We start from the raw sequence: 43,480 nt of genomic DNA, 5'->3' as shown, positions 1-43,480 counted from the left end.
TCTGGACATGTTCCTACGCGTTACTCACCCGTCCGCCACTGATGGCCGAAACCACCCGTGCGACTTGCATGTGTTAAGCATGCCGCCAGCGTTCGCTCTGAGCCAGGATCAAACTCTCAAGTTCATCAGCATCAGCCCCAAAAGGCCAACACCAACAAAACCCATCAATCCAAAACTCCGCTCACCACTCTCGATGCAATGCACTCCTCCATCCCACACCAGCCAGCGCGCCATAACAGCACGGCCATGCCAAATGCGAACAGAAGCGTACACTTACTTCCAAAAGACAGATGCAAATATCAAAGATCAGGCGCCAACTGCCGCACCATGTTTGGAGCAACAGACGACGTGCCGCACATCAAGCGTATCCGCTTGAGGCGGCTTGCGCCAAAAAGCGCAGGAAAGATCGGAATCCGCAGCTCGGTGGTCCGCCATCCCATGATCAATCGAGCATCAGAAACGCGCCGATCAACCCGGAGGAAAGCCCCTCGTTGCGTGGCCCTGACTTAGCGCCGAGCGGCGCTGGTATCAAGACCTTTTTTCTTTCTATTTGGAAATCCGCGTCACCGCCGACACCTGATGCAAGACCCTTGAGCCTCGTTCCAAGCCCCGGATGCCCGGGATAACCAAAAAGAAAAACCACCCCGCGGAAGATCCCTGAGATAAGAACCCCTGGCTCCTATTTCAAGGCCCGCTGTCCCCTGGATTTCCAAGCGAACCCGTACTGCGGCGGTATCCTGAGATAAGGAGCAGAACTCCCGATCTCAAGCCTCGCCTACCCAGGTAAGCAAATGGAAAGCCGGTTCCGGCGAACCACTGATATAAGATCCCCAGAGCCCCATCCCGGGACCTGCCACATCAGCCCCCCTTCCGGGGAAGCCCGATCCGTGGCGGGGCGCGGGAAATGACCCCTTCCGAGCCCCGCGTCAAGACCGCTCCGTCACCCCACCCTAACTTTCCCCAACAACACCAAACCAACCAACACCCAGGGCCAGAGCAGGGACCGTTACCGCCAGAGTTCCAAGGGGAGACAGCCCGCTGCTCCTCCCTTGGCGGGCAGCCTCAGTCGGCCTTGATGCCGGCGCGCTTGATCACCGGCTCCAGCGTCTTCTTCTCGTTTTCGATAAGTGCCGCGAAAGCCTGCGGGCCCTGGCCGCCCAGGATGGTGCCCTGCTCTTCCAGCTTGCCGCCGATGGCCGGATCGCGCAGGGCAGCGGCCACGGCTTCGGCCAGCGTGTTGATGATAGGGGCGGGCGTGCCAGCAGGGGTGGCCATGCCGAAAGCGGTGCCAAAGATGAAGCTGGGTACCCCGGCCTCGGCGGTGGTCGGCACATCGGGCAGCTGCGGTAGGCGTTTCTCCGTGGCGACGGCCAGCGGGCGCACTGCCTTGCCGCGGATATGGGCGATGATGTTCGGCACGTTGTCGATGATCATGTCGATATTGCCGGCGATAAGGTCAGTCACCGCCGGGGCTGCACCGCGATAGGGGATGTGCTGGATGTCCGTGCCGGTCGCGCCCTTGAACAGCTCCAGCGCCAGATGGAGGCTGCTGCCCGATCCGGCGGAGCCGGCCGTGATCTGGCCAGGGCGATCCTTGGCCGCCGCGACCAGCGCGGCGAGATTCTGCCAGGGGCGCGCATTGGCGACGCAGACCACCTTCGGCGTCATGGCCAGCAGGGTGACCGGCGCAAAGGCTGTGTTCGTGTCATAGGGCATGGAGGTGTAGATGTACTGGTTCACCGCCAGCGGCCCCATGGAAGAGGCGAGCAGCGTGTAGCCATCCGGCGCTGCCTTCGCGACCAGATCCGCGCCGATATTGCCACCAGCACCGGCGCGGTTATCCACCACGAAGGGCTGGCCAAGCTTCGTCGCGAGCGATTGCGAGACAGAGCGCGCCAGCGTGTCCACCAGCCCGCCCGGCGGGAAGGGGACGACGATGCGCACGGGCTTGGTGGGCCAGGCCGCTTGCGCGTGGACAGCAGGCGCCGCCAGAGCCGCCGCAGCGGCGCCCAACGCCGCCCGGCGGGTGATCGTCATCGTCATTTCTTGTGCTTCCTCCTTCGTGCGCGTGGGGCGTCTAATGAGCGCCTGGCGTTGCGGGTGGGGGCGACTTGGCGGTGGGCGGGAAGGGGTACTGGCCGGGCTGGGTCTCGACCGTGATCCAGCGCAGCTCGGTGAACTCCGCGATGCCGGCGCGGCCGCCAAAGCGGCCATAGCCGCTGGACTTCACACCGCCGAAGGGCATCTGCGCCTCGTCATGCACGGTCGGGCCGTTGACATGGCAGATCCCGCTCTCGATGCGCTGGGCAAGCGCGATGCCGCGCGCGACATCCTTGGTGAAGATCGCGGCCGAGAGACCGTATTCCGTGTCATTGGCCACGCGCACCGCCTCTTCCGCGTCCTTCACGCGGATCATGGCGACCACCGGGCCGAAGGACTCTTCCGAATACAGCGCCATCTCCGGCGTCACCTGGTCCACGATCGAGGCGGGCATGATCGTGCCCTTGCGCGCCCCGCCGCCGAAGAGCTTCGCCCCCTTGGAGGTCGCATCGGCAATCAGCCTCTCCACCTTGGCGGCCGAGGCCTCGTCCACCACCGATCCAAGGAACACGTTGCCGCTGCGCGGATCGCCCACGGGCAGGGTGGCGACGAATTCCGAAAGCCGCTTCACGAACTCATCGGCCACGCTCTCCACCACCACCAGCCGCTCGGTGGACATGCAGATCTGGCCCTGGTTCATGAAGGCACCGAAGGCGGCCGCCTTCACCGCCTCCTCCAGATCGGCATCCTCCAGCACGATCATCGGCGCCTTGCCGCCCAGCTCCAGCAGAACGGGCTTCAGGTGCTTGGCCGCGTGCATGGCCACGATGCGGCCGACCTTGGTGGAGCCGGTGAAGTTGATCCGGCGCACCGCCTTATGGGCGATCATCGCCTCCACCACCTGCGGCGCGTCCTCGGCGGAATGGGTCACCACATTCACCACGCCCGGCGGCACGCCGCCCTCACGCAGAGCCTGCACGATCAGGCTGTGCGTGCCCGGGCAGGTCTCACTGGCCTTCAGCACCACCGTGTTGCCGCAGGCCAGCGGCAGGGCCAGGGCGCGCACGCCCAGGATCACCGGTGCGTTCCAGGGCGCCATGCCCAGCACCACGCCCACCGGGGCACGGATCGCCATGGCCAGGCAGCCCGGCTTGTCGGAGGGGATGACCTCGCCCGTGGTCTGGGTGGTCGCCGCCGCGGCCTCGCGCAGCATGCCGGCGGCGAGATGCACGTTGAACCCCGCCCAGCCGGCCGTCGCGCCGATCTCCTCGGCCATCAGCCGGATGAACTCGGGCGCCTTGGCGGCCAGCGCGTCGGCAGCCTTCAGCAGAATGGCACGGCGGGCATTGGGGCCGAGCGCGGACCAGGCCGGGAAGGCGGCGGCGGCGGCATCGCAGGCCGCTTGGGCATCGGCCACCGTCGCCGCGGCGGCGCGGGTCGCGATCTCGCCACTCACGGGGTTGCGCCGTTCGAAGGTGGCAGCGCCGGTCGCGGGGCGCTCGCCCTCGCCAATGATCAGCGGCACGTCGAGCATGTCGTCCTTCCTCCCGTCAGTGCTTGTCGTAAAGCGAGGCCACGGCGCTATCGAGCGCGACCTCCACCAGCATCGGCCCGTCCGCCGCCATCGCCTCTGCCAGGGCGGCGTCCAGCTCCTCCGGCGTCGCCACCGCGCGGCCCGGGCAGCCCATGCCGCGTGCGATGGAGACAAAGTCGATCCCCGGCAGGTCAATTCCAGGCGCATCACGTACCTGCAAAACCTGACTGAAAGAACGCATCGCGCCGTAGCCCGAATTGTTCATGACAATGACGGCGAGGGGCAGCTTCGCCTGCACCGCCGTCCAGAGCGCCTGGGGCGAGTACATGAAGGACCCGTCGCCGATCAGGCAGACCACGCGGCGGCCGGGGCTCGCCAGCGCCACCCCGACGGCGGCGGGAAGCGAATAGCCGAGGCCGCCGCTGGCCATGGTAAAGAAGCCGCCCCAGCGTCGGATGGGCATCTGCGCCTGCATGGCCGGGCGATGGGAAGGCGCCTCCTCCACCAGGATGGCGTCCTCCGGCATGGCGGCGTGCAGCCGGTGCAGGGCATAGGGCGCGCTGACCGGCGTGCCAGCCGCGGGCGGCGCCGGGCGTGGACGGGGCGCGGGCAGGGGGCGTGCATTCTCCGGCAGCAGGGCCGCAAGAGCCGGCAGGCCAAGGCGCAGGCTGCCGAGGATGGCGGTCCCGGCCGGGGCGGAGGAGGCAGCCTCCGTATCCGTTGTCATCTGGAAGATCGGGATACCGGAGCGGAACAGCGCACAGTCGCCGGGCACATGGAAGGTGAAGACCGGCGCGCCGATCACCAGGACCAAGTCATGCGCGATCAGCGCATCCGACACGGCCTGCGGCGCGGCAGGCAGGTGGCCGGCGAAAAGCGGATGGTCCTCGGGGAAGGAAAGGCGCGAGGAAAAGGGACTGGTGCGCACCGGCACGCCCATGCGCTCGGCCAGGGCGACAAGGTCGGGGCCGGCGCCCTCCGAATCCACCTCCGGCCCGACCACGAGCACGGGGCGGCGGGCGGCGGCGATGGCGCGCGCGGCTTCTGCCAGCGCGGCCGGGTCGGGCGCCGTTTCCGCGAACCAGGCGCGCGGCACCACGGGCTGGCAGGGGACGGACCAGTCGTCAGAGGGAACAGAGACGAAGGTGGGGCCATAAGGCCGCTGCATGGCAATGCGGTGCGCCTGGGCGATGGCGGCCGGCACATCCTCGGCCCGCGCGGGCTCGATGCTGAACTTCACATAGGGGCGCGGGAAATTGGGGGCCTCCGTGGCGCCAAGAAAAGGCAGGTTGGACAGCAGGGATCGCGTCTGCTGACCCGCCGTCACCACCAGCGGCGCGCCATTGCGATGGGCGGTGAACAGGTTGCCCAACGCGTGCCCGACCCCTGCCGCCGAATGCAGGTTCACGAAGGCGCAGCGCCCCGTCGCCCTGGCAAAGCCATCCGCCATGCCCAGCACGCTCGCTTCCTGCAGCCCCAGCACGTAGCGGAAATCCGAGGGCCAGCGGTCCAGGAAGCCCAGCTCCGTCGAGCCCGGATTGCCGAAGACGGTGGTCATGCCGAGTTCGCGAAGCAGGTCGAGTGTCGCCTCGCGTACCGTCGGCCGCGCCGTGCTGTCCGTTCTCGTTGCCGGTATTGCGCTCATCCGTTCTCTTCCGTCTCCAGCCCCGCGATCAGGCGGCGTAATGTTTCCAGGAAAGCGGTGCGGTTCTCCGCACCCACCAGCTTGTCCAGCGCCGCATCATGCGCGGCGGCATGGGCCGTCAGCGTGGCAAGGGCCGCCTCGCCGGCCGGGGTCAGGAACAGGGCATAGCTGCGGCGGTCTGCCGCCGCGCGGTCACGCCGGATCAGGCCGCGCCGCTCCATCTCCCCAAGTGTCGGGGTAAGGGTGGACTTGTCGCGCCCGACCGCGGCGCCCAGCGCCGTTTGCGAAAGGCCCGGGTTTTCCTCGATGACCACCAGCGCGGCAAAATGGCCGGGCTTCAGCCCCGAAAGTCCGCTGCGGCGCGCAAAGGCGGCGAAGGACGCCTCCTGGGCCAGGCGCAGGTGAAAGCCGATGGTTTCGGCCAGCCGGCCCAGCCGTACCCTGCCGCCCGGAAGCAGGCGCAGAGCGGGACTGTCCTCCTGACCAGCCTTCAGGGCGTGTGAGAGGCCTGCCCGTGAGGGTCTTGCCACCTGGATGCTCCTCCTGCCGGCGCGTCTTGATCCGCACGCCTGTTCGGGGAGATCGTAGGAGATCCAACGATCCGGATGCAAGACGCTTCGAGAGGGCGGGAAGCGTGCATCGGACCAGCCGCCCCGCGCCGGTCATTGCCGGTATGATCCTGGCGCCCGATAAGGGAAGGACATCAAAGCCAGCCGGCCGCGCCGGCGGTCCACGGAGCCACCGCCGACATGGCGTTCCCGATAACGCTGTTAGGCCTCGCGCTCGATGCGCTTCGCCGCCTCACGGCCCGGAGGGATGCCCTGGATCCGGCCGACTGCGATCCCGGCGGCGATGGCGGCTCCGGCGCCCCAGAGTCGGATACCTCCGCTGACGCTTCGGATGACGGCGACGGCGCCGGGGACGGCGGTGATGGAGCGGGCGACGGCGGCGGTGGCAGCGGCAAATAACCATCCGGGCCCGCCGCCCGCCCCGAAGCAGAACTGCCCGCCACACGCAGCAAAAGTGACTTCCCGTTATGAGGTGATGGCAGCAGCCTTGGGCACTCAACAGCGGCACGGCCGCCGCCCGAGGGGGAGTGAAACGGTGGAACTGTTACCTGGCGACCGGAGGTCCGGCGGCTCCGAGGCAGGCGAGCACACGCCATTCGATCCCCGCCAGCACCGGATGGTGGCGGAGCAGCGCTGGTTCGAGGACTTCCGCATCGGTGAGCGATTCGTCCTGCCGAGCCGCACCATGACGGAGGCCATCTTCCTGGCCTTCCAGGCCGCCAGTGGCGACAACCACCCCGTGCATTACAACGCCGAATACTGCCGGGCACATGGCATGCCCGGCCTGCTGGCGCATGGCTACCAGATTGCGATCCAGACCGTGGCTGGTGCCGGGCTCTTCCCCCATATGGTCGAGGAATCCCTCAAGGCCTTTCTGGAGCAGTCCAGCCGCTTCCTGCGGCCGGTTTTCGCCGGCGATACGGTCTATCCCGCGCTGACGGTCGATGAACTCACCCCAGGACGCAGCACCGGCGTGGTGGGGCTGCGCAGCACCGTTCACAACCAGCGCGGCGAACTCGTTCTGGACGGCCGGCACCGTTACCTCCTGCGCCGCCGCACCCTGCCCGGCCAGGCTGCAGTCTGACGAGGAGCGCGGCCATGCGGAACATGCCGCGCCTGCGCAGTATGTCCCGGCCGGTGCTCTGGCCCGCTGGAGGCGCGCCGCAGGATGCCCCGGCAGAGAAAAGGACGTTTGGATTTCCCTGCCCGATGAGCTTCAGCCCATCCGCGACGATGATACTGGCCCTGCCGAAGTCCTCCTGATTGAGTCACTCCTGTGCACAAGGCACACGGGAAAGCATGCAACCCTTGAAAGGGGCAATCCGATTACATTGTGTGCCCATTTCGAGCACCTCTGCCTCTAAAAGAGGCGGCTTGTGCAAGGAATGGCGTGAAGCAGGCTTGAGTGCCGCCACGACGCCCGGCGCCTGCTTTGCTTGTCAGAATGCGCGCTTGTGTGCTTTGGATGTATGCACAAACCCGGCCGCGGCGTTCCGGCGCCGGTCCCTTCGGAGATCCCGCACGTTTTGCCCCATCAGGTCCGCCCAGTGCCGTTGGCGTGACCCAGGCCTGGTGGGGGAAGCGTTCTGAAAACCCGCGCATGAAAAAGCCTGCCCCGACCTATGTTCCCGACAACGCTGTCCAGGAGCAGCGATCCGGGCCCGAGGACGCCATCCCGGCGCTCGGCACCACTCTCACCAACAGCGTCCATCAGCGGCTGGAAGCGGAGATCGCGGCGGGCCTGCTACCGCCAGGCCGCCGCCTGGATGAGCAGGAGATCGCCCAGCGCTTCGGGGTTTCCCGCACGCCGGTACGGGAGGCGTTCCGTCTTCTGGCTGCCGATGAGCTGGTCGAGCTGCGGGGCCGGCAAGGGGCTGCGGTCCGCAGCATTGGCGTGCACACCCTGATCGAGATGTTTCAGGTCATGGGGGAATTGGAGGGCCTTTGTGCCCGGCTCGCCGCGCGGCGAATTTCACCTGAACAGGTCACGCGCCTTGAAGAGGCGCATGCCTGGTTGAAGGACCAGGCCGGGGCAGGGCCCGACGCGTTCTACGAAGCGAACCAGCAATTCCACGAGATTATCTACGAGGCGTCCTGCAACGTCTTTCTGGCCGGCCAGACCCGGAAGCTGCGCAACAAGGTTGCCGCTTATCGCCGCCGCGTAACGCGCATGCCCGGTCGGATCGAGGACACCATCCGGGAGCACGAGGAGGTCATGGCCGCCATCCTTGGCCATGATGCCGAGGCCGCGCATCGCGCGATGCGGGCGCATCTGAGCCTTCTCGGGGACGACTTGCTGGACTTCATCGCCGCCTTCGAATGACAAGGCGTACCCATAGCGGCGCGTAACATGGACTTGGCATTCGGTATGCATAACGACGGAAATTGCATACTGAAGCCGGAGTCCTCTCCTTGCAACTTGACCTGACCGACAAGACGGTCCTCATCACAGGCGCCTCCAAGGGCATCGGCCTGGCCTGCGCCGAGGTGCTGGCGGCCGAGGGCTGTCACCTGCACCTCGCCGCCCGCAATGGTGCCGCGATGGAGGACGCCGCCGCCCGGTTGCGGGCTGAGCACGGGGTGCGGGTGACGGTCCATGCCGCCGATCTCGGCAGCACCCCCGCCATGGAGGCCCTGGCCGCGGCCGTCGGGGATATCGACATCCTCGTGAACAATGCCGGCGACATTCCCTCCGGTACGCTCGCTTCGGTAACGGATGAGGCCATTCGCAAAGGCTTCGACCTGAAGGTCTTCGGCTACATCACGCTGACCCGGCTCTTTTATCCGCGCATGAAGACCCAGGGCGGCGGCGTGGTCATCAACGTCATCGGCAATTCCGGCGAGAACTGGGATGCCTCCTATTTCGCGGGCTCCACGGGCAATGCAGCGCTGATGTCCTTCACCAAGGCCATTGGCGGCCGCAGCCTGGATGATGGCATCCGTATCGTCGGCATCAATCCCGGCCCGGTCGCCACCGACCGCATGCTGAAGATCATGAAGACCAAGGCCATCGACATGCTGGGTGACGCGAACCGCTGGGAGGAGCTGTTCGACAAGTACCCGGGCAAGCGCCCGGCCACCGCCCGCGAATGCGCTGATCTCGTCGCCTTCATGGCCTCGCCCCGCGCCGGCTACATCACCGGCACCGTCGTGACCATCGATGGCGGCATCGCCGCCCGCGGCTCGGTCATCTGAGCATGTCGGACGCACTCACCCGGAACCGCTATTTCGACGCGCTGACCGCCACGCCGGACCTGGCCTGGATGGGCCAGAACACCAACCACATTCCCGCGCATCCGGCCGTCCGCGCCGCGATGATCCAGGCGATCGAAGCTGGCGAGTTCAACGCCTACGCGCCGCCGCTGGGCTTCGAGGCTTTGCGGGCCGCGATCGTGCAGGACCTGGGCGTGCCGGGCGCCGAGGCGCTGGTGACCGAGGGCGGCGTGAACGCGCTGGCCCTGGTCTGCCGCGCCCGCTGCAAGCCTGGCACGACCTTCGTCACCACCGATCCCAGCTGGAAATGGCCGCTGATGTTCGCTCGCCAGGGCGGAGCAGAGGTGATCGAGATTCCGATCTACGACCCGGCCTGCAACTACAAGCTGACGCCCGAGGCGCTGGCCGCCGCCGTCGATCCGCGCACCTCTGTTATCTATCTGGTGGACCCGAATAACCCGCTGGGCATCCGCTATACGGCGGAGGAGATCGCGGCTTTCGCCGAGATCGCCAAGGGCTGCGGCGCGCTGCTGGTGCATGACTGCACCTATCGCGACTTCGCCGATGGCCATCACCCCGCATTGCGCGTGGCGCCGGAGCATTCGGTCGTCTCACTCTCCTTCTCCAAATGGCTCGGCCTTGCCGGGATGCGCATCGGCGCCCTGGTCACGCCACGCGCCCTGTTCGGCGAGTTCGCGGCCCAGGCCACCAGCGTGCTCGGCGCCAGCGTGATCGCGCAGCGCGCCGCCCTGGCCGGGCTCTCCGTCAAGAAGGAGTGGATGGAGGAGGTCCGCCGGACCGACACCGCCAACAAGGTGATGATCCGCGATGCCGCCGAGGCGATCGGCCTGACCTGCCCCGTCTGGCCCAGCCACGGCAACTTCCTGGTGCTGGAAACCGGCGCGGCCGGGCTGCGGCCCGAGGCCCTGGTGGAGGCCGCCCGCCGCCGTGGCATCATGATTCGCCAGGGTACCTATCACACCGAGCGTTTCGGGGACCGCTTCATCAAGGTCAGCACCTCCGTCCCGACAGAATGGGCGGAACGCCTGCGCGACGCCTTCCCCGCCATTGCGGCGGAAGCGCGCACCCTGAACGACCTGCCGCCGCAGTTCTGAGAGAACCCGCCATGCCGCGCGTCATGACCAAGGACGGAATCAGCCTGCATTACGAGGAGGTGGGGGAGGGCATCCCGATCCTCTTCATCCACGAATTCGGTGGCAATCATGAAAGCTGGGAACCGCAGATGCGGTTCTTCGCCCGCCGCTATCGCTGCATCACCTATGCTGCGCGCGGCTATCCGCCCTCCGACGTGCCGGAGGATGTGGAGAAGTACTCCCAGGCCATTGCCGTGGCGGATGCCATCGCGGTGCTGGACGGCCTGGGCATCCGGAAAGCCCATATCGTCGGCCTCTCTATGGGCGGCTTCTGCACCGTGCATTTCGGGATCAACCACCCGGACCGCGCGCTCTCCCTGACCGTCGCCGGCGCCGGCTATGGCTGCGAGAAGGAGCACGAGGAGTATTTCCGCGGCGTCTCCCGCGAAGTGGCGGGCCAGTTCCAGACCATGGGTGCGAAGGCCTTCGCGCCGATTTATGGCTCCGGCGCTTCCCGCGTGCAGTTCCAGAACAAGGACCCGCTGGGCTGGAAGGAATTCGTGGATCGGCTGGCCACGCATTCCGATATCGGCGCCGCCAACACCATGCGCGGCGTCCAGGCCCGCCGTCCCTCCTTCTGGGATCTGGAGGAGGAGCTGAAGCGGATGATGGTGCCGACGCTGGTGGTGGTGGGCGATGAGGACGACCACTGCCTGCAGCCCGGCATCTACCTGAAGAAGACCATCCCGGCCTGCGGCCTCTCGATCTTTCCCAAGACCGGCCACACGCTGAACCTGGAGGAGCCCGCAGCCTTCAACGCGCTGCTGGCCGAGTTCTTCGCCCAGGTGGAGGCCGGAGCCTGGAAGACGCGCGACCCGCGCGCCCTGCCGGGCCAGGTGATGAGGACGAAGTGACGCCTCGCATCAACGCCGACCGTCTCTGGCAGCGCCTGATGGCGTTGGCGGAGATCGGCGCCACCCCAGCCGGCGGCGTGAACCGCCAAGCCCTTTCCGCCGGTGAGATCGAGGCCTGGCGTCTCATTATCGGCTGGGCACGCGCGGCGGGGATGGAGCCCTCCACCGACGCCGCAGGCAACCTGTTCCTGACCCTGCCGGGCCAGGACCGGAGCCTGCCACCGCTGGTCATGGGCAGCCATATCGACAGCCAGCCGACCGGCGGCAAGTTCGACGGCGCCTTCGGCGTCCTTTCCGCGCTGGAGGCTGCCGAGAGCCTGGGCGCCACCCCCGCGCGCGACGTGACCGTGGTCGCCTGGATGAATGAGGAGGGCAGCCGCTTTGCCCCGGGCATGATGGGCTCCGAAGCTTTCGCGGGCGTGCGCCCTTTGGCCGAGATCCTGGCCGCGCGCGACGCGGAGGGCGCCACGGTGGCCGATGCCCTGGCCGCCCTGCACGCGGCCTTCCCGGAACTGCCGCGCCGCCCGCTGGGCTTTCCCGTCGGTTTCTACCTGGAGCCCCATATCGAGCAGGGCCCGATCCTGGAGCAGCGCGACACGCCGATCGGCATCGTCACGGGTATCCAGGGCAAGAAGACCTATGAGATTGTCGTAGAAGGCGAGGAAGGTCACGCCGGCACCCTCGACATGGCCGACCGGCGTGATGCCCTGGCCGCCTTTGCCCGCATGGCCGATGCCATGTTCCGGGAGGTGGGCGCGGACGATCCCATTGTGAAGTTCACCATCGGCATGGCGCGGGTGGAGCCCAACGCCCCTTCCGTCGTGCCGTCCCGTGTGACTTTCCGCATTGACTTGCGTCACCCCGATAACGCCGCGCTGGACCGCTTCGGCAAGACCTTGGAAACCCTGGCTGCGGCTCACGCTCCGCCCTGCGCCGTGCGTGTGAAGCGGCTGGTGAATGCCCCCTCCAACGACTTCGATCCCGGCCTGCGCACCCGCATCGCCGAAGCGGCGGAACGTCTCGGCCACGCCGCCATGCCCATCCTCTCCGCCGCTGGTCACGATGCCCGCCACATGGCCCCACTCTGCCCGGCAGCCATGATCTTCATTCCGTGCCGCGACGGCGTCAGCCACGCCGAGCACGAATGGGCCGAACCCGCCCATGTCGCCGCCGGGGCCGCCGTGCTGGCCGAGGTCGTGGCGGGCCTTATCCTTCCCACATCCTGAAAGAACGCCGCTTCACGCCGGGCTGAAGCTGATCACAGGCCGCGAGGAGGGCAGGCGCTCACGTCAATGATGGGCAAGAGGTGAAAGGCATCGGCATCATCTCGCTTTCCGTATCATGCGGGCAGCGCCGCAGGCCGCTTGATGCTGACCGCAAAGCGGGCGCTGGCCCCGCCGAGGGTTTCTGACCCTCAGCGGAACCCGGTTCGGGCGCCAACAAACGGGCATCCGGGGTTGGACCTGTCGGGCCAACCCGTTCCTTCCCTACTGCGCCGTCACATGGGCCGCCCGGATCACGGGTTCCCACTGCTTGAACTCCTGGCGCACGAACGCGTCCAGCTCGGCCGGCGTCGAGGGCTCGGCCTCGGTCCCCAGCTCCGCCAGCCGCGCTTTGACCGCCGGATCGGTCAGGATGTCACGGAGCACCGCCGAGAAGCGCTCCACGATCTGCGGTGGCGTCGCGCGCGGCGCGAACATCGCCGTCCAGGACCGCACAGCGAAGCCCGGTACGCCAGATTCCGCCACCGTCGCGATCTCGGGCTTCAGGGCGGAGCGCCGCTCCCCGGCCACGGCCAGGATCTTCACCGTGCCGGCCTCCGCCTGCGGCAGGGCAGTAGGCAGGTTGAGGAAGGCAAACGACACCTGTCCCGCCACCAGGTCGTTCAGCGCAGGCCCGCCGCCGCGATAGGGCACATGGACGATGTCCACCCCCGCCTTCATTCCGAACAACTCGCCCGCCAGGTGCTGCGAGCCGCCAACGCCCGAGGAGGCGAAGGAGTGCTTGCCCGGCTCGCGCTTCAGCAGCGCGAGCAGCGCCGGCAGGTCGTTCACGTTCAGCCGCTTCGCCACCGTCAGGGCAAGCGGCACGTCCACCAGCATGGATACGCCGAAGAAGACCTCACGCGTGTCAGGAGACTGCCCCGGGCTGACGATCGGGTTCATGACGTGGTTGCTGGCGGAGGAGACCAGGAAAAGGCTGCCATCCGCGGGTCCGCGCGCCGCGGCGGCCGTGCCAATCGCCCCGCCCGCGCCGGCGCGGTTATCCACGACGAAGGGATGCCCAAGCACCGATTGCAGCTTCGGCGCCAGTAGCCGCGCCACCACGTCATTGGAGCCGCCGGCGGCATAGGGCACCAGCAACGTCACCGACCGGTCCGGCCAACCATGTTGCGCGATCGCCGGCATCGCCAGCAGCGCACCCGAGGCGGCCACAAGGCCGCGACGCGTCATCTCGGTCATCATTCTGTCCCCACCGTGACGTTCCCCACTCCGGGAACGCGAAAAAGAAAGTGCAGCCGCGCTTGCGTCGTGGGTCTCGCGTTTGCGACCATGCCGAAACAGGGCCGCACGAATGCGGCCGCACCGGAGGACGTTCATGAAGACCACGCGCAGAACCTTGCTGCTTGCCACGCCTGCCCTGGCTCTCGCTGCGCCAGTGCGCGCCGCCGCTTGGCCTGAGCGCCCCGTGCGCATCGTCGTGTCCTTCACGGCCGGCGGCACGACCGACATCATCGCGCGGCTGGTCGGCAACCAGCTGTCGGAGCGCTGGGGCCAGCCGGTGGTGATCGAGAACCGGCCAGGTGCCGGCGGCAATATCGGCACCGAATTCGTCGTTCGCTCGGCACCCGATGGCTACACGCTGCTCGTCGGCTCCGTTGGCCCGCTCGCGGTAAACCAGTCCCTCTACCGCACGCTTCCCTACGACACACGCAAGGATCTTGCGGCGATTACGCTGCTCGCCGGCGTCCCCAATATTCTCGTCGTTTCGCCAGACTCTCCCATCCGCAGCGTCCCGGATCTGGTGGCCCTGGCCAAGAGCAAGCCCGGCCAGCTCTCCTACGCCTCCACCGGTGTCGGCACCTCGTCTCATCTTTCGGGCGCGCTGCTGGACCAGATGGCGGGCATCCAGACCACCCATGTTCCCTACCGTGGCGCGGTGGCGCTGAACGACCTGCTGGCGCGTCGGGTGGACTTCATGTTCGCCACCATCCCCTCCGTCATCGAGCAAATCCGCGCCGGCAAGCTGCGCGCCATGGCCGTCTCCAGCCTGCATCGCTCCCGCTCCGCGCCCGATGTGCCGGCCATGGCGGAACTTGGCTTCCCCGGTTTCGACGCCTCTTCCTGGTTCGGTATGGCCGCCCCGGCGGGTACGCCGCCCGAGATCGTCAACAAGATCTCGGCCGATACCGCGGCGGTCCTGAAGAAGCCGGAAATCGAGAAGCAGATGGTCGAACAGGGCGCCGATCCCGTCGGCAACAGCCCGGCCGAGTTCGCGGCCTATATCGATTCCGAAATCAAGCGCTGGGCCGAGGTCGTGCGCTTGTCCGGCGCCACGGTGGAGTGACGCCGGCCAGCCCGCGCGGAGCCCGGGCATCCCGCCCGGCTCCACGCAGGCCACTGGCCTACTCCGCGTAGCTCGGGTCAATCCGGTCGAGCATGCGCAGCAGCCCCGGCCATTCCATCACGCCATAGGGCCGCCGGACATTCGGCTGGTAATTCTGATAGGTCGCGTCCAGCACGGCCTGCGGCACCGGATGCAGCGGCGTGTTGCAGGACATGGCCGCGATCTGCGCCTTGCAGGACAGTTCCAGCCGGTGCAGCGCGTTGAAGGCCTCGCCCACGGTGCGGCCGATGGTCAGCAGCCCGTGATTCCGCAGGATCATGGCGTTGTTGTCGCCGAGATTGCGGATCAGCCGCTCCTGCTCCTCCAGGTTCAGCACCACGCCCTCATACTCGTGGTAGCTGATATTGGTGAAGCGCATCGCCGTCTGAGTCATCGGCAGCAGCCCGCATTCCAGCGAAGAGACGGCCATGCCGGGCCAGGTATGCGTGTGGATCACGCAATCCACGTCGTGCTTGGCCCCGTGGATGGCCGAATGGATCACATAGCCCGCGCGGTTGATGCCGAAATCGAAGTCGCCATAATCGGGCTTGCCAAGGATGTTGCCTGCCAGATCCACCTTGATCAGGGAGGAGGCCGTCATCTCCTCATACATCATCCCATAGGGATTGATGAGGAAGGCATTGTCCTCCCCGGGGACGCGAACCGAGATGTGGTTCGCCATCATGTCGGACATGCCGTAATGCGCGACGAGGCGGTAGCAGGCCGCGCAGTCAACCCGCGCCTGCCACTCCGCTGGCGAGACGTGGTCCCGCATCGAGCTGATCCGTAACACCTTCTTGGCATGCTCGAGCATGTCGATATCCTCCAGCCTGATTCTGTCGGGGTGGGAGGCCGCCTCGGTCCAGCCCTGACGGCTGCCTCCTCACGCCCATATTCCGCCCGCCCAGCCGAGCAGGCCAGGGTTTTTGCGCGGCCCGGCTTCGCGTTGCCGAGAGGGGCCGCGCCGCAGCATCAGGCCGCTGAGCCAAGCGCCCGGTCGGTGGGCTTGTTGCCCGGCGGCGGTCCCGGGTTCCGCTCCAGCGCATGCCGCAGCAGGGCCGCGGAGCGGTAAACCGCATGCACCATCTTGCTGTAAGGCACGATCAGGAAGAACGAGAGAATAACGCCGAGATGCACGGCCAGCAGCACGCCCATCGCGCCGGTGTCGCGCAGCCCGAGCAGCAGCAGGCCCGTGGCTGCGGCCAGAAACAACATCACCAGCATCGCGTAATCCGAGCCCAGCAGGTGGCGTGCGGCCGGGGCCGGATCCGACACGATCTTCACCCAGATCAGCCCGGCCGTGCCGATCACCATTCCGACCCCGCCCCAGGTGCCGAGCTGCACGGGCAGGCTCCAGAATGGATAAGGCGCGGGATGGCCCATGATGTGGTCGTAGAAGGTTGCCGTCGTGGTGGAGGCGAAGCAGAGCAGGAAGCCGTAGAACATGAAGTGGTGGAAGCGACGACGTAGCTGCGAGAAGCCCTCATCCACGTCATTGCAGCCGCCACCGCCGCCGCCGAGATTCCTCAGCGTGAAGATATCGTGCAGCGCCTGGGCCAGCGGCCGGCCCCGCGTCAACTCATTCGCCCGCCCGCCCGTGTCGCGCCAGAAGTTCCGGAATCCCATGGCAAGGGCGAAGAGGGAGAAGAGGAAGGTTCCGCCAGCCAGGGTGGTCATCAGCCACCAGGGAATGACGCGGTAGAAGGCGCCCGGCCCGACCTGCGGCTGGTACAGCACCGTGGGATCCACGATCGCCATGGTCAGGATCAGCGTCAGTGCGATCACGGCCACTGAGGCGAGCGACACCACCGTGCCATTGCGCTTGAACAGCCCGGCCAGCGGACCCGGCCAGGCATATTCCTCATAGGTCTCGGACCGCACCTGGGCGAGCACCTGTGGAACATTGATGTTCCAGGGGTGCGGCGGCGCATACTGGCAGGAATAGTAACAGCCCCGGCAGTTATGGCAGAGATTGGCGATGTAGCTGATGTCGCCGGAAGAGAATTCCCGGCGCAGCGTCATTGCGGGGAAAACGGCGCAATAACCCTCGCAGTAACGACAGGCATTGCACACTTCCAGCGCGCGGCGGGCTTCGGCAGTGGCCTCAGTTTCGCGCATACTTCGCGGCCTCCCTGCCCGCGATCCGCCCGAAGACGGAACCGATCGCCATCCCGAAGCCGGCCAGGTAGCCCTTGCCCAGGATGGATCCGGCCATGATCTCGCCCGAGGCGAAAAGGTTCGCACTCGGCTTTCCGTTGTCCATCTGCACGCGGGCGTTCTCGTCCACCTTCACGCCGAGATAGGTGAAGGTGATGCCCGGCCGCAGCGGATATCCGATGAAGGGCGGCTCCGTAATCGGGCGCGCCCAATGTGTCTTCGGTGGCGTCAGCCCCTCGGTGCGGCAGCCATCCAGACGGGTGGAGTTGAACTCGCCGGGCACGCAGGCCGCGTTGAACTCGGCCACCGTCTTTTCTACCGCGGCCGGGTCCAGCCCCAGCTTGACCGCCAACTCGCCCAGCGTGTCCGCCTTGATGGCGGGGAAGACGCTGGGCATGAACAGCTTCTCGCTCTTCGCGTCGATGATGGCGTACGCCACCTGATCCGGCTGCTGCGCCACCAGGCGGCCCCAGATGGCGTAGCGCTTGGGCCAGACATCCTCGCCCTCGTCATAGAAGCGCTCGCCGTTCTTGTTCACGACGATGGAGAAAGGCACGCAGTCCAGCCGGGTCGCGATGCCGCCGTCGAATTTCGGCGCGCGGCCGTCAATCGCCACCGCATGGCACTGGGTGGGATCGCCCACCGAGGCCACGCCCTGGTCCAGCAAGTTCCGCAGGACCACCCCCTTGGCATAGGGAGTGCCCCGGATCAGGAAGTTCCGCGCCGCCGGGCCCCAGCCCTGCTCCAGCCATTCCAGATCCGCCTGGAACCCGCCGGAGGAAGCCACCACCGTCTTGGCGCGCACCGTCTCCGGGAAGCCGCGATGGGTGATCGCCACCTCGCGGACGAAGCCATTGTCCATTTTCAGGTCCACGGCTTCGGTGTCGTAAAGAATGTCGATCCCCAGCTTCTCCGCCAGGGCGAAGTAGGCGTTCACCAGCGCCTTGCCGCCGCCCAGGAAGAAGGCGTTAGTGCGGGAAAGGCTGAGCGTGCCGGAAAGCGAAGGCTGGAACCGCACCCCGCTCGCCTCCATGAAGCGCAGCGCATCGGTCGTGAGCCGGATGGTCATCCGTGCCAGGTGCTCATCCGTCTGCCCGCCGGTCACGCGCAGCAGGTCGTCCCAGTACTCGTCCTCGAGATAGGCCTCGGTCAGCACCGAGGTCGGCTCGGTGTGCATGGTCCGCATGTTGCGGGTGTGGCGGCTGTTGCCCCCACGGAAGGCCTTGGGCGCGCTCTCGATCAACAACACGGAGCAGCCGGCCTGCCGCGCGGTCACGGCGGCGCAGAGCGCGGCATTGCCCCCGCCGATCACCAGCACGTCCCAGATCCGCGAAAAATCCGGCATCGCTCCCCGCCCAGGTTTGTATGCGACGGGATACGATTTCAGCGGGTGCACGACAAGGGGTTGGGTGGCCTTGTGCGGCCAGGTTACCGCCCCTTCATCTGCAGCCAAGATGAGGAGGGGGCATCCATGGCTTACGTCGATGGCTTCGTGCTGGCCGTGCCCAGGACCAATCTGGAAACGTATCGGGATCTGGCCCGCCTGGCGGCGCAGGTCTGGAAGGAGCACGGGGCGCTCGCCTATGTCGAAGCCGAGGCGGATGACGTTCCCTATGGTGAGTTGACCTCCTTTCCACGCGCCGTGCTGGCGAAGGAGGACGAGACGGTCGTCTTTGCCTGGATCGTCTATGAAAGCCGGGAGAAGCGGGACGAGGTGAACGCCAAGGTCATGGCGGATCCCCGCATGAAGCCGGGGATGGAGAAGGCCCCCTTCGATGCGAAGCGCATGATCATGGGCGGCTTCAGGACCTTCGTGGAGGCCTGACGGCCGGGGCCGGGGCGCCTTACCGTTCCCGGTGCTCCAGCCCGATCCGCGCCTTGAAGGCGTTGCGGATGTGCTGGCGGGCCGAGGCCTCGGCTGCCGCCGCATCCCGCCGCTCGATCGCCGCCACGATGGCCTCGTGCTCCTCCACCGATTCCGCCCCGCGATTGGGCACGGCCAGGGTGGTGCCGGCCAGCAGGGCCAGGGAGATGCGCATGTTCTCCAGCGTGGCATTGAGGAAGCGGTTCCGGGCCGAGAGCCGCACCTGGCGATGGAAGGCGCGGTTGGTCGCGGCCAGCGCCTGCGGATCGTCCAGCAGGCCGCGGTCCCGCTCCACCATCTCCCGCAGGATCTCCACCTCAGTCACCGTGGCATGGGTGGCGGCCAGCCCTGCCGCCGTACCCTCCAGCACTTCCCGCATGTGGTACAATTCGGTCATCTGCCCGTAGTCGAGGCTCGCCACCACGGCGCCATGATGCGGCTCGTGCAGCACCAGCCCCTGCGCCTCCAGGCGCTTCAGCGCCTCCCGCACAGGGGTGCGGCTGATGCGGAAGCGCTCGGCCAGCTCCGCCTCCCGCAGCCGGGTGCCCGCAGGCAGGGCGCCGCTCTCGATGGCCTGCAGGAGCAGGTCGTAGGCCTCCGAACCGGAGGAACGGCTTGGCTTCGGCTGGTCACTGGGCATGGTGACGGCAGGCGAAGCACAGATCCGGCAGGCGGGCCAGCCCGAGGGGAAAAGGCCGGGGACGTATCCTCCTGGCATTGTCGCGCCAGCGTCACTGGCGCACTCCAAATTCGAAGAAAAAGCTGATGGGGGTCGGGGGAAGATTCTTGCTTCCCCCGGTCTTTCACGCCGCCTTCCCCGGTAGTGACGAGACCGCCGCCGCAAAGGCATCGAGCGTCTGTTCCACGTCCCGCGCCTCATGCGCCAGGGAGACATAGTATTTGCTCTCGCCCTTCAGGATCCCGCGCTCCCGCAGCACGCGGTTCACATGCGCATGCATGGCGCGGTCGGCACGCAGCGTGGCGCGGTAGTCGCGCAGCGCCCCATCGGCAAAGACCACATCGAACAAGGGCGGCTCCCCGATCACCTGGCCGGGCAACCCGGCCCGGGAAAGCTGCCCGGCAATTCCCTCCATCAGCGCGCGGCCGGTGGCGAAGACCGTCTCATAGGCACCCGGGCGGCGCAGGATTTCCAGCGTCTTGAGCCCTGCCACCGCCGCGACCGGATTGCCGGACAGCGTGCCCACCTGCATCAGGAAGCCATCATCCCCGACCAAGGCGCGGTCGAAATGCGCCATGATGTCCGCGCGCCCTGCCACCGCCGCCAGCGGGAAGCCTCCGCCGATGGTCTTGCCGAGAGTGCAGAGATCGGGCGTGACGCCGTAATAGGCCTGGGCGCCGCCATAGGCGAAGCGGAAGCCCGTCACCACCTCGTCGAAGATCAGCACGAGGCCGTGGCGGGTGCAGAGCTCCCGCAGCCCCGCCAGGAAGCCGGGCGCCGGCGGAATCAGCCGCTGGAAGGGCTCCACGATGATGCCGGCCAGCTCGTCCGCATGCGCCTCCACCAGCCGCTCCACCGCAGCCAGGTCGTTGAAGGGGGCAATCAGCACCTCCTCGCGCACCGATTTCGGGATGCCGGCGGAATCCGGCACTGGCTGTGGAAAATTCGCCAGTTGCTTGGGCGCCAGGCTCATCAGCCCGTAATCGCTCATGCCGTGATAGCCGCCCTCGAATTTCAGGATGCGGTCACGGCCACGGAAGGCACGGGCCAGCCGCATGGCATAGAGATCCGCCTCCGAGCCCGTGGAGACAAAGCGGATCTGCTCCGCGCAGGGCACGGCCTCAACGATGGCCTCGGCGAGCGCGATGCCGTGCTCGTTATTGGCGAAGAAGGTGGTGCCGCGGGTGACCTGCTCCTGCACCGCCGCGACGACCTCGGGGTGGCAATGCCCGATGAACATCGGGCCGGAGCCGAGCAGGAAATCGACATATTCGCGCCCGGCCACGTCCCAGACCCGGCCGCCGCGTCCCTCGCGCAGGATGACCTCGGCCGGAAAGTTCCCGAAGCTGCCGGCCGGCAGCACGCGCCGCGCCCGTGCGATCAGCGCGGCCTCTTCCTCGCCCGTCAGCCTGTCCATCACCCAATCCCTCCTGCGCCGGCCGCAGTAGAGCGGCTGCCGGCGACCGGTGGAATAGGCAACGGAGTTGGCTATCGGCCTAGAGGAAGTCCCGCAGCAGCGCGACCAGAGGCTTGTCCGCCGGTGGCATGGCGTAATCGCCCAGCCTTGCCGGCCGTACCCAGGCCAGGGCCTGCCCCTCGCGCCCTTCCACCGTTCCGCTCCAGCGGCGGCAGAGATAGAGCGGCATCAGCAGGTGCTTTCCATCCAGCGGGTGGGAGGCGAAGGCGAAGGGCGCGAGGCAGGCGGCGGAGACGTCGATCCCCAGCTCCTCCCGCAACTCCCGGATCAGCGCGTCCTCCGGCGTCTCGCCGGGCTGGAGCTTGCCGCCGGGGAACTCCCAAAGCCCCGCCATCGGCTTGCCCTCAGGCCGCCTGGCCAGCAGCACCCGGGTATCGGAATCGATCAGCGCGCAAGCCGCGACCAGCAGGAGATTCGCCCCCGGCGCCGCTTCCGGGGCCTCGGTGACGACAGGCGCCTCGAGGGCGGCCGGTCTGGCGGGGGCGGAGAGTTCGGCCCGGCCGGCGCGGAAGCGCCGCACGGGAAGGCGGGCATTGCGGGCAGTGAAGTCCTGCTCCGCCATCCCGTCCTCGACGAAGCCGATCCGCTTCAGCACGGCGGCGGAGCGCTGATTCTCCTCCAACACCGAGGCATGCAGCACATCGATATCGAGATTGGCGAGCGCCCAGCGCGCCAGCCGGCCCGCCGCATCGGGCCCGATCCCCTGGCCCCAATGGCGGCGCCCGACCCAGTAGCCCAACTCCGCATGACGCGGCGCGTCCCGCGTCGTGGTCAGACCCACGCAGCCCACCAGCGCATCATCACGCGTGATGGCCAGGTGCCAGGCCGTCCCGGCCTCGATCTGAGCGCGGGTGGAGGCGATCCACTCATCCGCCAGTTCACGCGGATAGGGAAAGGGGACGCGTGCGAGCATGCGCGCCACCTCCCAGTCATTCACAAGGCGGTGGAGCTGGACCGCATCCGAAGCGCGCAGGGCGCGGAGCGTCAGCTCCCCCGCACGCCCCTCCGTACGGAGGGGCGCGAAGATCCCATCGGGCAAGTCAATCTCCCCACGCCATGCGCGGCCGGACGCGCCGGCTCAGCGGCGCCACCAGCCCTTTTTCGCCGGGGCGGCCGGAACGTCCTCGGTGCCCAGCAGCACGGGCTGCACGACGGTGCCGACCACCGGCTCGGCGCGCTGCTCCTCCACGGGCGCCTCGGCGGCGGGTGCCGGTGCCTGCGGCTCAGGGGCGGCGGGTTCGGCGGCGGCGACCGGAGCCGCTTCCGCCGCCTGCAATGCGGGTTCGGGCGCCGCCTCGGGCGTCACCACGGGCTCGGGCGATGCGGGCTCGGATGTCGCGGCTGTCTCGGCCGGAACTTCGCCGGACGCAGCCTCCTCAGCCCCGGCATCGGCCGGCGCCTCGGGGGGAAGGGGCGCGATTGGAATCTCGCGCACGGCGCGCGGGGCAGCCTCCGCCTCCTCGACGGCCTCCATCGCGTCCATCAGCACGTCATAGGTTCCGGCGAAGGGATCGGCGGGGGTGGGGCCGGCATAGCGCGGGGCAGGAGCCTCTTCCCCCTCGCCCTGCACCGGGCCCTCCTCGCGCCGGCGGCGGCCACCGCGGCGGCCCCGGCGGCGACGCGGATCGCCCTCGCCCTCGGTCTCGGCGCGGTCGCCGGCGGGACGCTCGCCCTCGCTCTCCGGAGCCTCGGTGGCCTGGATCTCGGCCTCCACCGCCTCGGGCTCCTCCTCGGCAGCATCCTCGCCCGGCGCAGCCTCGGTAGCCTCGTTCTCGGAAGGAGCGCCCTCCTCACGGCGCCCGCCACGCCGGCGGCGACGCCGGCGGCGGCCACGCTCGCCATTCGCCTCCGAGGAAGCCTCGGCGGTGACGTTGACCTCCTCCTCGGCCTCCTCGGCCGCGACGGCGTCCTCCTCCTCATCCCCGCCGCCGCCGGCCACGAAGACCGGCTCAGGTGCATAGTCCATCCGCAGCGCGGGCGCGCTGGAGGAGGGGGCGGGCAGGGTCTGCGGGCGGATGCGGTCGATCCGGCACTGCGCCGCGCTCAACGTCGCGTCGGGCTCGAACACCACGCACATGTCATGGCGCGCCTCGCACGACGCCAGGCGCTCGCGCTTGCGGTTCAGGATGTGCATGGCCACCGCCGGCGCGCAGTGCACCAGGATCTCGGCGGCACGGCGCTTGGCGCCCTCCTCCTCGATGGCGCGCAGCACATGCAGGGCGGAGCTTTCGTCGGAGCGGACGATGCCCAGGCCCTGGCAATGCGGGCAGGTGATGAAGGAATGCTCGGTCAGGCTGGGGCGCAGCCGCTGCCGCGACATCTCCAGCAGGCCGAAATGGGAGATGCGGCCAACCTGGATGCGCGCGCGGTCATGGCGCAGCGCCTCCTTCAGGCGGCGCTCCACCATCGCGTCGTTGCGGCTGCTCTCCATGTCGATGAAGTCGATGACGATCAGCCCGGCCAGATCCCGCAGGCGGAGCTGGCGCGCGATCTCGTCCGCGGCTTCCAGGTTGGTGCGGAGCGCGGTGTCCTCGATGTGCCGGTCGCGCGTGGCGCGGCCCGAGTTCACGTCGATGGAGACCAGCGCCTCGGTCTGGTTGATCACGATGTAGCCGCCGGAGCGGAGCTGCACCGTGGGCGACATCATGGCGTCGAGCTGCTGCTCCACCCCCGCGCGGGCGAACAGGGGCATGCCGGGATCGCGATAGAGCTTAATCTTGCGCTCATGCTGCGGCATGAGCGCCCGCATGAACTCCCGGGCTTCGCGGAAGGCTTCCTCGCCCTCGATCTGCACCTCCTCGATATCCTTCGCGAAATTGTCGCGGATCGAGCGCTTGAGGAGATTCGCTTCCTCATAGACGAGGGCCGGGGCGGTGGAGGCGAGGGTGCGCTCGCGGATGCTGTCCCACAGGCTCAGCAGGTATTCGCAATCCCGCCGGATCTCGGGCTTCGGGCGCTGCGCGCCGGCGGTGCGGACGATGATGCTCATGCCGCGCGGCAGGCCCACCTCGTCGATCACCTCGCGCAGGCGCTTGCGGTCAGTGGCCGAGGTGATCTTGCGCGACACGCCGCCGCCCTTGGGCGAGTTCGGCATCAGCACGGAGAAACGGCCGGGCAGGGAGATATAGGTGGTCAGCGCCGCACCCTTGTTGCCGCGCTCCTCCTTCACAACCTGGACGAGGATGATCTGCCGGCGGCGGATCACCTCCTGGATCTTGTAGTGGCGCAGGAAGCGGGAGGGGATACGGCGCTCGCGGCGCTCCTCGTCGCCGTTGCGGTCTTCGCCGCCGATCGTCTCGGGCGGCGCGACGGGCTCGGAGACCGTCTCGACATCATCCTCGTCCGCTTCCTCATTGGAACCGGCGACCCGATCACCCTCGCTCACGCGGTCCACATGCATGGACATGGGCTGGGCCCGCGGGGCCGAAGGGGGAGGGGGAGCGCCGTCCTCGCCGCCGCCCGTCTCACCGGGGGGGGCGTCGGTCACGGAAGCGGCATCACCCTCGGGTGCCTGGGCGGGCGGGGTTTCATCGGCCGGCAAGCTGGCGGGGGCGCCAGACTCGTCCAGGCTCTCACCGGGCGGCAGGCCCTCGCTCGGGGCGGTGCCGGACTCCGCATTGGCGACAGGCTCAACGGCCGGCACGTCGGAGGCCGGCATCTCCGTGGCGGGAGCCTCGGCTGTCCCGGCCTGTGCCCCAGCCTGGGCGGCCTCCTCCCGGCCGATCAGGTCGGCGTCGTCATCCGGGGCCAGCCGCTCGGCGGCCGTCTCGATCTCGTCCTCGGGATCCTCCTCGTCCTCCTCCTGCGCCTGCATCTCCAGCAGGCGCTGCCGGTCGGCGACGGGAATTTGATAATAATCGGGGTGGATCTCGCTGAAGGCCAGGAAGCCGTGGCGGTTGCCGCCATACTCCACGAAGGCAGCCTGCAGGCTGGGCTCCACCCGGACAATCTTGGCCAGGTAGATGTTGCCCTTCAGCGGGCGGCGGTTCTGGGTCTCGAGGTCAAAATCCTCAAGACGGTTGCCGTCCAGCACCACCACCCGCGTCTCTTCGGGGTGGGATGCATCGATCAGCATGCGCTTGGTCATGGAAGACGAAACTCCGCGCCGCGCGGGGCGGTCGGCAGCCGGCGGCGGTGAGGGTTGTCGGGCCGGGAGGGGCACGGCGCGGGGCAGAGCGATGCATCGCCGTCATCCGTCCTTTCTCCCGTGGCGGGCATGGAATGCCCGGGGGCGGTGCCCCGATGGTTTCGGCGTGCCGTGCGCGACCCCTTAGGCGGCGCTTCCCTCAGCATCGGGGGCGCACGCGGGCGGGCCGGCGACTGGCGCGTGGTCCGTCAGTCCCACAGGTGGGACGATTTGGCCCTGCCGCGCCGCGTGGCGCATACCGGGGAAGGCTGGTCCGCAGCGTCCCTTCGCGTTCGGGCCGGCGCGCCCAGCCGGGAAACGGCGTTGGCGGCGGCCCCTGCGGGCGATGCTGGGCGGGCGTCCAATCTGGCTGGACCGGCGGCCGGTCTGATTTGGCCGCACCCGTGAACCCTCCACCGGCAGCGTGCCGCCGGGGCAACTCACCATACGCAGGGGGGGGCCAGGGAGCAAGGCGCTGTGTGGCCCGTGCCACACCCGCGGTCAAAGCGGCGCAGGATTGCCTCGTAAACCCCTGTTTCCCTCCGTCACGCTTCAACCGCATTCCCGGTGCTATGATCTGGGTCCAGGGGAACCTGACGACCTTGAGGGGGGACGAAGGGGATGAAACCGAACTCGACGCCAGCCCTGGCGCGCCGGGGCCTGCTGGCTGCGGCCCTGGCCGCGCTGGTTGCACCACGCCCGGCCGCCGCCGGGGGCGCTATCCTGCAGGCAGAGGTCCATGGCGTGCGCCTGTTGCTGCCTGGTGCCGCCGGGCAGGCCTGGCGCCTGACGGCCGAGGCGCGCCCGGCCCGGCTGGTGCTGCGCCTGCCGCGCCATAGCTGGGAGGGGCCGCGCAGCCTGCGCGGCAGCGGCCCCGTGCGCGCCGTGACCTGGGATGCGCGCGCCAGCCGCCTGATCATCGACCTGAACGGCCCCGTCGCCGCGCCGGAGATCGGGCGGGAGGACGGGGCGCTGGTCCTGTCCATCCGCTCGGGCCCGGCGGCCGCCTTCGCCCGCATGGCCGGGCCGGGCCGCCCCATCGCCCAGGCCCAGGCCGCCCCGAAGCCCGTGGTGGTGCTGGACCCCGGCCATGGCGGCAAGGATCCCGGCACCATCGGTGCCACCGGCACGCATGAAAAGCGTATCGTCCTGGCCGCGGCGCAGGAGGTGAAGCGGCGCCTGGAGGCGGGCGGGCGATGCCGGGTGCTGATGACCCGCACGCGGGACGTCTTCGTACCTCTGGCCGGACGGGTGGAGTTCGCGCGCCGGAACCGGGCGACGATTTTCGTCTCGATCCACGCGGATTCTGCGCCCGGCGCGCGGGGGGCCAGCGTTTACACCCTCTCGGAAACCGCGTCCGATGCCCTCTCCGCGGCGCTGGCCCGGCGGGAGAACGCGGCGGATGCGGCGGGCGGTCTGCACCTGCCGCCCGTTCCGGCGGATGTGCAGCGCATCCTGCTCAGCCTCGTGCGGCAGGAAACGCGGCAGGGCTCGCTGCGCCTGGCCAACATGGCCGTGGGCGCCTTGCGGCCACGGGTGCCGCTGCTGCCTAACACCCACCGCCAGGCTGCCTTCGCCGTGCTGAAAGCGCCTGATATTCCTTCTATGCTCGTGGAGATCGGCTTCCTCTCGGATCGTCGGGACGAGGCCCAGCTCAAGCGGCCGGAACACCGGGCGATGGTGGCCGCGGCCCTTGCCGGAGCGGTGGAGGATTACCTGGAACGGCCTGGGCTCGGGGTGGCCCGCATGGGATGAAGCAGGAGCCGGTGGCACCGGAGCCACACGGCCCGACGGAGGGACGGGCGCGGACAACCGGTCTGGCCAGGGCCTGCTTACGGTTCTGCCCTCTTTGCGGGTGTGGGGTGCCGGACGGGCAGCGCAGCCCAGCACCACCCCATGTTATGCCGCCCTATGTTATAGTGGGCCGGATGTAACGAACCCGTGACAGGGCGGTGCTTCCCGGGGCTGTTAAGCCGCCCCGCGGCGCGCCAGCTGCTTGATACATCGTTGGGCCGTCCCACCCCTCCCCGGGGCCGGGCGGTCGTGAGGAACAGGATGGCTTCCAAAAATCTCCGCGCTGAACGGCCCCTGGTAGGCGAGCGCCGCCCACGGAACGGGTCGGCCCCCGCGGAGCAGTCCGATTCGATGGATTCCTCCTCGATGCCACCGCCCGGTCCGGGCAAGCCGCGCCCGCGCCGTGCCATCTGGCTGCGCCGGACCGTCGGCTTTGTCTTCGCGACCGGCATGGTCGGCGTGGTCGTTGGCGGCATCGCGGGCTACGGGCTGTGGCGTACCGCGACGGCCGACCTGCCCGACCATGCCTGGCTGGCCGATTACCAGCCGCCGCAGATGTCACGCATCTATGCCGCCGACAGCCGCCTGATGGCCGAGATGGCGCTGGAGCGCCGCGTCTTCATTCCGATCGGCGCCATCCCCAAGCGCCTGCAGCAGGCCTTCGTCTCCGCCGAGGACCAGAATTTCTGGACCCATCACGGCGTCGATCCCTTCGCCATCGCCCGCGCTGCCTTCACCAACCTGGAAGCCATGGGAACGGGACGCCGCTCCATCGGCGCCTCCACCATCACCCAGCAGGTCGCCAAGAACATGCTGGTGGGCAATGACCGTACCATCATGCGCAAGGTGCGGGAGGCGATCCTCGCCAACCGGCTGGAAACGGCCATGAGCAAGGACCGTATCCTCGAGATCTACCTGAACGAGATCTTCCTGGGCGCCCAGGCCTATGGCGTCGCGGCCGCCGCGATGAACTACTTCAACAAGGGCCTGGACGAGCTGACCATCGGCGAGATGGCCTTCCTCGGCGCCCTGCCCAAGGCGCCGAACAACTACAACCCCAACCGCTATCCCGAGGCCGCGAAGGCCCGCCGTGACTGGGTGCTGGACCGCATGGCCGAGGACGGCGCCATCACGCGGGAGGAGGCTGAGACCGCCAAGAAGGAGCCCATCCTGGCCCGCGGCCGCGCCCGGCCGGACTTCGTGCCCGTTGGCCAGTACTTCACCGAGGAGGTACGGCGCGACCTGAACAGCCGCTTCGGGCCGGAGCAGACGACCATGGGCGGCCTCGTGGTCCGCACCTCCATGGATCCCGCGCTCCAGGCCGCGACAGAGAATGCGCTTCGCAGGCACCTGATGGCCTATGACCGCCGCCGCGGCGGCTGGCGCGGGGCGGTCACGAAGATCTCCGCCGCGCCGGCCGAGTGGATGCCGGCGCTGGAGGGCGTGCCCCGCGTGCCCGGCATGCTGCCGGAATGGCGCCTGGCCGTGGTGCTGGAGGTGAATGCCCGCGAGGCCCGGCTCGGCTGGGCCGAGCGGCCCGGCCCGCGCGATCCTGCCCAGCCGCGTGAGGGTCGCCTCTCCATGGAGGATGTGGGCTGGTCCCGCCCGTGGCGGGACGGTCGCCTCGGTGCGCCGTTCCGCCGCATGGCCGATATCGTCTCCCCCGGCGATGTGGTGATGGTGGAGAGCGTCGGTGCCGCGCCAGCTTCCCAGGGGCGTCCCCCGGCGCGCGGGGAGCGCGTCGCGCTGCGCCAGATCCCGCAGGTGGAGGGCGCGGTGGTCGCACTCGATCCCTCCACGGGCCGCGTTCTGGCCATGAGCGGTGGCTTCAGCTTCGAGAAGTCCTGGTTCAACCGCGCCACCCAGGCGATGCGGCAGCCCGGCTCCTCCTTCAAGCCCTTCGTCTATGTCACGGCACTGGAGATGGGCATTCCGCCTAACCAGCAGCTGCTGGACGCGCCCTTCGAGCTGCAGACGGCCCAGGGCATCTGGCGCCCCGGCAATTACGGCAACAACTTCCATGGCTGGGTGACCATGCGCACCGCCCTGGAGAAGTCGCTGAACCTTGTCACCATCCGGCTGGCGCAGGAGATCGGCATCGACAAGGTGGCTGAGACCGCCCGCCGGTTCGGCGTGATGCCGAACATGCCGCGCGTCCTCTCCATGGCGCTCGGCGCCGGCGAAACGACGGTAATGCGGATGGCGGCTGGCTACGCCGCTTTCGTCAATGGCGGCAAGTTCGTGGAACCCTCGCTGATTGACAGCGTGCAGGACCGCTTTGGCCATGTCGTATGGCGCAATGACGCCCAGCGCTGCGAAGGCTGCAATGCCGATGTGGCCGCCGGCCCGCCGCGGCTGGAGGATAAGCGCCCGCAGATCGTGGACCCGATCGCGGCCTATCAGATGGTTTCACTGCTGCAGGGTGCGGTCACGCGCGGCACAGGCGTGGCCGCGGCCAAGGGGCTGAACCGTCCCGTGGCCGGCAAGACCGGCACCACGAACGACTATTTCGACAACTGGTTCGTGGGCTTCACCCCGGACATCGTGGTGGCGGTCTGGGTCGGCTTCGACGAGCCGCACAGCCTGGGCGATGGCGAGACGGGTGGTGGCAACGCGGCGCCGATCTTCAACGAGGTGGTGGCGGCGGCCCTGCATGACAGCCCGCCCGTGCCCTTCCGCGCCCCGCCAGGCGTGGCGCTGGTGCGGGTGCAGACCAGCAACGGCCAAGCCATCCTGGAACCCTTCCGCCCCGGCACCGAGAACGCGGCCCGCCCGCCCATGGGCGGCAATGTGGCCTCAGGCGGCGGAGCCGGCGCCGGGGCCACGGCCTCGGCCGTGGACAGCAGCCTGGGCGGGCTCTACTAGGTCCGCCCCGGAATCCCCATCTGATCGGGGTGCCCTCATCACTTGCAAGGAGATCGGATCGGCGCTTCCGGCGATCCGACTGGACCCGCTGAACCATGCGTGCCGATGCCGAGAGCCTTAAGGCTCAGATCGCCGATAGCGTCGCCCTGCTGCGGCGCCACCTGAACTGGGATGCCGCCGTCGTGCGGCTCCATGAGCTGAACGCCCGGGCGGAGGACCCCTCCCTCTGGGACGACGCCGCCGCGGCGCAGAAGCTGATGCGCGAGCGCACCCGCCTGTCCGACCAGATCGACGGGGTGAGGAAGCTTGAGCAGGAGGTGCAGGACGCGCTGGACCTGATCGAGCTGGCCGAGGCCGAGGAGGACACCGCGACAGCCGATGCCGCGGTGGCCGACCTGCATCGTCTGGCTGCCGAGGCGAAGCGCCGCGAGATCGAAAGCCTTCTCTCGGGCGAGGCTGACGGCAACGACGCCTATATCGAGGTGAATGCCGGCGCCGGAGGCACGGACGCGCAGGACTGGGCGGAGATGATGCTCCGCATGTACACGCGCTGGGCCGAATCGCATGGCTACAAGGTCACGATCACCGAGCGCAGCGACGGCGACGAGGCCGGCATCAAGTCCGCCACAATCCAGGTCAGCGGCCCCAATGCCTATGGCTGGCTGAAGACCGAGATGGGCGTCCACCGCCTGGTCCGCATCTCGCCCTTCGGTGGCAATGACAAGCGGCAGACAAGCTTCGCCTCCGTCTATGTCTACCCGGTGATCGACGACAAAATTCAGGTCGAGATCAACCCGGCCGACCTCAAGACGGACACCTTCCGCGCCTCCGGCGCCGGCGGCCAGCACGTGAACAAGACGGAATCGGGCGTGCGCTTCACCCATATCCCCACCGGGATTGTGGTGGCCTCCACCCAGGACCGTTCACAGCATCGCAACCGTGCCATTGCCATGGATATGCTGCGCGCCCGCCTCTATGAGCTGGAACTGCAGAAGCGGGAGGCCCTCTCCGCCGCCACCGAGGCCGGCAAGACGGATATCGGCTGGGGCCACCAGATCCGGTCCTATGTCCTGCAGCCCTATCAGATGGTGAAGGACCTCCGCACCGGCGTGGAGAAGGGCAACCCGGCCGCCGTGCTGGATGGTGACCTGGACGAGTTCATGGCCGCCGCCCTTGCCTCCCGCGTTGGCGCGACCCGCTCCGAGGCGAGCGCGAACGCCCGATGAGGCGCGGCGGGACGGGCGACCTCCTCCCGGAACCGCCCCGCCCCCAGGACCTGCACGATCCCGGTGGCAAGGTGCGGCTGAAGATCGGCGCCGAGGTCGTCAGCCGCGCCGAATTCTCCGCCGATGGTCGCTACCGCACCGTGCTGGAGCGCCGCTGGGACGGCCAGCCGTTTGGGTCCCCCGGCGTCTGCGCCTGGATCATGATGAACCCCAGCACCGCGGACGAGACCGTGGACGACCCCACCGTCCGCCGCGCCCGCGATTTCACACGGCGCTGGGGCTACGGCGCCATGGTCGTGCTGAACGCCTTTGCCTTGCGCGCCACCAAGCCCGCCATGCTGCTGGAAGCCGAGGACCCTGTCGGCCCCGGCAACGACGCCGCCATCGCTGACTGGGCCGCGCGGGCGGACCGGTTGGTGGTGGCCTGGGGCCTGCCGCCGAAGAAGTTGCAATGGCGCGCCGCCCAACTCGCGGCCATCCTGGCCCGGGTCGGGGCGAGGCCGCTCGCGCTCAAGGTGACCGGGAACGGCCAGCCCGGGCACCCGCTCTACATCGCGGGCGATACCGAGCCGAAGCCCTGGAAGCTGCCTCTGGATTGATACTGGTGGCCTCGGGGAGACCCTGCCTCCCAGGCCCTCCGCGGCGAGGGTGGCCACCCCGGACGCCGGGTCGGCCACCGTGCCTCGAGGCAGGAAGAGGCCGTAAACGGTGAGGGCGCGGATATCTGCTTGGTGCTCGCGAGCGGACGTAACTGCGAGCCCTCTGGCCTCACGCTTGACGATATGGTCTGGCCCAAAGCGGCCAGTCCGCTCCTGGGACGACGATGTCGAAAAGCGGGCACCGGCGCCTGGTTCGATGGCGCGCTAGGCTGTTACCCCCACCTCTGCACCCTCGGCGCACGGCTGGGAACAGGGCCGGGCTGAAAGCCCGGCCCATATCGCCCGGATTTCCCCCTGCCCAAGACTGGACGAAGTTTTCGGGCAGGAAGCCTGTGGGCGCGGGCGAAACCCGCGCCCACCACGGTCCTAGCCCCTCTCAGCCCGCAATGCGGAGATCTCCATCCGCAGGGCACGCACCTCCGACAACAGCATCTGGCTGTCGGCGTGGGCGGCGGAAGCGGCGGCATCCGTGGCAGCCTGGGCCGCCTCGGCGTCGGCGCTCTCGCGTGCTTCTCGCAGTGTCTGGATGCTCTCGACGATGACGCCGAGAAAGAGGTTCAGCACGACGAAGGTGGAGATGACGATGAAGGGGATGAAGAACAGAAGGGCGCCAGGGTGGTTCTCCATGGCGGGCTTCACGATGTCCTCAACCCATCCCTCCAGCGTCATCAGCTGGAACAAGGTGAAGATGGACTCTCCGAGGGTCCCGAACTTCTCCGGCATGCTTTCGCCGAACAGCTTCGTCGCCATCACGCCCCCGACGTAGAACATCAGCCCCATGAGCAGGACGATGCTGCCCATCCCGGGCAAGGCGGCCAGCATGGCCCCGACTACGTTCCGGAGGGACGGAACGACCGAGAGGAGGCGGAGGACTCGCAGCACGCGCAGTGACCGGAGGACGGACAGGTCCCCGCCCGAGGGTGCCCAGGAGATGCCGATCACGACCAGGTCGAAGATGCCCCAGGGGTCACGGAAGAAGCGGCCGCGGAAGGCAAAGATCCTCAAGGCCAGCTCAGCCGTGAACAAGCAGAGCAGGAAGCCGTCAATGAACTCCAGGGCTGGGCCGAAGCCACTCATGACCGTGTCCGAGGTCTCCAGCCCCAGGGTGACGGCGTTGAGGACGATGAGGGCCGTTACGACACGCTGGAATTCGGTGGAGGTAACCAGTCTGGCCACCCGCGCGCGCAGAGTTGGCGCGAAATCTTGCGCCGAAACAGCTTCCTGCAAAGCCTTTCTCTCCAATTACAGGCAGTTAATGATGGTCGCGAGGCATCTCAGGTCGTGCACCGAAGCGCAAGGGGCACCTTTTCCTGGACATCCGGGGCAGGTCTGCCTCTCGGGCTTAGGTCCGCTTTCGAGAACTCGACGCCGCCGCACGGACGTCCGAGATGGGCGCAAAGCAAGGGCCTGGCGTTCGGAATGCCTGGCACGGCTTCTCCGTCAGAAGCGGACGTCAGGCGAAAGGGCCAGGAATGTCAGGATTGGAGCGACCCATCGGTCACCATTCGCCTGAAGCTCCACCATGACCGGGGGCGGCGCTATCGACCCAGGGGTTCGGCGCAGGAGGAACCCGCAGTCGTCCACCATCGCATGAACTCGCCTGCGGACCCTGCTACCCCACGCCGGGCTTTTCAGGCGAAAGACGGTCGAGAAACTGATGATGGGGTGCGGGAGGCGGCGTCTCGCGGAGACCACCGCCTCGACGTCCCAGAAACAAGCGTCAATCCTGCCGACGGTTGGTGAACCGCGCATTCCCCAGCCCGGTTCCGATCGTCAGCACTCCCCAGCGCTCCACGTCCTGCATGTTCGGGATTTCGCTCAGCCCTTGCAGCACGGCGTCATTGTGCATCAGCACGGCGGTGGCATGGCCGCCGATCTCGGGAATGGCCTCGGTGATCTCGCGCGGCAGGTTGAAGCGGCTGCTCTCCCAGTTGCCCGGCAGGTTCTGGCCGCCACGGTCGATTGATCCATCCTTCTCGATGATGCCGGGGCAGCCAATGCCGATGAAGGGGGCCAGGGCCCGCTTCTTCGCCTCCGCCAGGGCAACCATCCCGCGCAGCATGGTGGCGAGCCGCTCCACTGCCTGCTCGCGGGTCGGGCGGTCATCGCGATGGCGCCAGACTTCCAGTCCGATAACGCGGGCTGCCGACAGGTCCTGCGCCTTTTTCAGGTTCAGCTCCACCAGCCCGGCGCGGATGGCGGTGCCGCCGATATCCACGGCCAGCAGGCTGTCATGCCCGGCAAAGATCCAGCTCGGCGCCAGATGGACGGCGCCGATCAGCGCGGCCTCGTCCGGATCATGGGTGATAGGCACCAGCTCCACACCCTGATCATCGGCTTTCAACAGCAGCGAGGCGCGGCCGATCGCGAGCTTTCCCACCCGGCTGCCGCTCATTCCTCCGCCAACGACGATGCGCTGCGTGTCCTTCCAGCCCTTCAGCTTCAGGAAGCGGCTGGTGACGCCGGCCAGTTCCTGCGCGAACTCCTCGACCACCCCATGGATCAGGGCGGCCGCCTCCGGTCGCTCGTCCTGCAGCAGCTTCTCCAGGCGGCGCATGAAATTGTCATTGCTGTCGGCTTCACCCAGCGGGTCCTCGTCGCCCAGCTTGCGCAGCCGGTCACGCCATTCGTCCAGAATAGCGTGGAAGGCGCGCTTGCTGGCGCGGTCGCCGAGGAAGCCTTCCCCGTCCCGCAATTCGGCATTGTAGGCGTCCAGCACCACGCTGGTGAGCTGCATGGCGCCGTGTCCGGCCATGGGCTGCCTGGCGGCCTGGTCGGGCATGTCCTGTGTTAATCCCCTTCGACTCTCCCATGAACGCGGGCAGGGCCATCAGGGTTGGAGAGGCGCGGCCGGGCGGCGGATGCCGAGGCTGGCCGCCGCCAGCAGCGCGGCCCCGCCGCCATAGATCAGCAGGGCCGGGGCGATAGGCAGAAGGATGCCGGCCAGCAACGGCCCCACGCCGGCGCCGATGTCGCGCCAGGTGGATTGCCTGGCCAGGGCGGGCACGCGAGCCGCGCCCGGATTTTCGGCGGCCACCACCGGGCCGGGCAGGGGCTGAATGACGGCCCGCAGCAGCACGGTGGCCAGCGCCCCGGCCCAGAGCAGCACGCCGCCCGTCGCCAGAAGCAGCAGGCCGCCAGCCGTGGCGAGGGAAAGCCCCACCAGCGCCCTCCTTGCCCCGACCCGCCCTGCCAGCCAGCCCCCGGCCGGTGAGAGGAAGATCTCCGCCGCATAGCGCAGTGCCAGGGCAGCGCCAGCAGCCAGGGTCGCACCTTCCGGTAAGGCCGCAGAGGCCAGCACCGACAGGCCGATGACGAAGAGCCCGTCCATGGTGAGGCCGAAGATGAAGGCCCAGACCTCCAGCGCGTTGGGCAGGCCGAAGCGCGGCCCAGCCTTGGCCTCGCCTTCCGGCAGGGTGGGCAGACGCGAGGCGAAGAGGATGGCCGGCAGCGAGACGAAGCCCAGCACCACGAAGACGATCCGCGGCCCAGCCCATTCCGCCAGCACCGCCCCGCCCAGCAGCCCGATCATCGGCCCGGCCGCGACGATGGAGCGCGACCAGCCGCTGCGCCGCGCCGCGCCATCCGCCAGCGCCGTGGGCAGGGCCTGCACAGCAATGTTCATGGCCGCGAAGGCCAACCCCCAGAGCAGCCGTGCCACCAGCAGCGCCCAGACGCCCGACAGCGCCGCATAGCCGAAGGAGGCGAGCGCCGCCGCCGCCGCCGCCAGCATGCAGGCGGCGCGCGGGCCGCGCTCCGAATAGAAGCGCGCCACCCAGCCATAGCCGGCGATGCGGACCAGTCGGTTGGCCGCCAGCAGGATGCCGGCCTCCGGCAGGGTCACGCCAAAGGTGCCGGCATAGAGCGGCAGCAGCAGATAGAGCACCGTGTCCGCCGGCAGGGTGCAGGCCAGGGTAATGGCGGAGTCCCGGGTGTGCCGGTCGGCCTCGGCGGCGCTGGGCAGGATCAAGGCCGCGTCGGCGGCGTCGTGTCACCGGGGCCCAGGGGCCGGACCATCAGCACCGTGTCCAGCCAGCGCTCATGCTTCCAGCCGATGGAGGGAATGACGCCCGCATGGCGGAAGCCCAACGCCTCGTGCAGCCTAATGGAAGGGGTGTTCGCCGAATCCCCGATCACCGCAACCATCAGCCGGAATTCCGCCGCCTCGCAGCGCTCGATCAGCGCCGCCAGCAGTGCCTTCCCGACACCGCCCCGCGTGCCGGAGGGCGCGACATAAACCGAGTTCTCCACCGTGTGCCGATAGGCCGGGCGCGGCCGGTAGGCCGAGGCATAGGCATAGCCGAGCACCGTGCCCGCCTCATCCACCGCGACCAGATGCGGGTAGCCACCGGCCAGCACTGCCTCCCGCCGCGACGCCATCTCTGCCTCGTCCGGGGGCGTGAGTTCGAAAGAGGCGCGGCCATGCTCAACCCAATGGGCGTAGATGCGCGCGATGGCGGGAATGTCCTCGGAGCGGCTGTCGCGGATCATAAGCGATGTCATGAAAGTTTCATGCGGCGGCCGGGCGTGCGCCGCAAGACGATCAGGTCTGCGACTTGTCGGGATCAGGGCTTCACCCGTTCACTCCTGGATACCCTGTTCTGTCCCGGGAAAGCCGGTTCGCAGCGCCGGACAATGCTGCCCGTCAGCGATCCGGCCTATCCGGCAATCAACCCTTCCCGAACCGCCTGGCGCAACGGCACCTTCTGCAGCTTGCCCGTGGAGGTCTTCGGAACCTCCTGGAATATCACCCGCTTCGGCACCTTGAATCCCGCCAGCCGCTCGCGCGCATGGGCGATCAGCTCCTCCTCCGTGGCCTCCGCATCGGGCTTCAGCTCCACGAAGGCCCAGGGCACCTCGCCCCATTTCTCGTCGGGTGCAGCGACCACGGCTGCCACGGCCACGGCCGGGTGCTTGTAGAGCGCGTCCTCCACCTCGATGGAGGAGATGTTCTCGCCTCCGGAGATGATGATGTCCTTCGCCCGGTCCTTCAGCTGCACATAGCCATCAGGGTGCTTCACGCCGAGGTCGCCGGTGCGGAACCAGCCACCGGCGAAAGCCTTCTCCGTCGCGGCGGGGTCCTTCAGATAGCCCTTCATCACGGTGTTGCCGCGCATCACCACCTCGCCCATCGTTACGCCGTCGCAGGGCACGGGGACGTCGCTGGGGCCGAACACGTCGAAGGCTTCCAGCGTGACATAGCGCACGCCCTGGCGGGCCATCAGCGCCGCGCGCTCGGAGGCGGGCTTCGCGTCATCCTCCGGATGCCATTCATTCACGACCGAGGGGCCGTAGCACTCGGTCAGCCCGTAGATGTGCCGCACCGTCACGCCGGCGGCATCGGCGGCGGCCAGAACGGCCTCGGGCGGGGCGGCGCCAGCCGTGCCGAAGACCAGCCCCGTGCCCGCCACGCGGTTCGGATCGTTCACCAGGGTTTGCAGCACGATCGGCGCGCCGCACATATGCGTCACGCGGTGCGCCTTGATCAGCTCCCACATCACCAGGCCGCGCACGGCACGCAGGCAGACATGCGTGCCGGAGACGGCGGCCACCGCCCAGGGGAAGCACCAGCCATTGCAGTGGAACATCGGCAGCGTCCACAGATAGACGGGCGCGGGGCCGATGCCGCAGGCCAGGATATCGCCGATCGCGCCCAGATAGGCGCCGCGATGATGATAGACCACGCCCTTCGGCCGCCCGGTGGTGCCGGAAGTGTAGTTCAGCGCGATCGCATCCCACTCATCCGCCGGGGGGCGCCAGGAAAAGGCGGGATCGCCGGCCGCGATGAAAGCCTCATAATCCTCTCCGCCCAGCGTATGCGGGAAGGAGGCCTCGGGGTCGTTCACCTCGATCACCAGCGGCTTGGCCTGTGCGATCGCCAGTGCGCGCTCCAGCACCGGCACCAGTTCCCGGTCCACCACGATGGCGCGCGCCTCGCCATGGTCGAGGATGTAGGCGATGGTGTCGGCATCCAGGCGGATATTGATCGTGTTCAGTACGGCGCCCGTCATCGGCACGCCGTTATGGCACTCGATCATGGCGGGTATGTTGGGCAGCAGCGCCGCCACCGTGTCGCCCCGCCCGATGCCGCGCGCCGCGAGAGCGGAGGCCAGCCGCACGCAGCGGTCCCGGTGCTCGCGCCAGGTGAAGCGCTGCCCGCCATGGATGACGGCCACCCGGTCCGGAAAAGTCGCGGCCGCGCGTTCCACGAAAAGCAGCGGCGTCAGGGCGCGGTGGTTCGCCGGATCACGCGGCAGGGCATCATAGGCCTCTTTCGCCGAAACGGGCGGGGCGTTCATGTCCATCAGCGGTGCCTCCATTCCGGGCTGCGCTTCGCGAGAAAGGCGTCGATTCCTTCGGCCGTGTCCTCGGCCAGCAGGTTCTCGACCATGGCGGCGGCCGCCACCTCATAGGCTTCGGCCAGGGGCAGCCCGGCCTGGCGATAGAAGGTCCGCTTGCCGAGCTGCACGGCCCGCGCCGACCGCCCGGCAATCCGCGCCGCCAGGGCCGCCACGTCGCCGCGCAGCAATTCCGCCGGCACGATGCGGTTCACCAGGCCGAGACGGTGTGCCTCCGCGGCATCGATCGGCTCGGCCGTGAGCAGCATCTCCATTGCCGCCTTGCGCGGCACGGCGCGCGACAGCGCCACGGCCGGGGTGGAGCAGAACAGGCCGATCTCCACGCCCGGCGTGCAGAAGCGCGCGGCCTGAGAGGCCACCACCAGATCGCAGGCGGCGGCGAGCTGACAGCCCGCGGCGGTGGCCATGCCCTGCACCGCGGCAATGACGGGCTGGGGCAGGGTGGGGATGGCCTGCATCACCGCTGCGCAGCGCGCCATGGAATCGGCAAAGAACGCGTGGCCGCCATCGGCATCACCGAAATGGGCTGTGATTTCCTTCAGGTCGTGGCCGGCGCAAAAGACCGGTCCCTCCGCCTGGATCACCACGCAACGGATGGAGGAATCGGCGGCGATGTCGCGCAGTGCCGCCTGGAGCGCATCGAGCAACGCCACGGACAGCCCGTTGCGTGCGGCCGGGCGGTTGAGGGTGAGGGTGGCGACCGCGCCCCGATCCTCGCGGATCAGGATGGGCGCAACAATCCCGGCAGCGCCGTCCGGCATGTGTTCCTCCCCATCTTTATTGACATCAGCTTGGGGTGGGCGGCCGGGCTGGCGCAAGGGGCAAGCCACAGGCGGCAAACAAAAGGGGCGCCGGGGGATCCCCCGGCGCCCCTCTCTGTCATGCGCGGCGGCTCAGGCCCGCACGTTCGTTCCCGATTCCTCGGCCGCGAAGATGTCGCGGTTCTTGGTCTCGGGGATGAAGATGGCGCCGATCACCACCGTCGCCAGCGCAATCACGATCGGGTACCAGAGGCCGTAATAGATGTCGCCGGTCTGGGCCACCATGGCCAGCGAGGTCGCCGGCAGCAGCCCGCCGAACCACCCATTGCCGATATGGTAGGGCAGCGACATGGAGGTGTAGCGGATCCGCGTCGGGAACAGCTCCACCAGCGCCGCCGCGATCGGCCCGTAGACCATGGTCACGTAGATCACGAGCAGGGTCAGCACGCCGATGATGACGGCGGTCTGCTCCCGGAAGATGTCGAAGGGTCCGGCCATCTTCACCACCGTCGGGTTGGACGCCGCCGGATAGCCCGCCGCCGTCAGCGCCGCGGAGAGCTGCTGCGCGAAGGTGGGATCGGACGCCTTGATCACCGTGCCATTCGCCCCGATCCGGACCGAGGTCTCGGTATCCGGCGTGCCCGGCGGTAGCGCCTCCTCCTTATAGGTGACCGAAGCGCGGGCGAGCGCGGCCTTGGCGATGTCGCAGGGCTGGGTGAAGCGCGCCGTACCCACCGGGTTGAACTGGAAGGAGCAGCTATCGGGATTGGTCAGCACCTGCACCGGGATGGTCTGGTGCGCCTGGTACAGTGCCGGGTTGGCCTCAGCAGCCAGGATCTTGAACAGCGGGAAATAGGTCAGCGCCGCCAGCAGGCAGCCGCCAAGGATGATCGGCTTGCGCCCGATCTTGTCCGACAGCCAGCCGAAGACCACGAAGAAGATCGAGCCGAGGAGGAGAGCCCAGGCGATCAGCAGGTTGGAGGTGGGTCCGTCCACCTTCAGAATCGAGTTGATGAAGAACAAGGCGTAGAACTGGCCGGTGTACCAGACCACCGCCTGGCCCATGGTCAGGCCGAGCAGCGCCAGGATCGCCCATTTCGCATTCTTCCACTGGCCGAAGGCCTCGGAGAGCGGCGCCTTGGAGCCCGTGCCCTCGGACTTCATCTTCTGGAAAGCCGGGCTCTCATTCAGCGTGGAGCGGATCCACACGGAAATGCCGAGCAGGACAATGGAAACCAGGAAGGGAATGCGCCAGCCCCAGGCGGCGAAGTCGGCCTCACCGATCGCGGTGCGGGTACCCAGGATGACGAGCAGGGACAGGAACAGGCCGGCGGTCGCGGTGATCTGGATGAAGGAGGTGTAGAAGCCGCGGCGGCCGTTTGGCGCATGCTCCGCCACATAGGTCGCGGCGCCGCCATACTCACCGCCCAGCGCCAGGCCCTGAAGGCAGCGCAGCACGATCAGCAGGATGGGCGCGAGGATGCCGATGCTGTCCGACCCGGGCAGGATACCAACGAGGAAGGTCGAGGCACCCATGATCAGGATCGTGACGAGGAAGGTGTATTTTCGCCCGACAAGGTCGCCGATCCGGCCGAAGACGAGGGCGCCGAAGGGACGCACCAGGAAGCCCGCAGCGAAGGTCAGCAGCGCGAAGATGTTGCGCGTGCCCTCGGGATACTGGCTGAAGAAATGGGTGCCGATCAGGCCGGCCAGGCTGCCGTAAAGATAGAAGTCGTACCACTCGAAGACGGTGCCGAGGGAGGAGCCGATGATGACCTTCCTCTCCTCCCGGCTCATCCCGCGGGACCCGTCGGCCGCCACGGTGGTTGAATAAGCGGTGCTCATGCCTTGCTTGATCCTGCTTCCCCCCGGGACGCGACGTGCCCGGCCTTTAGCTGTTGCCGCGCCGCCGAGGCCGGCAGCACGGGAGCGGGCCGTCGCGCAGACCCGTCGGGGAAAGGCTAGAACAAGGTTGCAAGATGTCGCCAGTGTTAACCCTTAGGGAATCGCAATCTTCCGCCGCAATGTGCCGTGATGGCCGCAGGGCCGATCAGGCCAGGCGCGCTGCCACCGGACCGAGCACGCCGAAGCCGAGCGTGATTCGCCCTGCCGCATCGGCGAAAAGGGGCGGCGACAGGCCAGCCGCCACCAGCAGCGCTCCTGCGGGAAGGCCGCCCAGCCGACGCGCCGCCTCCGCCACCGGCGCCAGCGCCTTCTGCACCATGATGCGCTGCGTGCCGGCCATGACCGCTTCGGGGGGCGATTCGCAGGGCGGGCCCAGGATGATGAAGCCCAGCCCTCCCAGATCCGCCGCCTGCAGCGCCCTGCCTGACGGGCGCTGTGTGAAGCGGTGATCCGAGATATCGAGCGCGGCATGTAGTGAGGCGAGAGCGGGCGGGTCCTCCGCTCCCGGCACCAGCGCCTCGCGCAGCACGCCGACCAGTGCGGCCGTGACCACGGGGTGGCGCAGTGGTGGAAGGTTGGCGCCGTCGGGCAGCAGCCGTGCCTCGATCACCGGCCCCGCCACATCCCCAGCCACGCGCAGGCCGCAGGGCGCGATGGCCAGGGCATCGAGGGCCAGCAAGGCCACACGCTCGCCCTCCCGGCGCCCACGCGGCGCAATTTCAAGCGGCAGCGCCGCGAGCGGATTCCCGGTGGAGAGCGCTTCCGCGATCCAGCCGGCAGCGTGCTGCGCGCGCAGGCCGGGCCTCATCGTGGCGATCACTCGCGCAGCGTCTCCTCTTCGTTGAAGCCGCCGCTGGGCGGGGCTTCCATGGTCAGGGAAGGATCGGCCGTGACATCGCCGCCATAGAGTTTGTCGGGCAGCCAGGTCACCAGTTCCGGCACAAAATACATGAGCATCATGCTCATCACGACGATGTAGATGAAGGGCATGACGCCGGCGAAGATGTCCTCCAGCCGGACATACTTCGGCGCCACGCCCTTCAAGTAGAAGGTCGCCATCGCCACGGGCGGGGAGAGAAAGGAGGTCTGGAGGTTGAGGGCGATCATCACCCCGAAGAAGAGGGGGCTGATGCCGAAATCATCCAGCAGCGGCAGGAAGATCGGCACGAAGATCACGATGATCTCCGTCCATTCCAGCGGCCAGCCCAGCACGAAAATGATGGCCTGCGCCAGGATCATGAAGGTGAAGCTGTTCAGCGGCAGCGACTTCACGAATTCCTCGACCACCGACTGGCCGCCGAGATAACCGAAGACCGAGGAGAAGATATAGGAGCCGACGAACAGCCAGCACACCATCGCCGAGGTCCGGGCGGTGAGATAGACGCTCTGCCGCAGCTTCTCCCAGGTGAAGGCGCGGTAGACGATGGCCAGGATGATGGAGCCCAGGCTGCCCATGGCGGCGGCCTCGCTCGGTGTCGCCAACCCCATCAGAATGGCACCAAGCACCGAGGTGATCAGCAGCGCCAGCGGCACAAAGGAGGTGATGAGCGCCAGCAGGATCTGCCCGAAGGGAACATTGCGCTCCTCCGGCGGAAGGCGCGGCGCCACTTGCGGCTTCAGCATCGCCAGAATGATGACATAGACGATGTAGCCCATCGCCAGCATCGCGCCGGGAATGAAGGCCGCCGCATAGAGCTGCACGACCGAGACGCCCGCGGTCGCGCCATAGAGGATCAGCATGATCGAGGGCGGGATAAGGATGCCCAGGCATCCGCCCGCGCAGGTAACCCCCGCGGCGAGCCGGACATCGTATCCGGCTTTCAACATCGCGGGAAAGGCGAGCAGCCCCATCAGCGTCACCACCGCGCCGACGATGCCGGTGGCGGTGGCGAAAAGCGCACAGGTGGCAAGTGTCGCGACGGCGAGGCTGCCGGGGATGTTGCCCGATGCCATCTGCAGCGAGCGGAAAAGGCGATCGAGAATGTTCGCCCGCTCGATCACATAGCCCATGAGGACGAAGAGCGGCACGGAGATGAGCACGTCATTCGCCATCACGGCATAGGTGCGCTGCACCAGCAGGTCGAAAACACGATCCCCCATGCCGAGATAGCCGAAGAACAACCCCATCGCCATTAGGGTGAAGGCGATGGGAAATCCCAGCAGGATGAAGAACAGGAACAGCCCGAGCATGGTCAGGCCGAGGGCGGGATCGCTCATGGTCGGGCGTTGTCTCGTCCGGAAGAGGAAGGGGCGTCCTCGATTGGTGTCACCGGCCGTCCTGCTGGTCGCTGGCGCGCTCTCGCGGCACAGCCTCGGCGGGGGGGGCGACTGCGATATCGGCGCCGCGTGCCAGATCGGCCGCCAGCGCCTCGGCCCCGCGCGCCTCGGCCTGGGCCAGGATGATCTGGTCCAGCTCCTCCACATCCGAGAGGCGCTGTGGCCATTGCCCATCGCGGATGCAGTGGATGCAGCGCACGAATTCCGCCAATCCCTGCAGCAGCAGCAGGAAGCCGACCAGCGGGATGAGGAACTTGAAGGGCCATATCACCGGCCCCGTCGGGGAGAACATCGAACGCTCGTTCTGGGCGTAGCTCTCTCCAAAGAAGTGCCAGCCATAGATCATGAAAGCGAAGATCGCCGGGAAGAAGAAGAGCAGGTAGAGCAGCGCATCCAGCCGTGCCTGCCAGCGTGGCGCCATCATACGGTAGAGAAAGTCGCCGCGCACATGGCCGTTGCGGGACAGCGCATAGGCGCCGGCCATCATGAACAGCGTGCCGTAGAGCATGTAGCTGACGTCGTAGCCCCAGGTCGTCGGCGCGCGGAAGGCGTAGCGCGCCACGACTTCATAGGTGACGACGAAGGTGAGGCCCAGAACACACCAGGCGAAGGCCTGGCCGACCATGGTCGAAAGCCGGTCGATCCCCAGCAGGATGCGCTGCATGACGCTCCTTGTGTTCCGTGGAAGGCCGGCGGGGCCGCGCCCCGCCGGCATG

The 43,480-nt window shown here is 68.2% G+C and carries 36 protein-coding genes and 1 rRNA gene; 13 read left to right on the top strand and 24 right to left on the bottom strand.

Going from position 1 to position 43,480, the window contains the following annotated elements:
• The 6 genes from ACO1BU_RS13170 to ACO1BU_RS13145 form a co-directional block, all read right to left on the bottom strand.
• Positions 1-124 (bottom strand): 16S ribosomal RNA (locus ACO1BU_RS13170); the annotation flags it as partial.
• A 318-nt stretch (positions 125-442) separates the two neighbouring features.
• Positions 443-643 (bottom strand): hypothetical protein, encoded by a 201-nt coding sequence (locus tag ACO1BU_RS13165; protein ID WP_424136410.1) that lies wholly within the window; start codon positions 641-643, stop codon positions 443-445.
• A 419-nt stretch (positions 644-1,062) separates the two neighbouring features.
• Positions 1,063-2,043 (bottom strand): Bug family tripartite tricarboxylate transporter substrate binding protein, encoded by a 981-nt coding sequence (locus ACO1BU_RS13160; protein WP_424136409.1) that lies wholly within the window; start codon positions 2,041-2,043, stop codon positions 1,063-1,065.
• A gap of 34 nt (positions 2,044-2,077) precedes the next feature.
• On the bottom strand, positions 2,078-3,574 hold the full coding sequence (locus ACO1BU_RS13155; protein ID WP_424136408.1) for an aldehyde dehydrogenase: 1,497 nt from the start codon (positions 3,572-3,574) through the stop codon (positions 2,078-2,080).
• Positions 3,575-3,590: 16 nt separating this feature from the next.
• Complete coding sequence (mdlC, locus tag ACO1BU_RS13150) at positions 3,591-5,219, bottom strand: benzoylformate decarboxylase (RefSeq protein WP_424136407.1); 1,629 nt, start codon at positions 5,217-5,219, stop codon at positions 3,591-3,593.
• Positions 5,216-5,749: a MarR family winged helix-turn-helix transcriptional regulator gene (locus ACO1BU_RS13145; protein ID WP_424136406.1), complete on the bottom strand. Its 534-nt coding sequence runs from the start codon at positions 5,747-5,749 to the stop codon at positions 5,216-5,218. The genes mdlC and ACO1BU_RS13145 overlap by 4 nt, the downstream gene beginning before the upstream one ends.
• Before the next feature lie 219 nt (positions 5,750-5,968).
• Between ACO1BU_RS13145 and ACO1BU_RS13140 the strand changes: the two genes are divergently transcribed.
• The 7 genes from ACO1BU_RS13140 to ACO1BU_RS13110 all read left to right on the top strand — a co-directional run bounded on the left by ACO1BU_RS13140 (position 5,969) and on the right by ACO1BU_RS13110 (position 12,235).
• Positions 5,969-6,187, top strand: coding sequence for a hypothetical protein (locus ACO1BU_RS13140; protein ID WP_424136405.1), 219 nt, complete (start codon positions 5,969-5,971; stop codon positions 6,185-6,187).
• A gap of 136 nt (positions 6,188-6,323) precedes the next feature.
• Positions 6,324-6,872 (top strand): MaoC family dehydratase, encoded by a 549-nt coding sequence (locus ACO1BU_RS13135; protein ID WP_424136404.1) that lies wholly within the window; start codon positions 6,324-6,326, stop codon positions 6,870-6,872.
• A gap of 516 nt (positions 6,873-7,388) precedes the next feature.
• Positions 7,389-8,111, top strand: coding sequence for a GntR family transcriptional regulator (locus tag ACO1BU_RS13130; RefSeq protein ID WP_424136403.1), 723 nt, complete (start codon positions 7,389-7,391; stop codon positions 8,109-8,111).
• Positions 8,112-8,200: 89 nt separating this feature from the next.
• Entirely contained in the window at positions 8,201-8,983 is a 783-nt protein-coding gene (locus ACO1BU_RS13125) for an SDR family oxidoreductase (protein WP_424136402.1), read from the top strand.
• A 2-nt stretch (positions 8,984-8,985) separates the two neighbouring features.
• Positions 8,986-10,116, top strand: a complete 1,131-nt coding sequence (locus tag ACO1BU_RS13120) for a pyridoxal phosphate-dependent aminotransferase (protein ID WP_424136401.1) — start codon at positions 8,986-8,988, stop codon at positions 10,114-10,116.
• Positions 10,117-10,127: 11 nt separating this feature from the next.
• Positions 10,128-11,009, top strand: coding sequence for an alpha/beta fold hydrolase (locus ACO1BU_RS13115; protein WP_424136400.1), 882 nt, complete (start codon positions 10,128-10,130; stop codon positions 11,007-11,009).
• The gene (locus tag ACO1BU_RS13110) at positions 11,006-12,235 is read left to right on the top strand and encodes a Zn-dependent hydrolase (RefSeq protein WP_424136399.1); all 1,230 of its coding nucleotides are present in this window, start codon (positions 11,006-11,008) and stop codon (positions 12,233-12,235) included. The genes ACO1BU_RS13115 and ACO1BU_RS13110 overlap by 4 nt, the downstream gene beginning before the upstream one ends.
• Positions 12,236-12,496: 261 nt before the next feature.
• On the opposite strand, the gene ACO1BU_RS13105 is transcribed toward ACO1BU_RS13110, so the two are convergent.
• Entirely contained in the window at positions 12,497-13,471 is a 975-nt protein-coding gene (locus ACO1BU_RS13105) for a Bug family tripartite tricarboxylate transporter substrate binding protein (protein ID WP_424136398.1), read from the bottom strand.
• Between the two features lie 136 nt (positions 13,472-13,607).
• Between ACO1BU_RS13105 and ACO1BU_RS13100 the strand changes: the two genes are divergently transcribed.
• Positions 13,608-14,576 carry a tripartite tricarboxylate transporter substrate binding protein gene (locus ACO1BU_RS13100; RefSeq protein WP_424136397.1) on the top strand — a complete coding sequence of 323 codons (969 nt, stop codon included), beginning with the start codon at positions 13,608-13,610 and terminating at the stop codon, positions 14,574-14,576.
• Positions 14,577-14,634: 58 nt separating this feature from the next.
• Here the strand turns inward: ACO1BU_RS13100 and ACO1BU_RS13095 are convergent, their stop codons facing one another.
• From ACO1BU_RS13095 to tcuA, 3 genes are all read right to left on the bottom strand, one after another.
• Complete coding sequence (locus ACO1BU_RS13095; protein WP_424136396.1) at positions 14,635-15,429, bottom strand: class II aldolase/adducin family protein; 795 nt, start codon at positions 15,427-15,429, stop codon at positions 14,635-14,637.
• 158 nt (positions 15,430-15,587) lie between these two features.
• Positions 15,588-16,733 carry a tricarballylate utilization 4Fe-4S protein TcuB gene (gene tcuB / locus ACO1BU_RS13090; protein WP_424136395.1) on the bottom strand — a complete coding sequence of 382 codons (1,146 nt, stop codon included), beginning with the start codon at positions 16,731-16,733 and terminating at the stop codon, positions 15,588-15,590.
• Positions 16,720-18,117 carry an FAD-dependent tricarballylate dehydrogenase TcuA gene (tcuA, locus tag ACO1BU_RS13085; protein WP_424136394.1) on the bottom strand — a complete coding sequence of 466 codons (1,398 nt, stop codon included), beginning with the start codon at positions 18,115-18,117 and terminating at the stop codon, positions 16,720-16,722. The genes tcuB and tcuA overlap by 14 nt, the downstream gene beginning before the upstream one ends.
• A 126-nt stretch (positions 18,118-18,243) precedes the next feature.
• Between tcuA and ACO1BU_RS13080 the strand changes: the two genes are divergently transcribed.
• The gene (locus ACO1BU_RS13080) at positions 18,244-18,597 is read left to right on the top strand and encodes a DUF1428 domain-containing protein (protein WP_424136393.1); all 354 of its coding nucleotides are present in this window, start codon (positions 18,244-18,246) and stop codon (positions 18,595-18,597) included.
• A 19-nt stretch (positions 18,598-18,616) separates the two neighbouring features.
• Here ACO1BU_RS13080 and ACO1BU_RS13075 read toward each other — a convergent pair whose 3' ends face one another.
• The 4 genes from ACO1BU_RS13075 to ACO1BU_RS13060 form a co-directional block, all read right to left on the bottom strand.
• A complete protein-coding gene (locus ACO1BU_RS13075) occupies positions 18,617-19,276 on the bottom strand; it encodes a GntR family transcriptional regulator (RefSeq protein ID WP_424136392.1) in 660 nt (219 codons plus the stop codon).
• Positions 19,277-19,439: 163 nt separating this feature from the next.
• Positions 19,440-20,732 carry an aspartate aminotransferase family protein gene (locus ACO1BU_RS13070; RefSeq protein ID WP_424136391.1) on the bottom strand — a complete coding sequence of 431 codons (1,293 nt, stop codon included), beginning with the start codon at positions 20,730-20,732 and terminating at the stop codon, positions 19,440-19,442.
• A 79-nt stretch (positions 20,733-20,811) separates the two neighbouring features.
• Entirely contained in the window at positions 20,812-21,831 is a 1,020-nt protein-coding gene (locus ACO1BU_RS13065) for a bifunctional GNAT family N-acetyltransferase/(deoxy)nucleoside triphosphate pyrophosphohydrolase (protein ID WP_424136390.1), read from the bottom strand.
• A 39-nt stretch (positions 21,832-21,870) separates the two neighbouring features.
• On the bottom strand, positions 21,871-24,879 hold the full coding sequence (locus ACO1BU_RS13060; RefSeq protein WP_424136389.1) for an Rne/Rng family ribonuclease: 3,009 nt from the start codon (positions 24,877-24,879) through the stop codon (positions 21,871-21,873).
• Positions 24,880-25,539: 660 nt separating this feature from the next.
• Between ACO1BU_RS13060 and ACO1BU_RS13055 the strand changes: the two genes are divergently transcribed.
• The 4 genes from ACO1BU_RS13055 to ACO1BU_RS13040 all read left to right on the top strand — a co-directional run bounded on the left by ACO1BU_RS13055 (position 25,540) and on the right by ACO1BU_RS13040 (position 31,402).
• Positions 25,540-26,673 (top strand): N-acetylmuramoyl-L-alanine amidase family protein, encoded by a 1,134-nt coding sequence (locus ACO1BU_RS13055; RefSeq protein ID WP_424136388.1) that lies wholly within the window; start codon positions 25,540-25,542, stop codon positions 26,671-26,673.
• A 405-nt stretch (positions 26,674-27,078) separates the two neighbouring features.
• Positions 27,079-29,577, top strand: a complete 2,499-nt coding sequence (locus ACO1BU_RS13050; protein WP_424136387.1) for a penicillin-binding protein 1A — start codon at positions 27,079-27,081, stop codon at positions 29,575-29,577.
• 95 nt (positions 29,578-29,672) lie between these two features.
• Positions 29,673-30,803, top strand: coding sequence for a peptide chain release factor 2 (prfB, locus tag ACO1BU_RS13045; protein ID WP_424136386.1), 1,131 nt, complete (start codon positions 29,673-29,675; stop codon positions 30,801-30,803).
• The gene (locus ACO1BU_RS13040) at positions 30,800-31,402 is read left to right on the top strand and encodes a DUF1643 domain-containing protein (protein WP_424136385.1); all 603 of its coding nucleotides are present in this window, start codon (positions 30,800-30,802) and stop codon (positions 31,400-31,402) included. Before prfB ends, ACO1BU_RS13040 begins: the two co-directional genes overlap by 4 nt.
• Positions 31,403-31,828: 426 nt before the next feature.
• On the opposite strand, the gene ACO1BU_RS13035 is transcribed toward ACO1BU_RS13040, so the two are convergent.
• From ACO1BU_RS13035 to ACO1BU_RS12990, 10 genes are all read right to left on the bottom strand, one after another.
• A complete protein-coding gene (locus ACO1BU_RS13035; RefSeq protein ID WP_424136384.1) occupies positions 31,829-32,689 on the bottom strand; it encodes an ion transporter in 861 nt (286 codons plus the stop codon).
• 493 nt (positions 32,690-33,182) lie between these two features.
• Positions 33,183-34,244, bottom strand: a complete 1,062-nt coding sequence (locus ACO1BU_RS13030; RefSeq protein ID WP_424136383.1) for an ROK family protein — start codon at positions 34,242-34,244, stop codon at positions 33,183-33,185.
• A 48-nt stretch (positions 34,245-34,292) separates the two neighbouring features.
• Positions 34,293-35,432, bottom strand: coding sequence for an MFS transporter (locus tag ACO1BU_RS13025; protein WP_424136382.1), 1,140 nt, complete (start codon positions 35,430-35,432; stop codon positions 34,293-34,295).
• The gene (locus tag ACO1BU_RS13020; protein WP_424136381.1) at positions 35,429-35,965 is read right to left on the bottom strand and encodes a GNAT family N-acetyltransferase; all 537 of its coding nucleotides are present in this window, start codon (positions 35,963-35,965) and stop codon (positions 35,429-35,431) included. Before ACO1BU_RS13020 ends, ACO1BU_RS13025 begins: the two co-directional genes overlap by 4 nt.
• Positions 35,966-36,120: 155 nt before the next feature.
• Positions 36,121-37,767 (bottom strand): AMP-binding protein, encoded by a 1,647-nt coding sequence (locus ACO1BU_RS13015; RefSeq protein WP_424136380.1) that lies wholly within the window; start codon positions 37,765-37,767, stop codon positions 36,121-36,123.
• The gene (locus ACO1BU_RS13010; protein WP_424136379.1) at positions 37,767-38,582 is read right to left on the bottom strand and encodes an enoyl-CoA hydratase; all 816 of its coding nucleotides are present in this window, start codon (positions 38,580-38,582) and stop codon (positions 37,767-37,769) included. Before ACO1BU_RS13010 ends, ACO1BU_RS13015 begins: the two co-directional genes overlap by 1 nt.
• Positions 38,583-38,714: 132 nt before the next feature.
• Complete coding sequence (locus ACO1BU_RS13005) at positions 38,715-40,427, bottom strand: MFS transporter (protein ID WP_424136378.1); 1,713 nt, start codon at positions 40,425-40,427, stop codon at positions 38,715-38,717.
• A 205-nt stretch (positions 40,428-40,632) separates the two neighbouring features.
• The gene (locus ACO1BU_RS13000; protein ID WP_424136377.1) at positions 40,633-41,307 is read right to left on the bottom strand and encodes a hypothetical protein; all 675 of its coding nucleotides are present in this window, start codon (positions 41,305-41,307) and stop codon (positions 40,633-40,635) included.
• On the bottom strand, positions 41,304-42,704 hold the full coding sequence (locus tag ACO1BU_RS12995; RefSeq protein WP_424136376.1) for a TRAP transporter large permease: 1,401 nt from the start codon (positions 42,702-42,704) through the stop codon (positions 41,304-41,306). The genes ACO1BU_RS13000 and ACO1BU_RS12995 overlap by 4 nt, the downstream gene beginning before the upstream one ends.
• 49 nt (positions 42,705-42,753) lie before the next feature.
• Entirely contained in the window at positions 42,754-43,428 is a 675-nt protein-coding gene (locus tag ACO1BU_RS12990) for a TRAP transporter small permease subunit (protein ID WP_424136375.1), read from the bottom strand.
• Positions 43,429-43,480: the final 52 nt, after the last annotated feature.

This window comes from Roseomonas chloroacetimidivorans, from assembly GCF_049629625.1.
Lineage (GTDB): Bacteria > Pseudomonadota > Alphaproteobacteria > Acetobacterales > Acetobacteraceae > Roseomonas > Roseomonas chloroacetimidivorans.
This window is presented reverse-complemented; position numbering and strand designations above follow the sequence as displayed.

What these genes read in the sequence shown, in the direction of transcription:
- ACO1BU_RS13100 (WP_424136397.1), top strand. Translation starts at nt 13,608, where the DNA reads ATGAAGACCACGCGCAGAACCTTGCTGCTTGCCACGCCTGCCCTGGCT.
- mdlC (WP_424136407.1), bottom strand. Translation starts at nt 5,219, where the DNA reads ATGAGCGCAATACCGGCAACGAGAACGGACAGCACGGCGCGGCCGACG.
- ACO1BU_RS13075 (WP_424136392.1), bottom strand. Translation starts at nt 19,276, where the DNA reads ATGCCCAGTGACCAGCCGAAGCCAAGCCGTTCCTCCGGTTCGGAGGCC.
- prfB (WP_424136386.1), top strand. Translation starts at nt 29,673, where the DNA reads ATGCGTGCCGATGCCGAGAGCCTTAAGGCTCAGATCGCCGATAGCGTC.
- ACO1BU_RS13130 (WP_424136403.1), top strand. Translation starts at nt 7,389, where the DNA reads ATGAAAAAGCCTGCCCCGACCTATGTTCCCGACAACGCTGTCCAGGAG.
- ACO1BU_RS13140 (WP_424136405.1), top strand. Translation starts at nt 5,969, where the DNA reads ATGGCGTTCCCGATAACGCTGTTAGGCCTCGCGCTCGATGCGCTTCGC.
- ACO1BU_RS13080 (WP_424136393.1), top strand. Translation starts at nt 18,244, where the DNA reads ATGGCTTACGTCGATGGCTTCGTGCTGGCCGTGCCCAGGACCAATCTG.
- ACO1BU_RS13010 (WP_424136379.1), bottom strand. Translation starts at nt 38,582, where the DNA reads ATGCCGGACGGCGCTGCCGGGATTGTTGCGCCCATCCTGATCCGCGAG.
- ACO1BU_RS13070 (WP_424136391.1), bottom strand. Translation starts at nt 20,732, where the DNA reads ATGGACAGGCTGACGGGCGAGGAAGAGGCCGCGCTGATCGCACGGGCG.
- ACO1BU_RS13155 (WP_424136408.1), bottom strand. Translation starts at nt 3,574, where the DNA reads ATGCTCGACGTGCCGCTGATCATTGGCGAGGGCGAGCGCCCCGCGACC.
- ACO1BU_RS13095 (WP_424136396.1), bottom strand. Translation starts at nt 15,429, where the DNA reads ATGCTCGAGCATGCCAAGAAGGTGTTACGGATCAGCTCGATGCGGGAC.
- ACO1BU_RS13030 (WP_424136383.1), bottom strand. Translation starts at nt 34,244, where the DNA reads ATGCCCGACCAGGCCGCCAGGCAGCCCATGGCCGGACACGGCGCCATG.
- ACO1BU_RS12995 (WP_424136376.1), bottom strand. Translation starts at nt 42,704, where the DNA reads ATGAGCGATCCCGCCCTCGGCCTGACCATGCTCGGGCTGTTCCTGTTC.
- ACO1BU_RS13055 (WP_424136388.1), top strand. Translation starts at nt 25,540, where the DNA reads ATGAAACCGAACTCGACGCCAGCCCTGGCGCGCCGGGGCCTGCTGGCT.
- ACO1BU_RS13105 (WP_424136398.1), bottom strand. Translation starts at nt 13,471, where the DNA reads ATGACCGAGATGACGCGTCGCGGCCTTGTGGCCGCCTCGGGTGCGCTG.
- ACO1BU_RS13040 (WP_424136385.1), top strand. Translation starts at nt 30,800, where the DNA reads ATGAGGCGCGGCGGGACGGGCGACCTCCTCCCGGAACCGCCCCGCCCC.
- ACO1BU_RS13120 (WP_424136401.1), top strand. Translation starts at nt 8,986, where the DNA reads ATGTCGGACGCACTCACCCGGAACCGCTATTTCGACGCGCTGACCGCC.
- tcuA (WP_424136394.1), bottom strand. Translation starts at nt 18,117, where the DNA reads ATGCCGGATTTTTCGCGGATCTGGGACGTGCTGGTGATCGGCGGGGGC.
- ACO1BU_RS13050 (WP_424136387.1), top strand. Translation starts at nt 27,079, where the DNA reads ATGCCACCGCCCGGTCCGGGCAAGCCGCGCCCGCGCCGTGCCATCTGG.
- ACO1BU_RS13160 (WP_424136409.1), bottom strand. Translation starts at nt 2,043, where the DNA reads ATGACGATGACGATCACCCGCCGGGCGGCGTTGGGCGCCGCTGCGGCG.
- ACO1BU_RS13015 (WP_424136380.1), bottom strand. Translation starts at nt 37,767, where the DNA reads ATGGACATGAACGCCCCGCCCGTTTCGGCGAAAGAGGCCTATGATGCC.
- tcuB (WP_424136395.1), bottom strand. Translation starts at nt 16,733, where the DNA reads ATGCGCGAAACTGAGGCCACTGCCGAAGCCCGCCGCGCGCTGGAAGTG.
- ACO1BU_RS13060 (WP_424136389.1), bottom strand. Translation starts at nt 24,879, where the DNA reads ATGACCAAGCGCATGCTGATCGATGCATCCCACCCCGAAGAGACGCGG.
- ACO1BU_RS13005 (WP_424136378.1), bottom strand. Translation starts at nt 40,427, where the DNA reads ATGAGCACCGCTTATTCAACCACCGTGGCGGCCGACGGGTCCCGCGGG.
- ACO1BU_RS12990 (WP_424136375.1), bottom strand. Translation starts at nt 43,428, where the DNA reads ATGCAGCGCATCCTGCTGGGGATCGACCGGCTTTCGACCATGGTCGGC.
- ACO1BU_RS13020 (WP_424136381.1), bottom strand. Translation starts at nt 35,965, where the DNA reads ATGACATCGCTTATGATCCGCGACAGCCGCTCCGAGGACATTCCCGCC.
- ACO1BU_RS13115 (WP_424136400.1), top strand. Translation starts at nt 10,128, where the DNA reads ATGCCGCGCGTCATGACCAAGGACGGAATCAGCCTGCATTACGAGGAG.